Annotated in this window: 44 protein-coding genes and 8 pseudogenes (1 of these 52 only partly in view); 28 read left to right on the top strand and 24 right to left on the bottom strand. The window is 61.7% G+C overall.

The features are described from left to right. Positions 1 to 115 precede the first annotated feature (115 nt). Together LK440_RS12540 and LK440_RS12545 are read right to left on the bottom strand one after the other, a co-directional pair. The gene (locus LK440_RS12540; protein WP_005012158.1) at positions 116 to 772 is read right to left on the bottom strand and encodes an HAD family hydrolase; all 657 of its coding nucleotides are present in this window, start codon (positions 770 to 772) and stop codon (positions 116 to 118) included. Between the two features lies 1 nt (position 773). After that, positions 774 to 1,733 carry an RluA family pseudouridine synthase gene (locus LK440_RS12545; protein WP_025341345.1) on the bottom strand — a complete coding sequence of 320 codons (960 nt, stop codon included), beginning with the start codon at positions 1,731 to 1,733 and terminating at the stop codon, positions 774 to 776. Positions 1,734 to 2,258: 525 nt separating this feature from the next. On the opposite strand from LK440_RS12545, the gene LK440_RS12550 reads away from it, so the two are divergent. Further along, entirely contained in the window at positions 2,259 to 5,390 is a 3,132-nt protein-coding gene (locus LK440_RS12550) for an Rne/Rng family ribonuclease (protein WP_005018874.1), read from the top strand. Positions 5,391 to 5,476: 86 nt separating this feature from the next. Here the strand turns inward: LK440_RS12550 and LK440_RS12555 are convergent. The 6 genes and pseudogenes from LK440_RS12555 to argE form a co-directional block, all read right to left on the bottom strand. Then, positions 5,477 to 6,599: pseudogene (locus tag LK440_RS12555) on the bottom strand (IS3 family transposase). Between the two features lie 170 nt (positions 6,600 to 6,769). After that, positions 6,770 to 7,315 (bottom strand): acyloxyacyl hydrolase, encoded by a 546-nt coding sequence (locus tag LK440_RS12560; RefSeq protein ID WP_005012148.1) that lies wholly within the window; start codon positions 7,313 to 7,315, stop codon positions 6,770 to 6,772. A gap of 208 nt (positions 7,316 to 7,523) precedes the next feature. Then, a complete protein-coding gene (gene accD / locus LK440_RS12565) occupies positions 7,524 to 8,402 on the bottom strand; it encodes an acetyl-CoA carboxylase, carboxyltransferase subunit beta (RefSeq protein WP_005012146.1) in 879 nt (292 codons plus the stop codon). A 29-nt stretch (positions 8,403 to 8,431) separates the two neighbouring features. Then, on the bottom strand, positions 8,432 to 9,286 hold the full coding sequence (trpA, locus tag LK440_RS12570) for a tryptophan synthase subunit alpha (protein ID WP_017685948.1): 855 nt from the start codon (positions 9,284 to 9,286) through the stop codon (positions 8,432 to 8,434). A gap of 5 nt (positions 9,287 to 9,291) precedes the next feature. Continuing rightward, complete coding sequence (gene trpB, locus LK440_RS12575) at positions 9,292 to 10,491, bottom strand: tryptophan synthase subunit beta (protein ID WP_005012143.1); 1,200 nt, start codon at positions 10,489 to 10,491, stop codon at positions 9,292 to 9,294. A 140-nt stretch (positions 10,492 to 10,631) separates the two neighbouring features. Further along, positions 10,632 to 11,783 carry an acetylornithine deacetylase gene (argE, locus tag LK440_RS12580; RefSeq protein WP_005012140.1) on the bottom strand — a complete coding sequence of 384 codons (1,152 nt, stop codon included), beginning with the start codon at positions 11,781 to 11,783 and terminating at the stop codon, positions 10,632 to 10,634. A gap of 165 nt (positions 11,784 to 11,948) precedes the next feature. Here argE and LK440_RS12585 point away from each other — a divergent pair, with 165 nt between their 5' ends. Beyond that, positions 11,949 to 13,262: an MFS transporter gene (locus LK440_RS12585; protein WP_005012138.1), complete on the top strand. Its 1,314-nt coding sequence runs from the start codon at positions 11,949 to 11,951 to the stop codon at positions 13,260 to 13,262. A 19-nt stretch (positions 13,263 to 13,281) separates the two neighbouring features. On the opposite strand, the gene LK440_RS12590 is transcribed toward LK440_RS12585, so the two are convergent. Then, positions 13,282 to 15,528: a RelA/SpoT family protein gene (locus tag LK440_RS12590; RefSeq protein ID WP_005012137.1), complete on the bottom strand. Its 2,247-nt coding sequence runs from the start codon at positions 15,526 to 15,528 to the stop codon at positions 13,282 to 13,284. Positions 15,529 to 15,730: 202 nt separating this feature from the next. On the opposite strand from LK440_RS12590, the gene LK440_RS12595 reads away from it, so the two are divergent. After that, on the top strand, positions 15,731 to 16,564 hold the full coding sequence (locus LK440_RS12595) for a M90 family metallopeptidase (protein ID WP_025341344.1): 834 nt from the start codon (positions 15,731 to 15,733) through the stop codon (positions 16,562 to 16,564). 47 nt (positions 16,565 to 16,611) lie between these two features. Continuing rightward, positions 16,612 to 17,076: a flavodoxin family protein gene (locus LK440_RS12600; protein WP_227944840.1), complete on the top strand. Its 465-nt coding sequence runs from the start codon at positions 16,612 to 16,614 to the stop codon at positions 17,074 to 17,076. A 30-nt stretch (positions 17,077 to 17,106) separates the two neighbouring features. On the opposite strand, the gene LK440_RS12605 is transcribed toward LK440_RS12600, so the two are convergent. Together LK440_RS12605 and pncB are read right to left on the bottom strand one after the other, a co-directional pair. Next, positions 17,107 to 17,460 carry a RidA family protein gene (locus tag LK440_RS12605; protein ID WP_005012130.1) on the bottom strand — a complete coding sequence of 118 codons (354 nt, stop codon included), beginning with the start codon at positions 17,458 to 17,460 and terminating at the stop codon, positions 17,107 to 17,109. Positions 17,461 to 17,498: 38 nt separating this feature from the next. Beyond that, positions 17,499 to 18,674, bottom strand: a complete 1,176-nt coding sequence (gene pncB, locus LK440_RS12610) for a nicotinate phosphoribosyltransferase (protein ID WP_005012129.1) — start codon at positions 18,672 to 18,674, stop codon at positions 17,499 to 17,501. A 164-nt stretch (positions 18,675 to 18,838) separates the two neighbouring features. Between pncB and fdxA the strand changes: the two genes are divergently transcribed. From fdxA to LK440_RS12665, 11 genes and pseudogenes are all read left to right on the top strand, one after another. Then, complete coding sequence (gene fdxA / locus LK440_RS12615) at positions 18,839 to 19,162, top strand: ferredoxin FdxA (protein ID WP_005012127.1); 324 nt, start codon at positions 18,839 to 18,841, stop codon at positions 19,160 to 19,162. A gap of 30 nt (positions 19,163 to 19,192) precedes the next feature. Next, entirely contained in the window at positions 19,193 to 19,990 is a 798-nt protein-coding gene (locus LK440_RS12620) for a ferredoxin--NADP reductase (protein WP_005012120.1), read from the top strand. Positions 19,991 to 20,126: 136 nt separating this feature from the next. After that, the gene (locus LK440_RS12625; RefSeq protein ID WP_005012119.1) at positions 20,127 to 21,353 is read left to right on the top strand and encodes a polyhydroxyalkanoate depolymerase; all 1,227 of its coding nucleotides are present in this window, start codon (positions 20,127 to 20,129) and stop codon (positions 21,351 to 21,353) included. A 50-nt stretch (positions 21,354 to 21,403) separates the two neighbouring features. Next, positions 21,404 to 22,042, top strand: coding sequence for an electron transport complex subunit RsxB (gene rsxB, locus LK440_RS12630; protein ID WP_005012117.1), 639 nt, complete (start codon positions 21,404 to 21,406; stop codon positions 22,040 to 22,042). Positions 22,043 to 22,062: 20 nt separating this feature from the next. Next, a complete protein-coding gene (gene nth / locus LK440_RS12635; RefSeq protein ID WP_005012115.1) occupies positions 22,063 to 22,698 on the top strand; it encodes an endonuclease III in 636 nt (211 codons plus the stop codon). A 274-nt stretch (positions 22,699 to 22,972) separates the two neighbouring features. Further along, positions 22,973 to 24,095, top strand: a pseudogene (locus tag LK440_RS12640) (IS3 family transposase). Positions 24,096 to 24,139: 44 nt separating this feature from the next. Beyond that, a pseudogene (locus tag LK440_RS12645) lies at positions 24,140 to 25,354 on the top strand (ABC transporter substrate-binding protein). A 90-nt stretch (positions 25,355 to 25,444) separates the two neighbouring features. Next, positions 25,445 to 26,332, top strand: a complete 888-nt coding sequence (locus tag LK440_RS12650) for a branched-chain amino acid ABC transporter permease (RefSeq protein ID WP_005012108.1) — start codon at positions 25,445 to 25,447, stop codon at positions 26,330 to 26,332. Next, positions 26,329 to 27,312, top strand: a pseudogene (locus LK440_RS12655) (branched-chain amino acid ABC transporter permease). Before LK440_RS12650 ends, LK440_RS12655 begins: the two are co-directional and overlap by 4 nt. Before the next feature lie 149 nt (positions 27,313 to 27,461). Then, on the top strand, positions 27,462 to 28,301 hold the full coding sequence (locus tag LK440_RS12660) for a branched-chain amino acid aminotransferase (RefSeq protein ID WP_005012106.1): 840 nt from the start codon (positions 27,462 to 27,464) through the stop codon (positions 28,299 to 28,301). A gap of 141 nt (positions 28,302 to 28,442) precedes the next feature. Then, positions 28,443 to 30,542 carry a phosphocholine-specific phospholipase C gene (locus LK440_RS12665; RefSeq protein ID WP_005012103.1) on the top strand — a complete coding sequence of 700 codons (2,100 nt, stop codon included), beginning with the start codon at positions 28,443 to 28,445 and terminating at the stop codon, positions 30,540 to 30,542. A gap of 8 nt (positions 30,543 to 30,550) precedes the next feature. Here the strand turns inward: LK440_RS12665 and LK440_RS12670 are convergent, their stop codons facing one another. The 7 genes and pseudogenes from LK440_RS12670 to LK440_RS12700 all read right to left on the bottom strand — a co-directional run bounded on the left by LK440_RS12670 (position 30,551) and on the right by LK440_RS12700 (position 37,422). Beyond that, on the bottom strand, positions 30,551 to 31,291 hold the full coding sequence (locus LK440_RS12670) for an ABC transporter ATP-binding protein (RefSeq protein WP_005012100.1): 741 nt from the start codon (positions 31,289 to 31,291) through the stop codon (positions 30,551 to 30,553). Next, positions 31,288 to 33,123 carry a branched-chain amino acid ABC transporter ATP-binding protein/permease gene (locus LK440_RS12675; RefSeq protein ID WP_005012097.1) on the bottom strand — a complete coding sequence of 612 codons (1,836 nt, stop codon included), beginning with the start codon at positions 33,121 to 33,123 and terminating at the stop codon, positions 31,288 to 31,290. Before LK440_RS12675 ends, LK440_RS12670 begins: the two co-directional genes overlap by 4 nt. A gap of 3 nt (positions 33,124 to 33,126) precedes the next feature. Beyond that, entirely contained in the window at positions 33,127 to 34,164 is a 1,038-nt protein-coding gene (locus LK440_RS12680) for a branched-chain amino acid ABC transporter permease (protein WP_005012095.1), read from the bottom strand. A gap of 161 nt (positions 34,165 to 34,325) precedes the next feature. After that, positions 34,326 to 35,489: an ABC transporter substrate-binding protein gene (locus LK440_RS12685; protein ID WP_005012094.1), complete on the bottom strand. Its 1,164-nt coding sequence runs from the start codon at positions 35,487 to 35,489 to the stop codon at positions 34,326 to 34,328. Positions 35,490 to 35,716: 227 nt separating this feature from the next. Next, a pseudogene (locus tag LK440_RS12690) lies at positions 35,717 to 36,116 on the bottom strand (biotin transporter BioY). Positions 36,117 to 36,160: 44 nt separating this feature from the next. Further along, the gene (locus LK440_RS12695; RefSeq protein WP_005012091.1) at positions 36,161 to 36,748 is read right to left on the bottom strand and encodes an energy-coupling factor transporter transmembrane component T family protein; all 588 of its coding nucleotides are present in this window, start codon (positions 36,746 to 36,748) and stop codon (positions 36,161 to 36,163) included. Then, positions 36,745 to 37,422, bottom strand: a complete 678-nt coding sequence (locus LK440_RS12700) for an energy-coupling factor ABC transporter ATP-binding protein (RefSeq protein WP_005012090.1) — start codon at positions 37,420 to 37,422, stop codon at positions 36,745 to 36,747. Before LK440_RS12700 ends, LK440_RS12695 begins: the two co-directional genes overlap by 4 nt. Before the next feature lie 50 nt (positions 37,423 to 37,472). Here LK440_RS12700 and msrB point away from each other — a divergent pair, with 50 nt between their 5' ends. The 7 genes and pseudogenes from msrB to LK440_RS12735 all read left to right on the top strand — a co-directional run bounded on the left by msrB (position 37,473) and on the right by LK440_RS12735 (position 42,105). Beyond that, entirely contained in the window at positions 37,473 to 37,874 is a 402-nt protein-coding gene (msrB, locus tag LK440_RS12705; protein ID WP_005012088.1) for a peptide-methionine (R)-S-oxide reductase MsrB, read from the top strand. Continuing rightward, complete coding sequence (locus LK440_RS12710; protein ID WP_005012086.1) at positions 37,871 to 38,437, top strand: septation protein A; 567 nt, start codon at positions 37,871 to 37,873, stop codon at positions 38,435 to 38,437. Before msrB ends, LK440_RS12710 begins: the two co-directional genes overlap by 4 nt. Before the next feature lies 1 nt (position 38,438). After that, positions 38,439 to 38,621 (top strand): annotated as a pseudogene (locus LK440_RS18110) (BolA/IbaG family iron-sulfur metabolism protein); the annotation flags it as partial. Between the two features lie 138 nt (positions 38,622 to 38,759). Next, positions 38,760 to 39,536: a peptidylprolyl isomerase gene (locus tag LK440_RS12720; RefSeq protein WP_005012084.1), complete on the top strand. Its 777-nt coding sequence runs from the start codon at positions 38,760 to 38,762 to the stop codon at positions 39,534 to 39,536. 302 nt (positions 39,537 to 39,838) lie between these two features. Further along, entirely contained in the window at positions 39,839 to 40,624 is a 786-nt protein-coding gene (locus tag LK440_RS12725; RefSeq protein ID WP_005012081.1) for an amino acid ABC transporter substrate-binding protein, read from the top strand. Positions 40,625 to 40,657: 33 nt separating this feature from the next. Beyond that, complete coding sequence (locus tag LK440_RS12730) at positions 40,658 to 41,338, top strand: amino acid ABC transporter permease (protein ID WP_005012079.1); 681 nt, start codon at positions 40,658 to 40,660, stop codon at positions 41,336 to 41,338. After that, positions 41,335 to 42,105 (top strand): amino acid ABC transporter ATP-binding protein, encoded by a 771-nt coding sequence (locus LK440_RS12735; RefSeq protein ID WP_005012076.1) that lies wholly within the window; start codon positions 41,335 to 41,337, stop codon positions 42,103 to 42,105. The genes LK440_RS12730 and LK440_RS12735 overlap by 4 nt, the downstream gene beginning before the upstream one ends. Positions 42,106 to 42,109: 4 nt before the next feature. Here LK440_RS12735 and ligA read toward each other — a convergent pair whose 3' ends face one another. Genes ligA through smc form a run of 3 tightly spaced genes read right to left on the bottom strand, consistent with a single transcriptional unit; the run spans position 42,110 to position 48,864 of the window. After that, entirely contained in the window at positions 42,110 to 44,194 is a 2,085-nt protein-coding gene (gene ligA / locus LK440_RS12740) for an NAD-dependent DNA ligase LigA (protein ID WP_005012075.1), read from the bottom strand. Continuing rightward, the gene (locus LK440_RS12745) at positions 44,194 to 45,285 is read right to left on the bottom strand and encodes a cell division protein ZipA C-terminal FtsZ-binding domain-containing protein (protein ID WP_005012074.1); all 1,092 of its coding nucleotides are present in this window, start codon (positions 45,283 to 45,285) and stop codon (positions 44,194 to 44,196) included. Before LK440_RS12745 ends, ligA begins: the two co-directional genes overlap by 1 nt. Positions 45,286 to 45,333: 48 nt before the next feature. Beyond that, complete coding sequence (gene smc / locus LK440_RS12750) at positions 45,334 to 48,864, bottom strand: chromosome segregation protein SMC (protein ID WP_005012073.1); 3,531 nt, start codon at positions 48,862 to 48,864, stop codon at positions 45,334 to 45,336. A gap of 262 nt (positions 48,865 to 49,126) precedes the next feature. Between smc and lplT the strand changes: the two genes are divergently transcribed. Beyond that, positions 49,127 to 50,440: a lysophospholipid transporter LplT gene (lplT, locus tag LK440_RS12755; RefSeq protein WP_005012072.1), complete on the top strand. Its 1,314-nt coding sequence runs from the start codon at positions 49,127 to 49,129 to the stop codon at positions 50,438 to 50,440. A 13-nt stretch (positions 50,441 to 50,453) separates the two neighbouring features. Here lplT and LK440_RS12760 read toward each other — a convergent pair whose 3' ends face one another. The 3 genes from LK440_RS12760 to LK440_RS12770 all read right to left on the bottom strand — a co-directional run bounded on the left by LK440_RS12760 (position 50,454) and on the right by LK440_RS12770 (position 53,614). After that, positions 50,454 to 51,308 (bottom strand): uracil-DNA glycosylase, encoded by an 855-nt coding sequence (locus LK440_RS12760; protein WP_005018858.1) that lies wholly within the window; start codon positions 51,306 to 51,308, stop codon positions 50,454 to 50,456. Beyond that, the gene (locus LK440_RS12765) at positions 51,308 to 52,570 is read right to left on the bottom strand and encodes a bifunctional tRNA (adenosine(37)-N6)-threonylcarbamoyltransferase complex dimerization subunit type 1 TsaB/ribosomal protein alanine acetyltransferase RimI (protein WP_005012069.1); all 1,263 of its coding nucleotides are present in this window, start codon (positions 52,568 to 52,570) and stop codon (positions 51,308 to 51,310) included. The genes LK440_RS12760 and LK440_RS12765 overlap by 1 nt, the downstream gene beginning before the upstream one ends. A gap of 93 nt (positions 52,571 to 52,663) precedes the next feature. Next, entirely contained in the window at positions 52,664 to 53,614 is a 951-nt protein-coding gene (locus LK440_RS12770) for an IS481-like element IS481 family transposase (protein WP_005012067.1), read from the bottom strand. Between the two features lie 135 nt (positions 53,615 to 53,749). Here LK440_RS12770 and risA point away from each other — a divergent pair, with 135 nt between their 5' ends. The 5 genes and pseudogenes from risA to LK440_RS12795 form a co-directional block, all read left to right on the top strand. After that, on the top strand, positions 53,750 to 54,484 hold the full coding sequence (risA, locus tag LK440_RS12775) for a response regulator transcription factor RisA (RefSeq protein ID WP_005012063.1): 735 nt from the start codon (positions 53,750 to 53,752) through the stop codon (positions 54,482 to 54,484). Next, a pseudogene (gene risS, locus LK440_RS12780) lies at positions 54,471 to 55,913 on the top strand (sensor histidine kinase RisS). Before risA ends, risS begins: the two are co-directional and overlap by 14 nt. 63 nt (positions 55,914 to 55,976) lie before the next feature. Continuing rightward, the gene (locus tag LK440_RS12785; RefSeq protein ID WP_005012062.1) at positions 55,977 to 56,525 is read left to right on the top strand and encodes a peroxiredoxin; all 549 of its coding nucleotides are present in this window, start codon (positions 55,977 to 55,979) and stop codon (positions 56,523 to 56,525) included. A 56-nt stretch (positions 56,526 to 56,581) separates the two neighbouring features. After that, positions 56,582 to 57,100: a carboxymuconolactone decarboxylase family protein gene (locus LK440_RS12790; protein ID WP_005012060.1), complete on the top strand. Its 519-nt coding sequence runs from the start codon at positions 56,582 to 56,584 to the stop codon at positions 57,098 to 57,100. Positions 57,101 to 57,230: 130 nt separating this feature from the next. Next, positions 57,231 to 57,671: pseudogene (locus tag LK440_RS12795) on the top strand (ISL3 family transposase); it runs 781 nt beyond the window's last position.

Consider the following 57,671-nt stretch of genomic DNA (forward strand, 5'->3'; position numbering starts at 1 on the left):
GACACTCCGGTAGGCAGGCCATAACGCTGGCGCGCTATCTACTATAGACGCGGCCAGTGGCGCGAAAATTCCCCTGAGTGATCAGCCTTTGTGTCCGATATTATCCTGCCCTCACTCAGCCCGCGATGCGCGGCGTCAACCACTGCGCCATTTCCGGCACGCTGTGCACAATGGCCTGGGCGGCGCAAGCCTGCAGTTCGTCCAGGCTATGGGCGCCATACGAAACGCCCAGGCCATGCACGCCGGCATTGAGTGCCATTTGCAGGTCGTGGGTGGTGTCTCCCACCATGACAACCCGTGCCGGATCCACATCCAGATCGCTCATGATCTGGTGCAGCATCTCAGGGTGCAGTTTGCTGAAGGTTTCATCGGCCGTGCGGGTAGCATCGAAGACCGGCCCCAACCCAGTGGCTGCCAACACGCGATTCAGACCCACACGGCTCTTGCCGGTGGCCACAGCCAAACGCACGTTCTGGCTGGCCAGGCTGTCCAGGAGTTCGCGCACGCCCTCAAACAGACGTAGCTCAGGATCGCGCAATAAGTAATGGATGTGGTAGCGCTCCAAAAAGCGTGGCATCAACGCCGGCGTGAGCTGAGGCACGGCGCGCTTGAGCGCGCTCTCGAGCGACAACCCGATCACCCAACTGGCCTCCGAGGCCGTGGGGACAGGCAAATCGAGATCGCGTGCAGCCGCCTGAATGGCCGCCACGATACTGTGGGTGGAATCCATCAGGGTGCCGTCCCAATCGAACACCACCATTGCATACGACATATCAGGCTGTCTCCAGTTGCTGCAACAGATTGCGACAGGCAGCAGGCAGTTCCGCCACCAGATCCAAGCGCTCACCCGTGAGCGGGTGGTCCAGCGTCAATTGATAGGCATGCAGAAACATGCGATTAAAACCTCGGCGGGCGAAGGCGGCCCTCACTGCATCCGACCCGTACTTATCATCACCGACGATGGGAAAGCCACTGGCGGCCAGATGCACCCGGATCTGGTGCGTGCGCCCGGTACGCAACTCGGCCTCAACCAGGCTGTAGCCCCCGAAGCGCTGCTTGAGTGTCACGATGGTGTGCGCCACCTGGCCTTCGGGATCCACTTTGACCCGGCGCTCCCCGCTTTGGGTCGTCCATTTTGTAAGCGCAAAGCGGATATGCTGACGGTCGTTGACCCAGTCTCTCTCGACCAGCGCCAGATAGCGCTTGCCGCCCCGCCCTTCGCGCAACATGGCGTGCAACGCCAGCAGGGCACTGCGTTTTTTGGCCACCATGAGCAATCCGGAAGTGTCGCGGTCGAGCCGGTGGACCAGCTCGAGGAAGCGCGCCTCGGGCCGCGCCGCCCGCAATTGCTCGATGACGCCGAACGAGACTCCGCTGCCGCCGTGCACCGCCACACCGGCGGGTTTGTCGATGACGAGCATGGCGTCGTCCTCGAACACGATGGGAAACTCTGACGCGGGTACAGGCCTGGGCGCGCCGGGGTCGGGCAGCCGCAAGGGAGGCACCCGCACGATATCGCCCACCTCCACGCGATAGTCCGCGCTGCTTCGTCCCTTATTTACTCGCACCTCACCGCCACGAATGGCTTTGTAAATGTGGCTCTTGGGAACGCCCTTGCACAGGCGGAGCAGAAAATTGTCCAGGCGCTGGCCTTCCTGGCCCACCTCGACCTCGACCATACGTACAGAGAGAGGCACTGGGGAAGTCTGTTTGCGCATTGCGGAAAGCGGCATATAATCGGGACAGCCTTAAGGGGCTGAACTACAGAGGCTCTTGCGGGTGTGACACCGTTTTGCCTGGCGTTGAGATGCGGAGAGATTCGCGCGTCTCCGTCGGATGCGCGGGACACCATTGTACTGTCTCCGTTCAGCTCCTGGGTTTACTTGGTCGCCGGCGCAACCGCGATCTGCCGGACGGTGGTGTGGCATGCAGTGCCCGCCTTCCTGGCAGAGATCCGTTGCCAGCCGCAAGCGATCTGAAGCACAGCAAGAATCGTCGAATATTTATTACGCACCAGACGCCTTAAGGCGTCTGACGTTCACAGCAACCGTTCCGTCAAACCACTACCAGTGAAGCTGACCCTCCTGCTGCCAGAACCCCGTGCCCTATGGCACGACGTGCCCGCGTGACGCGCGGCGGATACGCCTGAGCGCCGCTCAGGTACGGTCCGCATTTTTCTTGTTTGCTTCAGTCGCAGCCCGAGTGACCCGAGGTCACGCGCCGATATCGGCGTGTCCTGACTACGGAGAACCGCACTCATGAAGCGCATGCTGTTTAATGCGACGCACCAGGAAGAACTACGCGTCGCCATCGTCGATGGGCAAAAACTCATCGACCTCGATATAGAAACCGCCGGCCGCGAACAGCGCAAAGGCAATATTTACAAAGGCGTCATTACCCGTATCGAACCCGGCCTTGAGGCCTGCTTCGTCAACTACGGCGAAGACCGACACGGCTTTCTGCCTTTCAAAGAAGTTGCCCGCAGCTTCTTCAAAGAAGGCGTGGACGTACGCAGCGCCCGGATCCAAGACGCGCTACGGGAAGGCCAGGAACTGATCGTTCAGGTCGAGAAAGAAGAGCGTGGCAACAAGGGCGCGGCCCTGACCACCTTTATTTCGCTGGCCGGCCGTTACCTCGTTCTGATGCCCAACAACCCCCGAGGTGGTGGCGTTTCGCGCCGCGTCGAGGGTGAAAATCGCCAGGAACTGCGCGACACGATGGAGCAGCTCGATGTGCCGCAAGGCATGAGCATCATCGCCCGCACCGCCGGCATCGGCCGGAGCGTGGAAGAGTTGCAGTGGGATCTTGCCTACCTCATGCAATTGTGGACGGCTATCGACGGAGCCGCCCGCGACAATGCCGCCCCCATCCTGATTTATCTCGAGTCCAGCCTGGTTATCCGGGCCATTCGCGACTACTTCTCGCCCGAAATCGGCGAAATCCTGATCGATACTGACGAAATCGCTGATCAGGCCACGGCCTTCATGAGCGTGGTCATGCCGGACAATGTCCAGCGCGTCAAACGCTATCGCGACGACATCCCGCTCTTTTCGCGCTTTCAGATCGAGCACCAGATCGAAACGGCGTACTCGCGCACCGTACAACTGCCCTCCGGCGGCGCCGTGGTCATCGACCATACCGAAGCCTTGGTGGCCGTCGACGTGAACTCGGCCCGCTCCACGCGCGGCGCTGATATCGAGGAAACGGCCCTGCGCACCAACGTGGAAGCCGCCGATGAAGTGGCCCGCCAGTTGCGCCTGCGCGACCTCGGTGGCTTGATCGTCATCGATTTCATCGACATGGAAGACAGCAAGAATCAACGTGCTGTCGAGCAACGCCTGCGGGACGCCCTGCACTTTGACCGTGCCCGCGTGCAGATGGGCAAGATTTCGCGCTTTGGCCTCATGGAGCTGTCGCGCCAGCGCCTGCGCCCGGCCCTGAACGAGGGCTCGCACATCACCTGCCCGCGCTGCACGGGCACCGGTGTGATCCGCGACGCCGAGTCCAGCGCGCTGCACGTGCTGCGCCTGCTGCAAGAAGAAGCCATGAAGGAAAACACCGCCGCCGTGCATGCACAGGTTCCGGTGGATGTGGCTACCTTCTTGCTAAATGAAAAGCGTGCCGACATCGCCAAGATGGAAGCCCGCCTGAAGGTCAACCTGGTGCTCATCCCGAACAAGCACCTGGAGACGCCTCATCATCATATCGAGCGCCTGCGTCACGACGATCCGCGCCTCGAAGAGCCCAAGACCAGTTTCGAACTGGCCGAAGCGCCGGCTACCGATCTCACCTGGAGCCCGCGCGAGCAGGAAATCAAGACGCGCCCGGAGGCCTTGGTCAAGGGCATCACACCGGCGCAGCCTGCACCGGTATCCGCCCCTAGCCCCGTCAGCCCGACGCAGAAGCCGGCTGAAGGTGCCAGCCTGGGCAGCTTGTTCAAGCGTTTCATGAACTGGCTGTCAGGAGGCAATGAACCGGCTAAGCCCGTAGAAAAGCCCACCGAACAAGCCAAGCGCAGTGCCGGTGGTAACCGCGGCAAGCGCGGCCACGATGGCCAGGAGCGCCGTGGCGATCGCCATGGCGCCGATCGCAACCGGAACCGTCGCACCCCAGACAGCGAAGGCCAGGAACAGCGCAATGTCCGTGGCGGCCGCCGTCCTGAAGAGCAACGCAGCGATACTCTCCGCAACGAGGCCCAACGCCCCGAACCGCGCGGCGAACGCAACGAGCAGCGCAACGAAGCCCGCCAGGCACGCAACGTCGAAGCTCAGGCCAACGTCGCACGCCCCGCCGCGACGGAAACCGCAGACGAAGCGGCCACGCCCCGCAATGGGCGCAATCGCCGCGGCCGCGGCCGGGGTCGCCGTGAAGACGGCACCATCGATGCGCAGGGCGATGTTCAAGAAGGCAAGATGAGCGAGCAGGAAACCATGGTGGCGGCACTGGCCGAGTCCGTGGCCTCGGCTCTACCCGCTGTCGCCGTCCAAGCTCCCGCAGCCGACGAAGAGATCACGGGTACCGACAACGAGGCGCCGTTGAGCGCCGACGGTGAAGGCCAGGCCGACCCAGAGCGCAAGCGCCGTCGCCGCCGCAGCCGCCGTGGTCGCCGCAGCCAGGAAGACGGCGCCACGCTGGATGCCGATGGTCAGCCCATCGAAACCGGTGACGACGCCGACGAACCCCAGAGCAACGCCTCGGCCCTGATTCCTGCACCGGCCTATGGTGTCACTGCCACATCCGAACCGGTCAAGGTCGAAGAGCCCCAGCCTGACCTCGCCCCTGCTGCGGTACCGGTCGCCCCCGCGAAGCCTGCCCCCGTGGACAACGCCGTTGTCCCGGTTGCTGCCGCTGCGCCAGTTGCTGCCGGAGCGTCGGAGCTCTCCACCGCTGCGGCTGTGCCTGCCGCGCCAGTTGCACCTGCCAGCCCGGTTGCTGCGGTAGAACCCGCGGCGGCTCCGGCGAGTGCTCCTGTTGCTCCGGTGACGCCTGAAGCCACCGTGGCACCGGCCGCGGCAGAACCCGTGGTTGCTACGGCCCCCGCCGTGCCTGCGGTCCAACCCGATACGGCTGCGGCGACCGCCGAAGTCGCTCCGGTTGTCCCTGCACAGACGACGCCTGCGCAAACCGCCGCCGAACCGGCCGCGACCGAACCGGCCGCTGTCGTTGCCGCGCCCAAGCCGGCGTCCGCTCCGATCGTTGTCGGCGAAGCGGCCCTGAACGCCGTGGTCCAAGCCGCCGGCCTGACCTGGGTACAAACGGACCCTGCCCGCCAGGCCCAATCTCAAGCGCAAAGCGCGGCAGACCAAGCCCCGGCACGCTTGGGACGCGAGCGCAAGCCCGTAGCCCAAGCCTCGTCCGCACCGCTGGTGCAGGTCGAAACGGCGCGTTAAATCAAGCGCACATAGAAACCGCCAGGCCAAGCCTGGCAGTTTTTTTTGTATCCCAAAAACTTGGTGTCTCTGACCTGCCCCCAGATTTAGTACGGCACCGACATAGAGCCCAGGGGTAAAAGACCTTCTTTCTGATGAGCCTGCACGAATTGCGCCGGCGTTAAATATCCGAGCGCGCTGTGAGGCCGATCGGTGTTGTACTCGACTCGCCAGTTTTCGATCAAGCTTTTAGCCTGTCGCAGGGACAAGAACCAGTGCTCGTTAAGGCATTCGTCGCGGAACTTGCCGTTGAAACTTTCGATATAAGCGTTCTCCACCGGCTTACCCGGCCGAATAAACGACAGCTTTACGCCTGCTTGGTAGGCCCCCAGGCGTCCAAGGCTCTTCCGGCGAACTCTGGCCCGTTGTCCACGGTAATAGATCGCGGCAGGCCACGCATCTCCGCCAGCCGTTGCAGCACCATGGCAACACGCAGTCCCGGCAACGACGTATCGACCTCGATGGCCAGGCATTCGCGAGTGTAGTCATCGACGATAGTCAAACAGCGGAATCGGCGGCCATAGGCTAGGCCGTCGGCCACAAAGTCCATTGACCAACTCTGATTCGGCGCGATTGCCGCTGGGCGAACCACGCGCTCGGTCGCCGCGATTCGCTTACGCTTTCGTTTTCGCACGCTTAACCCTGCCAGACTGTACAGCCGCCAGATTCGCTTGTGATTTGCTTGCCAGCCTTCGCGACGTAAGAGCACATGGATCCTCCGATAGCCGTAGCGTCGTTTCGCCACTGCCATCTCTTTCATGCGCTCGGTCAGCGCAGCATCGCCTGAGCGTGTGCTCTCGTAGGCAAACAGCGACCGCGAAATTCCTACCAGCCCACAGGCCCGGGTAACACCCATGCTGCGCTCGGTCATTAATGTCCTGACCGCCTCGCGTTTGGCCTGCGGGCTGACTACTTTCGGCTTAGCAGATCCTGAAGCGCCGCCTTGTCCAGCATCGACTCGGCCAACAGCTTCTTGAGCTTGTTGTTCTCCTGCTCCAGCTCCTTGAGCCTCTGAGCGTCCGACACCGTCATGCCACCGAACTTCGCCTTCCAGTTGTAGTACGTTGCCTCGGAGATTCCGTGCTTGCGGCACAACTCTGCGGGCTTGGCACCTGCATCGGCTTCCTTGAGCACGCCGATGATTTGCTCTTCCGTAAATCGTTTCTTCATTGCCATTCCTTTGGGAACGGACTCTACATCGATTTCGTACTAATCACGGGGAGCAGGTCATCTCGGCGAAATCAATCACCAAGGTGGCTCAGCATTGAGGCCGCTATTATTCTGACAAGACAAAAAAAACCGCCGATAAAGTAATCAGCGGCTTCTAGTCTGCAGCAAGATCAGAACTGATAGGTGTATGTCAGCTGGACGACATCCAGACCAGGATTAGGCTTCTTGATATTGGCATTTGAAAAATGCGAATAACGCACGCCCACACGGCTGTTTTGCGTCAACAGGAAACCGAGGCCGACGTGGTCGCCAAATTGAAAAGCCGACCCGATACGTTTGTCTGCAAAACTGGTGTGAGAAAAGACCGTTGCGCCCACACCGGCTTCGAGATAGAAACGGTCGGTTGCCCACCAGCGAAACATCGGAATTGCGTTGGCCTGCCAGACGTGACCGGGTTCGCGCGAACCATCTGCCCACCAGTACGCCCCCCCGAACTCGCCATTCAGATCCAGGCGGCCCCAATTGCTGCCGAACTGGTAGCTCCACCAGGTTGGGGTTTCATAGTTGAGCGTGATGCGCTGGTAGTGATCACCAATACCGTAATGGACACTGACGCCGCCGTCGCTGCCTTGTTGTGCCTGGGCAGTACCGGCAGCCAAAGCCAGTACCAAGGAGGCGATACTGGTCAAAGCGATTTTCTTGTTCAGGCCGTGCATAAGGACTCCAAAGTGCATTCATCTGTGAAGACAGACACCGTACAACCTTAGCAGAAAGCAGGGACAAACCGGACATTCATGTGTCACACAGGCAACACGAAATCCATAAAAACCGACAGGGCGCTGCGCAATAGCGAATCATTACTTCGCTCTATGGAATAGTGCATAGGCGGCAACCCGTTGGATTGCCGCCTGTTTAAACTGCAATTCAGGTTGTAGTGACGAGATCGGCCGGCTGATTCGTCAACAAGGCCAGCAAACGGGCCAGTTCCTCGCGCAGTTGGCGGCGATCCACCACCATGTCGATCGCGCCCTTTTGCAGCAGAAACTCGGAACGCTGGAAGCCTTCTGGAAGTTTTTCGCGCACCGTCTGTTCGATGACGCGCGGACCGGCAAAACCGATGAGGGCCCTGGGCTCGGCAATCACGACATCACCCATGAAAGCGAAGCTGGCGGAAACGCCACCCATGGTGGGATCAGTAAGTATGCTGATGAATGGCAGACCTGCCTGCGCCAGTTGCGTAAGCATGGCGTTGGTCTTGGCCATTTGCATGAGCGACAGCAGGCTTTCCTGCATGCGCGCGCCACCCGACGCGGCCACGCAGATGAAAGGCGTCTTGTGTTCAATGGCGGCTTTGACGCCCCGCACGAAGCGTTCACCGACTACCGAACCCATGGAACCACCCATGAACTCAAACTCAAAACAAGCCAGCGTAGCGGGCACGCCATGGATGGAGCCGCTCATGACGACCAGCGCATCGGTTTCGCCCGTCTGCTTCATGGCCTCCTGGATACGTTCGGGATATTTGCGAGTGTCCTTGAACTTGAGCGAGTCGACCGAACGGGTCTCCTGGCCGAGTTCGACACGGCCTTCGACGTCCAGCAGCGAATCAATGCGCGTGCGTGCGCCGATGCGCATATGGTGGCTGCATTTGGGGCAAACATGCAGGTTGGCCGCCAGGTCTTCGCTGTAGAGCACGGACTCACACGACGGGCACTTGACCCACAGACCTTCAGGGACCCGGCGCACACCACTGTCGCTGGTTTTGTTGATGCGAGGCGGCAGGAGTTTTTCGATCCAGCTCATGTGTATTCCTGTAGACGGCTTGCGCTGGCTCAAGCCGGCGCGCGCTCTCGTTTGACTTGATCCAGCGCCTCACGAATGCTGCCCAGCCAGAGGCTGGCAGCATTGATGGCGGCGTCGGTCTGCTGGGCAGGCGGCACGTCGGCCACAGCCTGCTCCATGGTTTCGATGAGTTTGCTGCCGATGACAACGGCGTCGGCATGACGCGCAATCTGGCTGGCGCTGTCGGCATCACGGATGCCGAAGCCCACGCCTATCGGCAACTTGCCAATATGACGGCGGATGACGGCCAAGCGCTGCGCGACATCGTCGGTATTGAGGCTGCCCGAACCCGTGACACCCTTGAGCGACACATAATAGGCATAGCCGCGGGCCGCGCGCCCGATAGTCTGCATGCGTGCTTCGGTAGTCGTCGGCGCGATGAGGAAAATCGGAGCAATATCGGCCGCTTCCAGCGCCGCGCCGAATTCATCCATTTCCTCAGGCGGGTAATCGACCACGAGTACGCCGTCCACGCCAGCCTCGCGGGCCGATTGGACAAAAACCTGCTGCCCCATGCGCTCGATGGGATTGCCGTAGCCCATCAGTACGACTGGCGTTGTCAGGTCCTGACGGCGGAATTCCGCTACGGCCTGCAACACGCGCGACAACCCCATGCCCTGAGCAATCGCCCGCTCGGCAGCACGCTGGATTACCGGGCCATCGGCCATCGGATCCGAGAAGGGTACGCCCAACTCAAGGATGTCGGCGCCTGCGGCCACCAAGGCGTGCATCAGCGGCACCGTGGCCGCCGGCGAGGGATCCCCTGCCGCGATATAAGGGATGAGTGCCGAGGCACGGCCGGATGCGGCCACGCGCTCAAAGGCAGCGGCGATACGTTGGCTCATGGTGTTCAAAGCTCAATGCCGCCGCGCTCGGCGACGGTATGCATGTCCTTGTCGCCACGGCCCGACAGGTTGACCAGAATGATCTTGTCTTGCGAGAGTGACGGAGCCATTTTGACGGCCTGCGCGATCGCGTGAGACGACTCCAGCGCAGGCATGATGCCCTCGATCCGGCAGCAATCATGGAAGGCCGCCAGCGCCTCATCGTCGGTGATGCCGACGTAACTGGCGCGACCGCTGTCCTTCAGCCAGGCATGCTCGGGGCCCACACCGGGATAATCCAGCCCGGCCGATACTGAATGGGTTTCCTGTACCTGACCGTCGGCATCTTGCATGACATAGGTGCGATTGCCGTGCAGCACGCCTACCTGACCGGCTGCCAGCGACGCGGCATGACGCCCGGTCTCCATGCCCTCGCCGGCGGCTTCCACGCCGATGAGCTGCACGTTTTCATAGGGGATGTAGGGGTGGAAAATACCCAGTGCGTTAGAGCCTCCACCTACCGCGGCGACCACATAGTCCGGCTGCCGGCCCGTGGCCTCGGGCATCTGTTCCAGACACTCTTTACCGATCACCGTCTGGAAATCACGAACCATGCGCGGATAAGGATCCGGGCCGGCCACCGTACCGATGATGTAGAAGGTATTTTCGATATTGGTGACCCAGTCACGCATCGCTTCGTTCAGGGCATCCTTGAGCGTGCGCGACCCAGACTCGACCGGCACGACGCGGGCGCCAAGCAGCTTCATGCGATAAACGTTGGAGGCCTGACGGCGCACATCTTCGCTGCCCATGTAGACCACGCACTCCATGCCGTAGCGGGCGGCCACCGTTGCCGAAGCCACGCCATGCTGGCCTGCGCCGGTCTCGGCGATGACGCGAGGTTTCCCCATACGTTTGGCCAACAGGGCCTGACCGATGCAGTTGTTGACCTTGTGCGCACCGGTGTGATTGAGATCTTCGCGCTTGAACCAGATCTGGGCACCACCGAGCTTTTTCGACCACCTGGCGGCATGGTAGACGGGACTGGGCCGGCCGACGAAATGCTTGAGCTCGTAGTTGAACTCTTCGATGAAGTTGGGGTCCACGCGATACGTGTCATAGGCAGCGCGCAGCTCGGCCAAGGCATGCATCAGCGTCTCGGCAACGAAAACGCCGCCATAAGGGCCGAAATGGCCCTTAGCATCCGGAAGGTCGTAAGGTTTCACCTGAGGTCTACCTGATATCTGGCCGGCGTCTGGCACGGCGACAGGCCCGATGCCTGCCGTCAACCGGAACCGGTTTAGCAACCCGACATTTTACCCGAGCATGGCGGACCAGGGGCCGGCCATGCCCGCAGGCGCTGCCGTCAGAGCGCCTGGCCCAGTTTGCGCAGGAAGGTTTCACACCCGGCCAGCTGATCCAGGGCAACGTACTCGTCGGGTTTATGAGCCTGCTCGATATGACCCGGACCGCAGACCACAGTGGGGATGCCTATGCCTTGAAACAGACCAGCTTCCGTGCCATAGGCCACCTTGCGGGTGCTGCGATCGTCGGTCAGCGAACGCACCAACTGGGTAATCGCCGCCTGCTCGGAAGCCTCCAGGCCGGGAGCCGCTGCACCGCGCTCGATCTCGATGGCGGCGTCGCCGAACTCGGCGCGCATGCGCGGCAGCAGCGTTTCGGCCACGTAGGTCTCGACCTGGGCCTGGATGGCTTCGGCCGGCATACCGGGCAAATTGCGGAATTCGTAGGAAAACTCGCAGGACTCCGGAATGGTATTGACCGCGATGCCACCCTGGATCTGATTGGTCGTCATGGTGGAAAACGGCACGTCATAGAACTGGTCGTAGGGACCATTGGCCTTGAAACTGTCGGCCACATCGCGGATATGGCAGATCAGACGGGCGGCGTATTCAATGGCGTTGCAACCACGTGGGGTCAGCGAAGAATGCGCGGCCCTGCCGTGGACACGACAACGAAACAGGTTGATGCCTTTGTGGGCCACCACGACCTGCATGCCGGTCGGCTCACCCACTACGCAGCCTTCGGGACGAATGCCGCGATCATGCAGGTCGGCGATCATGTAGGGGGCGCCTGCGCAACCGACCTCTTCATCATAGGAGAACGCCAGGTGAATCGGCTTGCTGCGCTGCATGGCCAGGTACTCGGGCACCAAGGCCAGTGATGCGGCAATAAAGCCCTTCATGTCGCAACTGCCACGGCCATAAAGCCGCCCATCGGCTTCAACCAGCGTGAACGGATCGGTGGACCAGTCCTGCCCGTCGACCGGCACCACGTCGGTGTGACCCGACAATACGATTCCCCCTTGCACACCACCGTCACTGGCCGGCAAGGTGGCAAAGAGATTGGCCTTGGTGCGCTCGGGATTGTGCACGAGCCAGGCTTGTACGCCCTGCTGCTTGAGCCAGTCACGAACCGTCTCAATGAGCGCCAGATTGGAATTCCGGCTGGTGGTGTCGAATCCGACCAGAGTCTGCAACCACGTGCGCGCGTTCATATCGCCTAACCTTGAGAAAAACCTCGAGTTTAGGCTACCCGCCGCAGATATGCGCGCCCGGCCAAGGGGAGCGGGCCGCACAGGTGCTGGACGGGTGTTTTCTCGCCTCGCCGGCATTTTCCCCTAAAATTCGCCTCTTCTGGCCCCACACTCTAAGGATTCATCGTGCAGCAGCGTGCAGTTCCCACCCGCAATATCGTGGCGGCCGTCATTGGCAACGCTCTGGAGTGGTACGACTTTCTTGTCTTCGCCTTCATGACTCCGATCATCGCGAAGCTGTTTTTCCCGGTCGACCCCAACGTAGCGGGCAGCGAGCTGAACTCCATTTTGATGACCACCGCCATTTTTGGCGTGGGTTTCTTCATGCGACCGGTTGGCGGCATCCTGCTGGGGCTGTACGGTGACCGCAAGGGCCGTAAAGCTGCCATGGTGCTGGTGACCTCGTTGATGGCGGTGTCCATCGCCCTGATTACCGTGGCTCCGACCTACCATGCCGCGGGCATTCTGGCGCCAATCTTCATCCTGATCGCCCGTCTGCTGCAGGGCTTCTCGGCGGGTGGCGAATTTGGTACGTCCACCGCGCTGCTGATCGAAATGGCGCCTGATGAGCGCCGCGGGTTCTACGGTTCCTGGCAAATGGCAGGCCAGATGCTGGCCCTGCTCATCGGCGCCGCCTTCGGCACGCTGATTACCGAGGTGTTCACGCCCGCGCAGATCGAGGCATGGGCATGGCGTGTGCCATTCGCTTTCGGGCTGGTCATCGTTCCTATCGCCATCTATATTCGCCGCAACCTCGACGAAACCGCGACGTTCAAACGCATCAAGGCTGAAGAAAGCGCCCCCAGCCGTGGCGCCGTGCAGCGACTGACCCTGGGGCAAATGCTAGCCCGCCACACGCGGGAAACCCTGATCGGCGTGGGGCTGGTGGTGACCGCTACGGTATCCATCTACATCACCTTTACTTATCTAGTCACGTACTCGACCAAGATTCTCAACCTGCCCATCAGTGAGACCTTCCTGGTGCAAATGGCGGGTGCGGCGGTCATGGTGGTCCTCACGCCGTTCATGGGTGCCTGGTCAGACCGCGTCGGCCGTCGCCCGCTGGTCATCGGCTCGCTGATCGGTTATCTGGTGGTGCTTTATCCGCTTTATGCCTGGCTGACCGCAGCGCCATCGATCGAACGACTGTTGACTGTACAGTTGGTGGTCTGCCTGTTCGTATCGGCTTTCTTCGGCGTGTTCAGCACCGTGATGGCGGAACTCTTCCCGGCACGAGTGCGCTCGGTCGGCCTGTCGCTGGCCTATAACGTGGCCGTGATGATTTTCGGCGGTTTTGCGCAGTTCATCGTGACCTGGCTAATCAAAACCACTGGCTCGCCGATGGCACCGGCTTACTACGTGATGTTCGGGGTCGCCCTGGGCCTGGTGGCCTCCTTTTTCATCCAGGACAAGACCCGGCAGCCTCTGGACGACCACTGAGCCTCCGGCAAGCGGCCGCTTATCGACGGGCGGCCGAGGACACGCCGGAGACTTCGCGCAGCGCATCCAGCGCTTTTTGCAGGCTGTCTCCACCGCGCACCTCTACCGTGAACACCATATGTGCAAGCGATTGCTTGCTCTGGGTGTTCACGCCCACCACGTTCAGCCGCAGACGCGCGAACACTTCGGACAGGTCTCGCAACAGCCCCGGCCTGTCATGGGCGTGCACGCTGATATCCACCGGATAGAAGCTATCCGATGTGTTTCCCCATTCGACGTCGATCACCCGCTCGGGCTCCCGCTCGGCCAAGGCCTGGAAGCTGTGACAATCGGCCCGATGGATGGATACGCCACGCCCACGCGTAACGAAGCCGCATATCCGATCCGGCGGCGCTGGCCGGCAGCAGCGCGCAAGCTGTGTCAGCAACGACCCCACCCCGACGACCAGCACACCGCTCTTGCCTGCCTTCTCGGCGCTATCGACACTGCGGGCATGGGTGAGCACCGGCGATGGCGCCGCTGCGGCAACCGGCTGCTGAAACACGCTGTCAATCTGCCGCAGGCTGAACTCTTCCTTGGCCGCGGCCACATAGAGATCGTCAGCTTTGGCAAAGCCCAGGTTCTGGGCCAACTGCTCCTGATTGACGGCCGTCTTGCCCAGGCGTTGTAGTTCTTTCTCAACCATCGCCTGCCCCTGCGTGATTCGCTGTTGCAGTTCGATGGCATTGAACCAGAGCCGCACTTTGGCGCGTGCCCGGGGACTGGCCAGATAGCCGAGTTGAGGATTGAGCCAGTCGCGCGAGGGCCCGCCTGATTTGGCGGCGATGACCTCAATCGTCTGCCCAGTGGACAGGCGCGTCTGCAACGGCACCATTTGACCATCGACCCGGGCGCCGCGGCAGCGGTGTCCAAGGTCGGTGTGCAAGTGATAGGCGAAGTCGACTGGCGTTGCCCCTCTGGGCAACTCAATGACGCGAGCCTGAGGCGTCAACACATAAATGCGCTCATCCGGCTCGTGCAGGGCCGGACGCAGGACGTCCTTACCCGCGGGCTCACCGGCCTCTTTGGAAGTCTCGACGTCGGTGTTCCAGGCCAACAGTTGGCGCATCCACGCCAACTGGCGATCGTAGTCACTGGAGGCAGTCACCTGGCCGCCGCGCGAGCCTGCTTCTTTGTAGCGCCAGTGCGCCGCCATGCCATACTCGGCGAACTGATGCATTTCGTGGGTACGGATCTGTACTTCGAACGCCCTTCCCTGCTGATCCGCCACCACCGTATGCAAAGAGCGGTAGCCATTGGGTTTGGGACGCGAAATATAGTCGTCGAACTCATCTTGCAGCGGCACCCACAGCTCATGCACGAGCGCCAGCGCTGCGTAGCAATCCCGCACATCGTCGACAATGATACGCAGGGCCCGCAGGTCATACATCTGGGAGAAATCCAGCCGTTTTAGCCGCATTTTGTTCCAGATACTGTAAATGTGCTTGGGCCTGCCACTGACCTCGCCCCTGATGCCGGCTCGCGCCAACGCCGCCTGCATCCTTTCTATGGCATCGGCGATAAAGGCTTCGCGCTCGACGCGTTTCTCTTCGAGCAGCTTGGCAATCTCTTTGTAGCGGACCGGATCCAGAAAACGGAAAGAGAGGTCTTCCAGCTCCCATTTGAGCTGCCAGATACCCAACCGATTGGCCAGAGGCGTGTACAGATCCAGCGTTTCCTGCGCGAAAGAGGCGCTGCAGGGCGTCTTGGTTTCGGCATGCCAGCGCAGACTCTGCAGACGCGAGGCCAACCGCATGAGCACGATACGCAGATCGGCGGCCATGGCCAGCAGCATCTTGCGCTGCATTTCTTTTTGAGAGCCGGTGTCGGCAGCGCTGTCGCTGGCCTGGCGAGCAACGATGCCAAGGCGCAACAGGGCGCGCGCGCCCTGTACCAGCCGGGCCACTTCCGCACCGAACTCAACTGCCACCGGATCATTACGCAGCGCGGGCGCGGCAACGTTGAGGTCGGCCGGCAGCGTGGCCAGCAATGCGGCAGCGCGGGTCGCCGCATCGGTATGCAGTTCAGCGAGAATACGCACCGCCCCGGCGGCATGATGGGTCAGGCTCTCACCGGTGACAGCTACCTGATCGCCACAACGAGGCAACGCCCAAGCCGCCGCACGCGCGAGCAGTTGCGCGCCAGCGGCATCCAGGCCGGCGCTGGCCGCCTGGTGCCAGGCCAAATCGAAAGGCTCGGGCAGCGGGGACGTTTCAGTGGCGGACATGATAGGCGCGACGTAATTCGAAAAAGAAGGAGATTCAGCCCGGTGTCAAAAATCCCGGTGCGCCGTTTGGCGCCCGCAACAGGCAGCGGATGTATCCCCAACCGGAAGACCGGCGAAGTCTGGCATTTTAGAAATAATTCGCACACTCTACACTAGGGCTGACCATGCCCGCCTGTCAGGTGTAGCGAAAGGATATATGGACATATTGAGATGGTTGAGCGGGCGCGGCGCCAAAGCCGATGCCGTCGCCGCGATGCAGGCCCGCATACCCGAGCCACTCTGGAAAGATGTGCTAGAGGCCTATCCTTTCCTGGGCGCGCTGATCGACACCGATCTGAGCGAGTTGCGCCGGCGTGCCGCCTGGCTGCTCGCCAGCAAGCAGATCAACGGAGCTGCCGGCCTGCAGCTCACCGACTTCATGCGGCTTGCGATCTGCGCGCAAGCCGCCCTGCCCATTCTGAAACTGGATCCGCGGCTGTACGAAGGCTGGGACGAGATTATCGTGTATCCCTCGGGATTTGCCATTGCGCAGTCGGTGCAGGACGAAGATGGTGTGGTGCATGAGTATATGGAAGAGGCCGCCGGCCAAGCCTGGGACGGCGGGCCTGTGGTGCTTTCCTGGGACGACGCAGCCAACGCACAGGGCGCCTTCAATGTCGTCATTCATGAATTCGCCCACAAACTGGATCTGCAGGCCGGAGACGCCGACGGGACGCCCGACTTGAGCGCCTACCGCGATCTGCGCCCACGGGTATGGCGCGAGGTGCTGCAAACCAGCCTGGCACACTTTTGCACGGCATTGGATGAGATCGAAGCGAGTATTCCCGCCGATGTCGATCCCGAAAGCGATGAGGCCGACCCTTGGTATGGCCAGTTGCCGCTCGATCCTTATGCCGCCAGCGACGAAGCGGAGTTCTTTGCCGTGAGCTCTGAACATTTTTTTGTCGACCCCTGGGCGCTGGCTCGCAGCATGCCGCACTGGTATGCCTTATTGAGCAGCTACTATCGCCAGGACCCGGCAGCGAGGCTGGCATGAAAGAGCTTCTCATCGTGTAGCATTCGCGCACGGGTGCAGCCCTTCAACTGGCCGAGTCCGCCGAAACTGGCGCGCTGAGCGCGGCAGCCGCCCTGGAGCATACGGATGTCTTTCGCGTACGCCGCCTTGCCGCAACGCAAGCCCAAAGTTGCGACCTGCTGGCCGCCGATGGCTTCCTTTTCTGTGCACCCGAGAATCTGGGCAGCGTCAGCGGAGAAATGAAAGCCTTCTTCGATCGCAGCTATTACGACGTGCTGGAACGTCTGGCGGGCCGGCCGTATGGCCTGGCAATCAGCGCGGGCAGCGATGGCCGCGGTGCTTGCAGTCAGATCGAACGCATCTGCACCGGCTGGAGATTAAAGCAGATCTGCCCCGCCCTTATCGCACGCAACGGCGCGCAGACCCCTGAGGCCATCCTCGCTGCCAAGGACGTGGAACCGCAGGCCCGGGCAAGCGCCGAAGAATTGGGGGGATTGCTGGCAGCCACTCTGCTTCTGGGCGCCAACCCCTGATGCCTGACCGGCACCAGGGGCGCGCAGCCATCAGGCGATGGCAGCGGTCACTACGATTTCGACTTTGTAGTCAGGGTTGGCCAGGCGGGCCTCGACGGTAGCGCGCGGCGGCGCATTGCCTGCCGGCACCCAGGCGTCCCACGCCTTATTCATGCCATCGAATTCCTTCATGTTGGCCACGTAGATCTGGGCCATCAGGATCTTGGTTTTATCGGTGCCGGCTTCAGCCAGCAGGCGATCGATGGTGGCCAGGACCTGTTGGGTCTGACCGGTAATGTCCAGCGAGGCGTCGTCGGGCACCTGGCCGGCAAGATAGGCTACGCCGTTGTAGACGGCCATATCGGACAGGCGCTTTTCAACGTTGAAGCGCTTGATGCTGCTCATAAACTTCCCCTTAAAAGTATGGAGACGGAAAAATAAGGTCAGGCTGGCGGCAACTGGAAGACCTGCCGCAGATAGGCCAGATAGGCCGGATCATCACTCATGGTCTTTTCGGGAGCATCCGACACCTTGGCAACTGGCTGACCGTTGCATCGAACCATCTTCATCACGATCTGCAGCGGCTGATGCCCCAGATCATTGGTGAGATTAGTGCCGATTCCGAACGACACTTTACAGCGGCCGGAAAACTGCCGGGCCAGTTCGATGGCGCGCGGGAAGGTCAGCGAATCGGAGAATACCAGGGTCTTGGTGCGTGGATCGACACGGTTCTTGCGATAGTGTTCGAGCAGTCGCTCGCCCCAGACGAACGGGTCGCCGGAATCATGCCGGGCGCCATCGAACAGCTTGCAGAAGTACATGTCGAAATCACGCAGAAAGGCGTCCATGCCGTAGACATCGGACAGAGCAATGCCCAGATCGCCCCGGTATTCCTTGGCCCAGACCTCCAAGGCGAAGACCTGAGAGTCGCGCAGTCGTGGGCCCAGAGCCTGGCAGGCTTGCAGATACTCATGGCCCATGGTGCCCAGCGGCAGCACATTGTTTTGCATGGCAAACAACACGTTGCTGGTCCCGGCGAAATTCGCCCCCATCTGCGCCTTCATGGTGGTGACCACTTCCTCGTGCCAGCGCTTGGAAAAGCGGCGCCGCGTACCATATTCGGCCACCCGAAAATCCGCCAGCGCCGGATCGTCCACCACCAGATGCATCTTGGACTGCAGGCGCTTGCGACCCTCTTCCCAATCCGCACTGGGCTGCATATTGCGGAAATAGACCTCGTTGACGATGGCCAGAACCGGGATCTCGAACAAAATGGTATGCAGCCACGGGCCCTTGACCGTGATGGAGATTTCGCCCGGGTCCTTGCCTTCACCGATGGAAATGCACCGCTCCGGCAGATGGAACAGGCCCAGAAAATCCACGAAATCGCTTTTTATAAAGCGCAGCCCGCGCAGATAGTCCAACTCGTCATCGGTAAAGCGCAACTGGCACAGTGCATGGACCTCCTGGCGGATTTCGTCCAGGTAGGGGCGCAGATTCACGCCCGGATTGCGGCACTTGTAGCGATACTCGACCTCGGCGGCCGGGAAATGGTGCAGCACCACCTGCATCATGGAGAACTTATACAGGTCGGTGTCGAGCAGCGAAGTGATAATCATGATGCTTTAAGGGCTAGTTGCGGCAACCATAGCATATCGGGGCCTGTTCCCGGCCGGGACACCCTGCCCGCTTGCGGGGTTATCGTGCTCCCTGGCCTCGCTCGGGTAAAATCGGCTAATCAATAAAGTAAAGCGCCAGCCCGCCGATCCCGGAGTTATCCAGAATGACCCACGTTGTTACCGAAAACTGTATCAAGTGCAAGTACACGGACTGTGTTGACGTATGTCCGGTGGACTGTTTTCGGGAAGGTCCGAACTTTCTGGTGATCGACCCCGATGAGTGCATTGATTGCGCGGTGTGCATCCCCGAGTGCCCAGCCAACGCCATCTATGCAGAAGAGGACGTACCTCAGGATCAGATGAAATTCATCGCCCTCAATGCCGAGTTGGCCGGGGAGTTCGCCAGTATCAGCCGTGCCAAAAAGCCGCTGCCCGATGCCGATGACTGGAATGGCAAACAGGACAAGCTGCAGCATCTCGAACGATGAGCGCGCCCGCGTCGCGGCCGCGCCCTGCCCATGACCGATAGCAAATACACCCGCCAGACCGTCCTCGATGTCCACACCTGGGTCCCAGGCAAGCTGCTTTCTCTACGGCTGACACGCGATTCGGATTTTGAATTTCAGCCGGGCCAGTTCGCCCGCCTGGGCTTGCCGGCGCACCATGCCCCGGACGCCGAACCCACCATCTGGCGCGCTTACTCCATGGTGAGCTCGCCCGGCGAAGATGCGCTGGAGTTTTATTCCATCGTCGTTCCCGAAGGCGAATTCAGTCCGCGCATGGCCGCCTTGCAGCCCGGCGACGCGCTGTATGTCGAGAAAAAACCCTTTGGTTTTCTGACCCCTGACCGTTTTGAGCCGGGCGGCTCGCTATGGCTGCTGGCTTCGGGCACGGGTTTGTCGGCATATCTATCGATGCTGCGCGACCCAGCCACTTGGCAGCGCTTCGATCGCATCGCACTGGTGCACGGCGTGCGCCATGCCGAAGAACTCGCCTACCGCGCAGAAATCGAAAACCTGCACCGCCGCCCCGATCTGGCACCTTATTTTGCCCAAACCCCCGGCAAGTTTCGCTATCTCCCGATAGCAACCCGCGCCGGCCTGCCTGGCGTGCCGCAAGAGCGCCTGACGACGCTCCTGGCCGATGGCCGCCTGGAAACCCTGCTGCACGAAAAGCTGGATCCAGCCGCAGTGAAAATCATGCTTTGCGGCAATCCGGCCATGCTCGCCGATGCCCGAAAACTGCTGTCCGAGCGTGGCTTTGCCCCTGGCCGCCGTGGGATGCCGGGCAATCTGGCAGTCGAAAATTACTGGTGAATGCGCCGGGAGATCGCGTCACCGGTGCTTTTTCACAACAAAACCAGCTGCCATTCGGCCGCTAATCAGACATTCTCGAAATACCGTTATAGTCCACAGCAATAATAAATCACTGCCATTCTAGGATTTGCGCCAGATGCTGTACGAATTGCACGAAATGCAGCGGGCCTTCCTGCGGCCCCTGGCGGCTTTCACGGATGCGAGCTCGCAACTCTTCTCCAGTCCCTATAGCCCGTTGGCATACACACCGCTGTCGCGCCAACTGGCGGCCAGTTGCGAACTGATCTACCGCATCGGCAAGGAATACCAGAAGCCTGCCTGGGGCCTGGACAGCACGACCATCGACGGGCGGGCAGTCAAGGTGATGGAAGCGGTGGCCTTGGACAAACCCTTCTGTCGTCTGGTGCATTTCCAGCGCGACCTGCGCCGCACCAGCGCCCGCGAAGACCCCCGCGTGTTGGTGGTCGCACCACTATCGGGCCACCACGCAACATTGCTGCGCGACACCGTACGCGCCCTCCTGCCGGCACATGATGTCTATGTGGCCGACTGGGTGGACGCTCGCATGGTGCCACTGTCGGCGGGCCCCTTCCATCTGGATGACTATGTCCGTTATGTACAGGATTTCATCCGGCACCTGGGTCCGGACCTGCATGTGATTTCGGTGTGCCAGCCTACGGTGCCGGTGTTGGCTGCCATCTCGCTGATGGCCAGTGCCGATGAAGCCGTGCAGCCACGCAGCATGGTCATGATGGGCGGGCCCATTGACCCACGCGAATCGCCTACTCAGGTCAACAACCTGGCGACGACCAAACCATACTCCTGGTTTGAGAGCCAATTGATTCACGCGGTGCCGCTCAATTACCCCGGTGCCGGCCGCAAGGTCTATCCCGGTTTTCTGCAGCATGCCGGCTTCATGGCCATGAATCCCGACCGGCACCTCAAGTCGCACTACGATTTCTATCTCGACTTGTTACGTGGCGACGACAGCGACGCGGCCGCGTACCGCCGCTTCTACGACGAATACAACGCTGTGCTGGACATGCCGGCTGAGTTCTACCTCGACACCATACGCATCGTTTTCCAGGAGTTCCGCCTGCCCGAAGGCAGTTGGCAGATCGACGGCCAGTTGGTGCATCCGCAGGCGATCAAGAAAACCGCACTGCTGACCATCGAGGGCGAATTGGACGACATTTCCGGCCAAGGCCAGACCCGCGCGGCCATCAAACTCTGTCGCGGCATCCCCGCTGCACGCAAGACGCATTACACGGTAGAAGGCGCCGGGCACTATGGCATTTTCTCGGGCCGGCGCTGGCGCGAACAGGTCTGCCCTAAAATTGCAGAATTCATCCGTCAGGCCTGACGGCCCCGCACCGCACCTCCGACGGGCCCGTGGGGCCCGTTTCACTTTGTATGCCGCTTTCTATCACCGACCGCATTGACGCCATACTGCCACAGACGCAATGCACTAAATGCGGCTATGACGGCTGCCGTCCGTATGCCCAGGCCATCGCTGAACAAGGCGTGCCGATCAATCGCTGCCCGCCAGGCGGCCAGGATGGCGTCAAGGCACTCGCTGCGCTGCTGGCCACTGCCGAACTGCCACTCGATCGTAGCCGAGGCGAGCCGGGTCCCTTGCTGGTCGCCCGCATCGATGAGGCCCACTGCATAGGCTGTACGCTGTGCATCCGGGCCTGTCCGGTCGACGCCATTGTCGGCGCCAACAAGCGCATGCACACGGTGCTGCCCGACCTTTGCAGCGGCTGCGACCTCTGTGTGGCGCCTTGCCCGGTGGACTGTATCGACATGGTACCCGCCGGCCGCGTCTGGACCGATCTGGATGCTCAGGCCGCACGCAACCGGCACATCGATCGTGCTGCGAGACTGGCGCGAGAAACCTCCGACAACGCTCGCCTGATGGCCGAAACCCCAGCGACTGCTGACGCGCCTGCGGCAGAACCTCCGCCCAGCCTTTCTGATGAAGAGCAAAAGCGCTCTGCCATCGAGGCCGCGCTGGCCCGCGCCCGCGCGCGGCGCAGCCAACGCGGCTGAGCGAAGCCGCCAAGATCACCATGAACGCCGCCAAACGACGTGAAATCTTCGAGCGCCTGCGCGCTGCCAATCCTCACCCGACCACAGAACTCGAATACGAAACCCCGTTTCAGCTATTGATCGCGGTTCTGCTGTCAGCTCAGGCCACGGACAAATCCGTCAACATCGCCACACGCAAATTCTTCCCGCGGCATGGCACGCCAGAAGGCATGGTCCAACTGGGCGAGGAAGGTCTGACCGCGTTCATCAAGACAATCGGCCTGTTCCGCACCAAGGCCAAGAACGCCATTGCCACGAGCCGCATCATTCTTGAGCAATACCGAGGCAATGTCCCGCAGAGCCGGGAGGAGCTCGAAGCGTTGCCTGGCGTAGGTCGCAAGACCGCCAATGTCGTGCTCAACACCGCCTTCGGCATGCCCACCATGGCGGTGGACACGCATATCTTTCGCGTCTCCAATCGTACCGGTCTGGCCCCGGGCAAGACCGTGCGGGAAGTCGAGCTCAAGCTGGAAAAAGTGGTGCCCGCCGAGTTCAAACAGGATGCTCATCATTGGCTGATTTTGCATGGCCGATATATTTGCGTCGCACGCAAGCCCAAGTGCCCGCAATGCGGTATTGCAGACCTGTGCGACTTCCGCAGCAAAACTGCTGCGTGACCTGAACGCGGCGCGCCATCACGCGGCCGGATTGGTGCGCCGCGATGACTGCATGTAACCGGCGCCCTCCCTGGCGACCGGGCGCAATGTCGCCCAACGGACATTCCCCCATTGCGCAGCGCAAAACCTATGAAAAACCCTCATGGAATTAGAGGGAGCAGGTGCCTCATACTCGCCGCAACTTCTAGAAAAGCCAACGCGGGTACAGCGGAATTGACCTGCTCCCCGTGATTAGTACGAAATCGATGTAGAGTCCGTTCCCAAAGGAATGGCAATGAAGAAACGATTTACGGAAGAGCAAATCATCGGCGTGCTCAAGGAAGCCGATGCAGGTGCCAAGCCCGCAGAGTTGTGCCGCAAGCACGGAATCTCCGAGGCAACGTACTACAACTGGAAGGCGAAGTTCGGTGGCATGACGGTGTCGGACGCTCAGAGGCTCAAGGAGCTGGAGCAGGAGAACAACAAGCTCAAGAAGCTGTTGGCCGAGTCGATGCTGGACAAGGCGGCGCTTCAGGATCTGCTAAGCCGAAAGTAGTCAGCCCGCAGGCCAAACGCGAGGCGGTCAGGACATTAATGACCGAGCGCAGCATGGGTGTTACCCGGGCCTGTGGGCTGGTAGGAATTTCGCGGTCGCTGTTTGCCTACGAGAGCACACGCTCAGGCGATGCTGCGCTGACCGAGCGCATGAAAGAGATGGCAGTGGCGAAACGACGCTACGGCTATCGGAGGATCCATGTGCTCTTACGTCGCGAAGGCTGGCAAGCAAATCACAAGCGAATCTGGCGGCTGTACAGTCTGGCAGGGTTAAGCGTGCGAAAACGAAAGCGTAAGCGAATCGCGGCGACCGAGCGCGTGGTTCGCCCAGCGGCAATCGCGCCGAATCAGAGTTGGTCAATGGACTTTGTGGCCGACGGCCTAGCCTATGGCCGCCGATTCCGCTGTTTGACTATCGTCGATGACTACACTCGCGAATGCCTGGCCATCGAGGTCGATACGTCGTTGCCGGGACTGCGTGTTGCCATGGTGCTGCAACGGCTGGCGGAGATGCGTGGCCTGCCGCGATCTATTACCGTGGACAACGGGCCAGAGTTCGCCGGAAGAGCCTTGGACGCCTGGGGGCCTACCAAGCAGGCGTAAAGCTGTCGTTTATTCGGCCGGGTAAGCCGGTGGAGAACGCTTATATCGAAAGTTTCAACGGCAAGTTCCGCGACGAATGCCTTAACGAGCACTGGTTCTTGTCCCTGCGACAGGCTAAAAGCTTGATCGAAAACTGGCGAGTCGAGTACAACACCGATCGGCCTCACAGCGCGCTCGGATATTTAACGCCGGCGCAATTCGTGCAGGCTCATCAGAAAGAAGGTCTTTTACCCCTGGGCTCTATGTCGGTGCCGTACTAAATCTGGGGGCAGGTCAGTACCACCACAGCAAGAGGAGTCATCCCATGAAGTTGCGCACCATCACTGCAGCACTGGCCCTTGCGGGCCTGGGAGTCGCCGGGCTACCCGCTCAGGCTCAAGGCATCTCCGATGACGTCATACGCATCGGCTTCATCACCGACATGTCGGGCGTGTTCTCGGACATCGATGGCAAAGGCGGCGTCGAAGCGATCCGCATGGCCATCGAAGATGCCGGCGGCAGCATCAATGGCAAGAAGATCGAACTGGTCACGGCAGACCACCAGAACAAAGCGGACGTCGCATCGGTGCGTGTCCGAGAGTGGTTCGACCAGCAGAAAGTGGACGTCCTCATAGGCGGCACCAACTCGGCAACCAGCCTGGCCATGGCCCAGGTCGCCGCCGAAAAGAAACGGCCGTTCTTTGCCATCGGCGCCGGCGCCTCTGACCTGACCAATTCGCAGTGCTCGCCCTATACCGTGCACTATGCCTATGACACCATCGCACTGGCGTGCGGCACGGGCTCGGCCGTGGTGAAAGATGGCGGCAAATCCTGGTTCTTCCTGACGGCCGACTACGCTTTCGGGCACGCCCTCGAGCGCGATACCGCAAATGTGGTCAAGGCATCGGGCGGCGAGGTCAAGGGTCAGGTGCGCGCGCCGTTGGGTGCGTCGGACTTCTCATCCTTCCTGCTGCAGGCCCAGAGTTCAAAGGCCCAGATTCTGGGTCTGGCCAATGCGGGCGGCGACACGATCAATTCGATCAAGGCCGCTAACGAATTCGGCGTGACCAGCACCATGAAGATGGCGGGTCTGCTCGTCTTCATCAACGATATCCACTCGTTGGGCCTGGAGGCCACCAAGGGCATGTACTTGACCGACGGTTGGTATTGGGATCAATCGGACGCCTCGCGCGCCTGGGCCAAGAAATTCGAAGACAAGGTCAAGCGCAAGCCGTCCATGCTGCAGGCTGCCGACTATTCGGCCGTGAGTTTTTACCTCAAAGGCGTCAAGGCCGCCGGCACGGACGATCCCGAGGCACTCATGAAATGAATCAAATCGAACAAGATCGATGACTTCTTCGCCCATGGCGGCTATGTGCGCGAGGACGGACGCATGATCCACGACATGTACCTCATGCAGGTCAAGACGCCAGCCGAATCCAAAGCGCCTTGGGACTATTACAAGGTCGTGGCCACCCTGCCGGGCGAAGAGGTCTACACCAAGTTGTCCGAATCGACCTGCAAGCTGGTCAAGAAATAAATTTTCCATTCTTCACGCAGCCTTGCCTGACCGGCAAGGCTGCGTCGCTCACCGCAACGATCACCATCGCTCGCGCAGGATTTTCTCAAGATGACTGATATTTTCGGCATCCCGATACAGGTTTTGCTAGGGCAACTGCTGCTCTGTCTGGTCAACGGTTCCTTCTATGCCATGCTTTCGTTGGGGCTGGCAGTCATTTTCGGCCTGCTCAACGTCATCAACTTCGCCCACGGCGCGCTCTATATGCTGGGGGCTTTTCTGGCCTGGATGGGGCTGGCCTACCTCGGCTTGAACTACTGGGTCATGCTCGTCGTGGCTCCGTTGGTAGTAGGTCTGTTTGGCATCATCATCGAACGCCTACTGCTGCGTCATCTTTACAAACTGGATCATCTCTATGGATTGCTGCTGACGTTCGGCCTGACGCTGCTGATCGAAGGCATTTTTCGCAGTATCTACGGCGTTTCCGGCCAGCCGTATCCGACGCCGGAACTGTTGCGTGGCGCAACCAATCTGGGCTTCATGATTCTTCCCATCTACCGTGGCTGGGTGGTCGTCGCATCGCTGGTGGTCTGTCTGGTGACCTGGTTCGTCATTGAGCGCACTCGTCTGGGCGCCCTGTTGCGCGCGGGAACGGAGAATCCGCGTCTGGTCGAAGCCTTCGGCGTAAACGTGCCGCGCATGATCACGCTGACCTATGGTTTTGGCGTTGCACTGGCCGGCTTTGCCGGCGTGCTGGCCGCCCCCGTTCTGCAGATCTCGCCACTGATGGGCTCGAACCTCATCATCGTGGTGTTTGCGGTAGTGGTGATTGGCGGGATGGGCTCGATCATGGGCGCGATTCTCACCGGCCTGGGCCTGGGTGTGATCGAAGGCCTGACCAAGGTGTTCTGGCCCGAAGCCTCCAGCACCGTCGTGTTCATCATCATGGCCATCGTGCTGCTGCTGCGCCCGGCCGGACTGTTTGGAAAAGAGAAATGAACCGTCAACTTCTGGGCTACTTTGCCGTCGCAATCGTCGTCGCTGCCCTGCCCTTTCTGGGCGTGTATCCGATCTTTGCCATGAAGGTGATGTGCTACGCGCTGTTTGCCTGCGCCTTCAACCTGCTGCTCGGGTATACCGGACTGCTGTCATTCGGTCATGCTGCCTTTTTGGGCAGCGCCGCCTACGCCGCAGGCTATGCCCTGAAGGTGTGGGGCTAGCCCACAGAACTGGGCCTGCTGTTCGGCGTGCTGATCGCCGCGCTTCTGGGCCTGGTCATGGGCGCGATTGCCATCCGACGCAGCGGCATTTACTTCGCCATGATCACACTGGCCTTGGCGCAAATGGTGTTCTTCTTCTTTCTGCAAGCCAAGTTCACCGGTGGAGAGGACGGCCTGCAAGGTGTGCCGCGCGGCAAGTTCCTCGGCCTGCTGGACCTGTCTCAGGACATCAATCTTTACTATGTCGTGATGGCAATATTCGCCATTGGCTACTTCATCATCTGGCGCACGGTGCACTCGCCCTTCGGACAGGTGCTCAAAGGTCTGCGCGAGAACGAGCCACGCGCCATTTCCCTGGGTTACGACACCGACCGGTTCAAATTGCTGGCCTTCGTGCTGTCGGCAGCCATCGCTGGGCTGGCGGGGGCCACCAAGACCCTGGTGTTCGTATCCGCCACGCTGTCCGACGCCACCTGGCAGATGTCCGGGCTGGTCATCCTCATGACCCTCATCGGAGGATTGGGCACTCTCACCGGCCCCATCATTGGCGCCTTCGTTATCGTGCTGCTGGAGAACAAAGTCGGGGACTTTGGCCAGTTCATGGCCAACCTGACAGGCGCGGATTGGTTCTTGCGTCTGGGCGAGTCCGTCACCATCGTGATCGGCCTGATCTTCGTGATCTGCGTCATGACCTTCCGCCGCGGACTGGTAGGTGAGTTCAGCGCCTGGCTGCAACGCCGTCGCAGCGCGCGCGCCTGAGCCCCGGAAGCCCTCCGCGCGCCCGTCGCCTGCCAGCCTGGCGGCGGACCTTGTGCATCCTGGCCTCGCCCGCGACGTGCGAACCGTTCCCCGGTATGCTTGGCAGCTTGGCGCCTGCGGGCGCACGAGATTCCAAGGATAGAGTCAAGATGGATGCCCTTTTCTGGTACAACGGCCAGTGGTTGACCGACAACCCCAAGCTGCTCGGCCCGGCCGACCACGCCTTCTGGATGGCCAGCATGGTATTTGACGGCGCGCGTGCCTTTCGCGGCCTGACGCCCGATCTGGATTTGCATTGCCAGCGCGTGGTCCGTTCGGCCGAACGCATGCTGATGAAGCCCAAACTGAGCGCCGCTGAAATCGAAACGCTTTGCCGCGAAGCCATCGCCCGCTTTCCGGCTGGCGCCGAACTGTATATCAAGCCGATGTTCTATTGCGCTGACGGCTTCTTGCTGCCGGATGCCGAGAAAACACAATTCGTGCTGCACGTCTTCAAAGTGCCCATGCCTGGCACTCAGGGCTTTTCGGCGGGCTTTTCGCCCTTCGTGCGCTCCTGGCCCAACATGGCGCCCACCGATGCCAAGGCCTCCTGCCTGTATCCCAACGGACAGCGTGCCATTGCCGAGGCAGCCTCGCGCGGTTTCGACAACGCCATCATGTGCGACGGCGACGGCAACGTGGCCGAATTTGCGTCGAGCAATATTTGGATCGCCAAGGACGGCATCGTCGCCACTCCGGTACCCAATGGCACCTTCCTCAACGGAATCACGCGCCAACGCGTATTGGCGCTGCTGCGCACCGACGGCGTCCAAGTCCAGGAGCGCAGCCTCACCCGCGCCGATATCGAACAGGCCGATGAAGTGTTTTCCACCGGCAATTACGGCAAGGTTGTTCATGTCAACCGCGTCGAAGACCGCGAGCTTCCCTACGGTCCGCTGGCTCAGCGCGCGCATCGTCTTTACATGAACTACGCCGAAAGCCAGACCTGAACCCGGTTGGCAGGTGGCGCAGACGGTGGCCGCCTGCGGCGGGACAGACCTGCTTCCCCAGTAGGCTGTCCGGACGCAGTATGCTGGCTGCCAGGCGGCATACTGCGTGTGTGCGCCGGTTGACGACGAGAGACGGGGACGATGAAGAACCGACGCGAGTTTCTGCGCAGCACGGCCAAAGCCGGCGTGGCGATGGGTGTGCTGCCCAGCATCATTCGCCAGGCCTTGGCCATCGAACCGCAACGGCGCACCGGCACGATCGAGGATATCGAGCATATCGTCGTTTTCATGCAGGAGAACCGGTCGTTCGACCACTATTTCGGCACGCTGGCCGGCGTGCGCGGATTCGGCGATCGGTTCCCCATCCCCGTGCCCGACCGCCACGGTCGCCACAACGCGACCGTTTGGAACCAGATCAACGACGAGGGCACGCCGCGCATCCTGCGGCCCTTCCACCTCGACACCGCACGCATGTTCGAGCTCATGCGCGTTAAAGGCACACCGCACACCTGGTCCAATGCCCAGGACGCCTGGGACATGGGCCGCATGCATCGGTGGCCGGTTTTCAAGCAAAACCACTCCATGGCGTACTTCGCTCAGGGGGATCTGCCCTTTCAGTTCGCACTGGCCCAGGCCTTTACCGTTTGTGACGCCTATCACTGTTCTTTCACAGGCGGCACCAATACCAACCGCCTGTTTGCCTGGACGGGCAGCAATGACGGCCTGGGGCGCGGCAACGGCCCGGCCTTGGGCAACACCTACAACACGCTCAGTGGCGGGGATCCCGCTCGTGCCTACACCTGGACGAGCTACCCCGAGCGGCTGCAACGCGCGGGTATCCGGTGGCGTATCTACCAGGACATGAACGACAACTACTCGCTGAATCCGATGGCGGGATTCAAGACCTATCGGGACGCCTATCACCATTTGGCGGGTTCGGAGGACGCACTGCGGCAGCAAGCCCTTAGCACTCACGACTTGGCCAGTCTTGAAGACGACGTGCGCGCAGACCGTCTGCCGCAGGTCAGCTGGATATGCGCGACCAAGACTGGTTCGGAGCATCCCAGCCCTTCCAGCCCGGCACAAGGCGCCGATTACACCGCAAGGGTACTCAAGGCATTGACGGCCAATCCGCAAGTCTGGAGCAAGACCGTGCTCTTGCTTATGTTCGATGAGAACGATGGTTTTTTTGACCATATGCCCCCTCCGGCACCGCCGTCACGCCACGACGGGCCCCCACACATGCAGTGGTCAGGCGCTTCCACCGTGGATACTACCGGCGAGTATCACGAGATCGTCACCGGTGTAGAGAAGGATGATCTGGGCCGTTTGTGCGGTGCTACCTATGGCCTCGGGCCACGCGTGCCCATGTATGTTATCTCGCCATGGACGCGCGGTGGCTGGGTCAACTCCGAGGTCTTCGATCACACTTCCATCCTGCAGTTCATCGAGCGGCGCTTCGGCGTGGCGGAACCCAACATCTCGGCCTGGCGGCGCGCCGTATGTGGCGATCTGACATCGATCTTCGACTTTACCGCCGAGGCTAGCGCGGCGCTGCCCGAGCTGCCGCCCACGGCAGCTCTCGCCACGCGTGCTGGCGCGTTGCCGCAGACCACCCTGGCGGTTGCGCCCGACGAGCCCGCCGTGGCCTACCAGTCCCAGGGGACACGCCCCTCACGGGCATTGCCCTATGCGCTGCATATCCATGAGCAAGTAAACGAACGTGGCATCGAACTGGAGTTCATCAATGCCGGGCAGGCCGCTGCCGTCTTTCACGTCTATGATCGCAGGCGTTTAGAGGACCCGCCGCGCCGCTATACCGTCGAGGCGGGCAAGCAGTTGCGCGACGTCTGGCAGCAAACTCCCTACGATCTGTGGGTTCTGGGCCCCAATGGCTATCACTGGCGGTATGCCGGCAACATGCCGGTGCTGATGCGGCTGGACTATCGGCCGGGGCAACACATGCTGCAATTGACGATGGTGAACCGGGACACGCATCGCCACCATTTGCGACTGGCCGGCAACACGTATGGAGACCTCCCGCCGCAGCATTTGGTGCTGCAGCCCGGCGGGCAGGCCAGCGTGCAATGGAGCGTGGCCGCCACCGGCCGTTGGTACGACGTCGAAGTCGACAGCCCGGACGACACGGCGTTTTACCGGCGGATGGCGGGCCGCATGGAGAACGGCCAGCCCTCCGTATCGGATCCGGCAATGGGCGGGCCGCTGAAGCTCACGGTTTGAAAGCAACCTCAGTGCTGTTTGCCCAGACCCAGATAGCTTTCGATGACACGGGGGTTGCCGGCCAACTCGCGCGCAGGGCCATGCAGGATGATTTCGCCGGTTTCCAGCACATAACCGTAATCCGCGACCTGCAAAGCGGCGCGGGCGTTTTGTTCGACCAGCAATATCGCCACCCCCGTTTCACGCAGGCGCGCAATGATGTGGAAGATCTCGCGCACAATCCGCGGTGCCAGGCCCAAGCTGGGCTCATCCAGCATGAGCAACTGCGGTTTGGCCATCAAGGCACGGCCGACGGCCAGCATCTGGCGTTCGCCACCGGACAGTGTGCCCGCCTGCTGGCTTCGTCGCTCACGCAACCGTGGGAAGAGATCGAACACTTCCAGCAAGGTATCGCGCCAACCGGCCTCGCGGGCGCGGTAACGGCGAAAGCCGCCAAGCAGCAGATTGTCTTCCACCGACATGCTGCCAAACAGTTCACGGCGCTCGGGCACCAGCGACATGCCAGCGTACACGCGCCGTTCAACCTGCCAGCCGGATACGTCGTTGCCCGCATACTGTACCGCGCCCACGGCGTGGCCGGTCTGAGGCAACGACCCCATGATGGCATTGAGCATGGTGGATTTGCCGGCGCCATTGGCGCCGATCACCGTCACGATGCTGCCAGCGCGCACCTGCAGGGCTGCGTCATTGAGCGCCCCAACCTTGCCATAACGCGCCGACAGGCCCTGCACTTCGAGAACGGCACTCATTGCAAACCTCCAGCAGTGGCAGGCGCGCGATCCGCTTCGGGCAGATCATCGTCAATCCCGCCAAGGTACGCTTCCAGTACGGCGGGGTTCTGCTGTACGTCAGCCGGCACCCCTTCGGCCAGCTTAGTGCCGAAATCCATGACGACCAGATGATTGGTCAGGCGCATCACAAAATCCATATCGTGTTCAACCAACAGGATGCTCAGGCCCTCTGCGCGCAGGTGCTCCAGCACTTGGGCCAGTTCCTGCTTTTCCTTGTAACGCAGTCCGGCTGCCGGCTCATCAAGCAACAGCAGCACAGGGTCGCAGGCCAGCGCCCGGGCGATTTCCAGAATTCGTTGCTGCCCCAGCGCCAGATTGCCTGCCTGCTCGTACAGATAGTCACCGAGCCCGACGCGGCGCAATTGCACCGCCGCCTCGTGCAGCAGTTGTGCTTCGCGGCCGCGTTCGGTATGCAAGGCGCCGGCGAGCACGCCCACATCGAGACGCATATGCGCGCCCAAAGCAACGTTCTCGAGAACCGTCATGGTCGGCAACAACTGTACATGCTGGAACGTCCGCCCCACTCCGCGCTGAGCAATCGCGCGCGCCGATGAGCCATCGATACGCTGTCCCAGAAAGCGCACCTGTCCACGCGTGACGGGCAGCACACCGCTGATGAGGTTGAACGTCGTGCTCTTGCCTGCGCCATTGGGACCAATCAGGCCCATGATCTCGCCGGCTCTGACCTTGAAACTGATGTCGTTGACTGCAACAAGACCGCCGAACTCTTTACGGATGGCGTCGACCTCGAGCACCAGCTCACCTGCGGCAGGACGTTGCCGCTGAGGCAGCGCAGGCGCCTGCGGCGGCGGAGCCAGATTACGGCGGGTCGACGCCCCCGAGGTCAGGCGAGACCACCAGCCTGCGAAGATCGGCCACAGACCCTGGCTGGCATATTGCAGCACCAGGATCATCAGCACGCCAAAGGCGATGAGTTCGAAATTGGCCTCGGTGTCCAGCAGCTTGGGCAACCAGTTCTGCAACTGGTCCTTCAGTCCCAGGATCACGGCCGAGCCCAGCACCGCGCCCCACACATAAGAGGCTCCGCCGATCACCGCCATGAACAGGTATTCGATACCGTAATTCAGGCCAAAGGGGCTAGGGCTGACGGCACGTTGCATATGCGCATACAACCAGCCCGAGATGCAGGCCAGCAAGGCTGCCCAGACGAAGATAATGATCTTGTAGCTGCCCGTATTGACTCCCATGGACTCCGCCATGCCTGCGCCGCTTTTCAGCGCACGGATCGCGCGGCCGGCACGAGAGTCCAGCAGATTGCGAGTAGCCCACAAGGCTAACAGCACCAATGCCCATATCAGGTAATAGATATGCCGCCCGCTGGCCAATGAGAAGCCGAAAATCGACAGAGGCTCGATGCCGGCAATCCCATCATGCTTGCCCAGGAAATCCAGGTTGCCGAACAGGTAGAACAGCGACAATCCCCAAGCGATCGTGCCCAACGGCAAGTAATGCCCGGACAGTCGCAGGGTGATAAGACCGAGGAAGAACGCCACCGCCGCCGTAATCAGCAGGCCGGCCACCAGGGCCAGCCACGGCGACGTGCCGTATTGCGTGGTCAGATAGGCAGTGGTGTAAGCGCCCAGGCCGACGAACGCCGCCTGACCGAAGCTGGTCAAACCTCCGACGCCGGTCAACAGCACCAGGCCCAGCGCCACGAGGCTGGCCAGGCCAATGTAATTGAGTTGCGTGATCCAGAATTCAGGCGTGGCCGAAAGCGCTGGCAGCGCAGCCACCACCACGATGAACAGAGCGAGCAGAATACGGTTCATGGCTTATTCCTCTTCGTCCACATGACGGCTGCTGAACGAACGCCAGACCAGAACCGGAATGATCAGGGTAAAGACGATGACTTCCTTGTATGAGCTGGCCCAGAAAGAGGAGAATGACTCCAGTACGCCAACCAGCAGCGACCCTGCGGCAGCGACCGGATAGCTGGCAAGTCCGCCGATAATGGCACCGACAAAACCCTTCAAGCCAATCAGAAAGCCCGTGTCGTAGTACACGGTGGTGATGGGAGCGATGAGCATGCCGGACATGGCGCCGATCGCCACGGCAAGCGTAAAGGTCAGGCTGCCCGACATCGTGGTGCTGATGCCCATCAACCGCGCACCGCGCCGGTTGACCGCCGTGGCCCGCAAAGCGCGGCCATAGAGCGTCTTACCGAAAAACAGCCACAGCGCCACGATGAGAATTGCGCAGGTCGCCACCACGAAGAGGCTCTGCGCCGACCAAGTGGTAAAGCCCAGATCGACCTGCCCGTTGACGAATGCGGGAGTACGCCAGCCCTCGGCGCCAAAAAATACCAGGGCCAAGCCCATCAGCGCGAAGTGCACCGCCACCGATGTGATCAACAACACCAGCACACTGGCCTCGGCCAGCGGTTGATAAACGATGCGGTAGACCATGGGTCCCATGGAGATGACCAACACCAGGGTCAGCAGCATGTTCAGCCACAGAGAGTTTCCGGCAGCCGCATAAGAGGTCGCAATCCACAACAGCACCAAGGGCAAAACGACGAAGCCAGCCAAGCTTTTGGGCAGCGAAGACCACACGCGCGTACGCACGGCGCGCAGCAGTTCGAGCACAAAGGCCAGACAGCCCAGCAACACCAGCAGATAGACGGTGCCTGGCACACGACCGTCCACCAGCATGGCCAGCGTCAAGGCACCGAACGCAACGAACTCGCCTTGTGGAATGAAGATCACGCGCGTGACGGCGAACACCAGCACCAGCGCCATGCCCAGCAGAGCATAGATGGAGCCGTTGACGATACCGTCTTGCAGCAAAATGAGCGCAATTGAGGAATCCATCGAACTACGACCTTATGTACGACTTGTGGTTCTGCGTGCCCCGATCCGGACTGGGGCACCGCGAATACAACACACCGGCCCGCGAGGCCGGTGCGTGATGAAGCAGCCGCGATACTACGTCAGCAAAACAGGCGCTGCTGTGCGCAGCGCCTGCCCGGCACTCAGAGATCCGGCTGATACGTCCACTTGCCGTCTTTGACCTTGACCATTACGCGTGAACGATCGTCAAAACCGGCGTGATCGGTCGGGCTCATGTTGAACACACCCTGCGAAGCGGGCAGATTCTTGATGTTCTCGATGGCATCACGCATGGCGACACGGAACTCCGGCGTGCCGGGTTTGGCGCCGCTCTTGATCGCCTCGGGGATGGCCGCGACGATCAATTGGCCGGCATCCCACATATGGCCGCCAAAGGTGTTGACCGAACCATCATCGTGAACCTTCTCATAGGTCTTGACGTAGTCCAGCGCCGACTTCTTGACCGGATTGCTGTCGGGCAGTTGTGCAGCAACCAGCAGCGGGCCGGCCGGCAGCAGCATACCTTCGCAATCCTTGCCGCAGACACGCAGCACGTCATTGTTGGCCGAGCCGTGCGTCTGGAAAATCAGGCCGCCGTAATTGCGTGCCTTCAATTCCTTCTGCGGCAGCGCCGAAGGCGTGCCGGCACCCGCGATGAGGATCGCGTCAGGCTTGGCTGCGACCAGCTTGAGCACCTGGCCCGTGACGCTGGTGTCGGTGCGGCCGTATTTCTCGACGCCGGCGATCTTGATCCCCTTGGCCTTGGCGGCTTCTTCCATAACCGCCAGCCAACCATCACCGTAAGCATCGGCAAAACCGATAAAACCCAACGTCTTGACCTTGGACTTGACCATGGCATCGGCCAGGGCACTGGCCATCAGCGCGTCATTCTGGGGAGTCTTGAACACCCAGCGACGCTTCTCGTCGACCGGCTCGACGATCTTGGCGCTCGCGGCGACGCTGATCATGGGCACCTTGGTTTCGGCGGCCACATCGACCATGGCCAGGGAGCCGGGCGTGACCGAAGTGCCAACCAGCACATCGACCTTGTCTTCCGAGGCCAGTTTGCGCGCGTTCTTGACGGCCTGCGTGGTGTCCGTCGCATCGTCCAGCACAATCCACTCGATTTTCTGGCCGGCCACTTCCTTGGGCAACAGTGCGACGGTATTGCGCTCGGGAATACCCAGCGATGCGGCTGGGCCGGTAGAGGCAACGGTAACACCGACCTTGACCTGTGCGCTCGCGAGGAGCGGCAGACCCAGGGCGAGGGCGGCGGCAACCGCCGACAAGCCAAAGTGCTTGCGCATGATTTTTGTCTCCTGTGGTGGCCTATTGCGCCCAGGGAGCGGGCATAGGCCTGTTTAAAGTTATACAGAAAAAAATATTATAGGGCTAAAAGAGTATCAGAATGCGCGTTTGCACAGCCCGGTATCTACCCTAAGATTGCCCGACACTCATTCAGACAAATACGTTTGATAATGGCGAATTGTCTCTGGAAGACCGGCATCCGTCTTTGCGGGTAATCCCGGGGAGATCAACGGCGCAACAACGGCCAGACGCGTTCGACGCGCCAAGCAACCCAGGATGCCACCGCCGCCTTGGCCAGGTCCCCGGGCAGAAACACGGCCACGGCCATGGCAGCCTTGGGCAGGCCCATCTGCGTGACCATTGCCAGCCAGGGCACACCGACCGCATAGACAGCCACAATACCCCCCAGCAGGCAGGCCATTACGTAGCCGCCCAGGCTGCGCCAGATACAGCAGGCAGGCGGCCGCACCACGCCACGGTCCCAGCATGACGCCGGCCAGCATCACGCCCAGGGTCTGCAACGTCACTGGTACCGGTATGCCCGGCAGCGGGATCGGCGGCATCAGACTCAACACAACGATCAATGCAGCAAAGAGCGCAGCCAACACCAGATTCTTGCTTGTCATGCGGTTATCCTCGAGGGGGTCGAAGGTGCCATCCCTTGTGGGACTCAGGAACGGGCATCGATAGCCTGTGCCACTTCCTCGGCGCGCTTTAGCGTACGGACGATGAGTGGCACCAGCAGGGCCAAAGGGTGATGATTCAGGCCTCGCGCGGCCTGAGCCTCGCGGATCTCCTGGTAGTTGCGCCAGATTTCGGGCACAAACCGCAGGCACAGCGCAAACGCCAGACTGACGCGGCTCGGATCCACCCAGCGCGAAAACGGCCTGACCCCCTGTTCGATGACGTTCAATAGCGCCGCGACAGGCGTGGTCAGCGTGACCGCCATGGCCAGAGCGATCAGCGCTGCCGAGCGCGTCACAACGGCCAGCGCCGCCTGCAGATCCTGCGACCAGGCCGTAAAGACCGCCACGGCCAGCAAAATAATCAGCAGCCCACGCACCTGGCGCCACAACTTCGCCAGACCGGGGCGGCAGGCGGCCACCAGCAGCACCGAGACCAGGCACGCCAGCCCGAGGTAGCGTGCATCCTGCAGGGCAAACAGGCCCACGCCGGCGCCCATCAGCAGCATCAGCTTTACGCCAGCCGGCAGACGATGCAAGAGGGTATTGCCGGGTGTATAGAGCGGCTCCATCATGCGCAGTGCTCCCGGTACCATCGCAAGGCGGCTGCGGGATGATCATCAACAACGATGCACCCCTCATTGATGACCAGTACGCGATCGAAATCCGCGAGCAGATCCAGATCGTGGGTGATCACGCAGGCCGACGGCGCCAGCGCGGCGATGGCTTCGCTCACACGATTGCGATTGCGCAAATCCAGCTGGGTGGTCGGCTCGTCGAAGACGATCAGACCCGGCTCGCGCACCAGTACGGCAGCCAGTGCCACGAGCTGTCGCTCGCCTCCAGACAGACTGAAGCTGCTGCGCTCGGCCAGATGCGCGATGCCCGGCTGCGCCAGGACGACGGCAATGCGCTCGGCGCGTTCGGCCGCCGGCATGTCAAGCGGCTTGAGGCCGAAATCCAAGTCCTCGCGCACAATGGGGAAAACGATCTGATTGTCGGGGTTTTGGAAAACGAAACCCACCTGACGCCGGATGCGGCGTGCCTCGCGCCGAGTATCGAGACCATTGACCCGCACCTGCCCTTGCTGCGGCAGCAACAAACCATTGAGCAGCCGGGCAAAGGTGCTTTTACCAGCTCCATTTGGGCCGACGATGCCTATGCGGCGTTCGGACAGCGTCAGCCCAGGCACCTGCAAAAGCGGCCTGCCCTCCACGATCACGACCACCTGATCAAACTCGATTAACATGGAGCGGGATTATGCCCGAACCATTTCGCTCCGCGCCGCTCCAAATACCTATGGAAAAAGTCCGCAAATCAGACGCCGAATGGCGTGCCCAGCTTAGCCCCCAGGAATTCCACGTCGCCCGAGAAAAGGGGACGGAACGAGCCTTCACCGGCCGTTACTGGGATACATTCACCTACGGCATCTACCGCTGCGTGGGTTGCGGCACGGCGCTGTTCGCGTCGGACACCAAATTTGATGCCGGCTGCGGATGGCCCAGCTATTTCGAGCCCATCGACCCGTCGCGCGTGCGCGAAGAAACCGACAGCAGCCACGGGATGGTCCGCACCGAAGTCCTGTGCAATATCTGTGACTCGCATCTCGGCCACGTGTTTCCGGACGGCCCGCCCCCGACTGGGTTGCGCTACTGCATCAACTCGCTGTCACTCACATTCGAGCCGCTGGACCCTGCATGAAGAAGTTCCTGTTTGACCTGTTCCCGCTCATCCTGTTTTTTGTCGCTTACCGCTTTGCCGATATTTACGCCGCCACCGCCGTGGCCATCACGGCGGCGATCGCGCAGATCATCTGGCTCAAGCTCACGGGCAAGGCCATCGAGGGGATGCACTGGATCAATCTGTCGGTCATTGTCATCTTCGGCGGCGCGACACTCTGGCTGCATAGCGACGTCTTCATCAAATGGAAGCCGACGGTCCTGTACTGGCTGTTCGGCGGGGCGCTGCTGGCCAGCCGTTACCTGTTCGGCCGTAATCTGATCCGGCGCCTGCTCGAAAAACAGATCAGTTTGACCGAGACGCTCTGGAACAAACTGAACCTGACCTGGGCGCTGTTTTTTCTGCTCGCCGGCGGCGTCAATCTTTACGTGGCCTTCTCCGGCCATTTCAGCGAATCACAGTGGGTCAATTTCAAGGTGTTCGGACTGATGGGTCTGCTGATCGCCTTCGTCATCCTGCAATCCTTGTGGCTGGGCCGTCATATGCAAGAACCCGGCGCCGACAAAAAAGGCCACTCTGACTGATATGAATCAAGCCTCTGATCAAGACCGCATCGCTCTCATTCGCCAACGTCTGGTGCCACTGGCCCCCTCGCAACTCGAGATTTCGGATGAGTCCCATTTGTACGCCGGCCACGCTGGCGCTCAAGGGGGCGCCGGGCATTATCGCGTCCTAATTGTGTCGAAAGCCTTTACCGAACTAACCGCTGTTGCCCGTCATCGGCTGGTGTATCATCATTTGCAAGACCTGATTCCTTTCCCTATACACACGCGCTTGCACTCGATACGCGAGCTTCGTAGTAACTCACAACCAAATTCACCCATACTCTTCCCAGGAAGGACATCCATGAAACGCATCCTCATGCTGGCTGCTGCTTGCGCCATTGCCATGCCGGTCTACGCGCAGAACGTTGCCACGGTCAACGGCAAGGCGATCCCCCAGAAGAGCCTGGACGATTTCGTCAAGTTGCTCGTCTCACAGGGCGCCACGGATTCGCCGCAGTTGCGCGAGCAGGTCAAGCAGGAAATGATCAATCGCCAGGTCTTCGTGCAAGCGGCTGAAAAACAAGGTATCGGCAAACAACCTGACATCCAGACCGAAGTCGAACTCGCCCGCCAAGGCATCCTCGTTCGCGCCCTGATGGCTGACCATCTGCAAAAGAATCCGGTCACCGACGCCACCGTCAAGGCCGAGTACGAAAAGATCAAGAAGGAACAGGCCGGCAAGCAGGAATATGAAGTTCGCCACATCCTGGTCGAAGACGAGAAGACGGCCAATGATCTGCTGGCCCAGATCAAGAGTGGCAAACTGAAGTTCGAAGACGCCGCCAAGAAGAACTCGAAGGATCCGGGCAGCGCCGAGCGCGGCGGCGATCTGGGCTGGGCTCCTCCGACCAACTACGTGCCGCCTTTCGCCGAGGCCGTCAGCAAGCTGAAGAAAGGCCAACTGGTCGACAAGCCGGTGCAGACCCAGTTTGGCTGGCACATCATCCAGGTTCAGGACACCCGTCCGGTGGAATTCCCCCCACTCGAGCAAGTTCGTCCTCAACTGGAAGAAATGATGCGTCAGCAAAAGCTCAACGCCTTCCAGAAAGATCTGCGTGAAAAGGCCAAGGTGCAGTAAAGCTCGCACCCCGCCAGAAACCCGCCAGTTCATCTGGCGGTTTTTTTTTCGTGCCGCTTCAGTACCGGTAGCGGGCGGTCAACGTGACATTGCGCTCCGTACCCCGGTAGCACTCATCGTGATAGCAAATGGAAAAGTATTTGCGGTTCAGCAGATTGGAGACATATCGGCCATCCTGGCAGGGTCGAACTCGGGCCGCCTTTATATAACTTTTTGATATGTTTTCAATGTTTTATATTCTTTGTGGAAAAATAGACTGAGCTTTAGAGTGTTTCATCACCTTCCCGCCGGAGCTCAGCACGATGAATATCCTCAGCCGCACCTTGTTGTCCGTCTTCGCCGCCGCGCTGCTGCCCCTGGCGGCCGCTCAGGCCAATGATCTTGCACAGATCAAGTCCAACGGCGTCATCAAGATCGGTACGGAAGGCACCTACGCGCCCTTCTCTTTTCACGACGCCAAAAACCAGCTCACCGGCTTTGACGTGGAGATCGGTCGCGCCATCGCCGGCAAGCTGGGCGTGAAGGCCGAGTTCGTCGAAGGCAAGTGGGACGGGCTGATTGCCGGCCTGGACGTCAAACGCTATGACGCGGTGATCAATCAGGTTGGCATCACCGATGCGCGCAAGCAGAAGTTTGATTTCTCGGACCCCTATATCTCGTCCGAAGCGGTGCTCATCGTGCGCAACGACGAAAAGGACATCAAGGATTTCGCCGATCTCAAGGGCAAGCGGTCGGCCAATACGATCACCAGCAACTTCGGCAAGCTGGCCCAGAGCTACGGCGCCGAAGTCGTGCCGGTGCAAGGCTTCAATGAGGCGATCGAACTGCTGCTGAGCGGCCGGGTCGCCGCCACGGTTAATGACAAGCTGTCCTTTCTGGACTTCAAGAAGCAAAAACCCAATGCACCAGTGCGCATCGCGGCCTATGACAAGAGCAAGGAATTCAGTGAGTCAGGCGTGCTGCTGCGCAAGGGCAATCCGCAACTGCAAGCGGCCATCAACCAGGCCCTGGCCGATCTCAAGGCCGACGGGACGTATCGCCGCCTGAGCGAAAAATACTTCGGCGCCGACCTGTCGTCCGCCCGCTGATCCGGCGCGCTGCCGGTCCCGGAGATACGCATGGTGCCTGCCTGGCTCTCCTTGATGCTCGACGCGTTCTGGCCGCTGCTCATCGCCGGCCTGCAGTTCACCGTGCCGCTGACGCTGATCTCGTTTGCGGCCGGCCTGCTGCTGGCTTTCGCGGTAGCCATGCTGCGCCTGTTCGGCCCACGTCCCATCGTGCTGCTGATGCGTTTCTACGTGTGGTTGATCCGTGGCACGCCGCTGCTGGTGCAGCTGTTCATCCTGTTTTACGGTCTGCCCAGCATCGGAATCGTGCTGGATCCGCTGCCCGCCGCCCTGATCGGCTTCACGCTGAATGTGGGCGCCTATAACTCCGAAGTAATACGCGGCGCCATCGAGGCCGTGCCCAAGGGGCAGTGGGAGGCCGCCTATTCGCTGAGCATGACGCGAGCCCAGGTCCTGAGCCGCACGGTATTGCCCCAGGCGGCTCGCGTGGCGGTGCCGCCGCTGTCCAATGCCTTCATCGCGCTGGTCAAAGACACCTCACTGGCGGCGGTGTTGACCGTCCCGGAGATCTTCCAGGCAGCCCAACGCATCGCGGCCGTGACCTATGAACCCATGATTCTCTATACGGAAGCCGCCCTGATTTATCTGCTCTTCAGCTCCGTGCTGTCAGCCTTGCAGACGCGGCTGGAGAAGCACTTTGGCCAGCATGCCGTGTTCGCGGAGCAGCAGCGATGATAGGCCTCTACGATATCGACAAGCATTTCGGGGACAACCCCGTCTTGCGGCAAGTCAGCCTGCAGGTGGCCGCGGGCAGTGTCACCGCTCTGATCGGGCCCTCGGGCAGCGGCAAGAGTACCTTGCTGCGTTGCGTGAATCTGCTGGAAATTTCCGAGCGCGGCCGCCTGCAGGTCGGCACGGAAACGCTGGATTTCCAGGGGCGCCCCCCGATCCGGGACGCCGTGCTGCGCGTGCGCCGCCAGACCGGCATGGTGTTCCAGAACTTCCAGCTCTTTGCCCACCAGACGGTCATCGGCAATGTCATGGAAAGCCTGGTCACGGTGCTCAAATGGCCCCGCGAACAGGCCCGGGAACACGCCATGGCGCTACTGAAAAAAGTCGGTATGGCGCACAAGGCCCAGGCCTGGCCGGCCACGCTCTCTGGCGGGCAGCAGCAACGGGTCGCCATTGCCCGGGCACTGGCGCCCTCACCGCGCGTATTGCTGTGCGATGAGCCGACCTCGGCGCTCGATCCTGCATTGGCCGCCGAAGTCGTCGATGTACTCAAGCGCCTGGCCGACGAAGGCATGACCATGATCATGGCGACCCACGACCTGCGCCTGGCCGCCAACATCGCGGATCAAGTGATCTTTCTGCAGGCCGGACAGGTGGTCGAATCGGGGCCGCCACGAGCCGTATTCACTCAGGCCCGCGATGCCCGCACCCGCGAGTTCGTCATCACGCTGACCGAAGGCCTGCCCCCCGAGTGGGGGCAGCCGCAATAACCGGCTATTGCCCGAGCAGAGCCTTCAGGCCATCCTCGCCAAGAATGGTCAGGCCGAGTTCCTGCGCCTTGACGAGCTTGCTGCCGGCGTCTTCACCCGCCACGACATAAGCGGTCTTCTTGGACACCGAACCGCTGACCTTGCCGCCTGCGGCCAGGATATGGCGCGCGGCCTCGTCGCGGCTCCAGGTCGGCATGGTCCCCGTCAGCACAAAGGTCTTGCCCGTCAGGCTGCCGCCTTGCGCCTGCGCCTCCGCCTGAGGCTGCACCCCCCGTTGCTCCAGCTGGTGCACCACTTCGCGATTGTGAGGTTCGCGAAAGAAACGATGGATGGAGCCCGCGACCACAGGCCCGACATCCGGCACTGCCAGCAAGGCTTCCTCGTCGGCATCCATGATGCGGGAGATGTTGCCAAAGTGCCGCGCCACATCCCGAGCCGTCGTTTCACCGACATGGCGGATGCCCAGCGCAAAGAGCAGCCGGCCTAGCGAAGGACGCCGCGCCTGGTCTATCGCGGCCACGAGATTCTCGGCGGATTTCTTGCCCATGCGGTCCAAGGCCGCCAGTTCGAAGGCATCCAGCGTGAACACGTCAGCCAGGGTCTTGAGCCGGCCGTTATCCACCAGTTGCTCGACCAGCTTGTCGCCCAGCCCTTCGATATCCAGCGCCTTGCGGCCCGCGGCATGCACCAGCGTCTGTTTGCGCTGCGCCGGGCAGAACAGCCCGCCCGTGCAGCGCGCGATGGTCTCGTCTTCGAGACGTTCGACGGCCGACCCGCAGATCGGGCAATGCGTGGGCATGACAAACAGCGGCAACTCTGCGCTGCGCTTTTCCAGCACCGGCCCGACGACCTCGGGAATCACATCGCCTGCGCGGCGCACCACGACCACATCGCCCACGCGCACATCCTTGCGGCGGATCTCGTCTTCATTGTGCAGGGTCGCGTTGGTGACCGTGACGCCACCCACGAAGACCGGTTTAAGCCTGGCCACCGGGGTGATGGCGCCGGTGCGGCCCACCTGCACTTCGATGCCGAGCAGGTCGGTCGACGCCTCCTCGGCGGGAAACTTGTGCGCCAGCGCCCAGCGCGGCGCGCGGGCCACGAATCCGAGCACGCGTTGCGCGGGCAGCGCATCAACTTTATAGACCACGCCATCGATGTCGTAAGGCAACCCTGCCCGCTCGGAACCAATGCGGCGGTAAAACGCCAGCAGGCCGTCGGCGCCCTGGGCCTTATGGTTGAAACGCACGTTGACTGGCAGGCCAAGATCGGCCAGCCACTCCAACATGCCGCCGTGGGTGTCACGCGGCAACGTCGACGCCACCCCCGTCCCGGGCGCGGTTTCATCGAAAGCATCGCTCACCCCGGTGGGCAAGCCCTGCACCTCGCCCCAGCTATAGGCAAAAAACCGCAGCGGTCGTTGCGCGGTCACGCGCGGATCGAGCTGGCGCAGACTACCAGCGGCGGCGTTGCGCGGATTGACGAAGACCTTCTCGCCGCGCGCAGCCTGCTTCTGATTCAGTTTCTCGAATTCCGCCCGATTCATCAGCACCTCGCCGCGCACTTCCAGCACGGCGGGCACCTGACCCTTGAGCTTGAGCGGGATGGCGTTGATCGTACGGATATTGGCAGTGACGTCCTCGCCGGTCTGGCCATCGCCGCGCGTGGCGGCCTGAACCAGCTCACCGTTCTCGTAGCGCAGGCTGATGGCCAGGCCGTCGAGCTTGAGCTCACAGAAATACCCGGCTGGCTCGGCCTGCCCCAGCAAGCCGGCGCCGCGCAAGGTGTCGCACACCCGCTTGTCGAAGGCGTGTACGTCTTCATCCTCGAAGCCATTGCCCAGCGACAGCATGGGCATGGCGTGCTGCACGCTGCCGAATTCGGCCAGCGGCGCGGCCCCCACGCGTTGCGTGGGAGAGTCCGGCGTAATCAGCTCGGGATGCGCGGTTTCCAGCGCCGTCAGCTCGCGCATCAGCGCGTCATACTCGGCATCGGAAATCGCGGGTTCGTCGTAGACGTAATAACGGACATTATGCTGCGCGATCTCCGCCCGCAAACGGGCGGCACGCTCAGCGGCATTCGCAACCATCAGGCAAACACTCGTTGGGCGCGCTCGCTGCCGGCCGGCAGGCCGGCCTGCTCGAGCTGTTCAAACAAGGCCCGCAGGCGCTCATCGATGACGGCATCGGCGCCGTCGGCCAACACGCGGCCCTGGTCATCGACCAGCTCGGCGCGCAGACGGCCGGCCAGATCACGCCCCACCTCGACCATGCGGCCGAAGGCGTGCGGATCAGACGGGCTGCAAGGCACATCCAGCAACAGATAGAGCCGCTCGATGCCGCCCATACCCGCATCGAAGGCTGCACCGTCGCCGCGCGCCAGCGTAAATCGCACCGCGCCCGCGTCATTGAGCCACGCCAGGCGCGCGCCGTCAGGCGCAAAGCCCAGGCCGCGCGCGACTGCCAGCACTTCAGCCGCAGGCTGGGCAGCACCCAGCATCAGCGTCAGGCCAACCTGTGTATCCAGAGCGGCGCAGACATCATCCAGCCGTGCTGCCTGCTCGAGCACCGCCTGCTGGTCGGGGCCCTCGATGCTGCCTTCGAAACGGTCAGCCAGATCCTGGGCGCGCGCCCAGGCGTGCGACCACTCGATGGCCGTCAGAGGACCGCTGCGGTTGGCCAGCAATACCGCCAGTTGCAGCGTGCTGTAAGACTCCTCGGGTGCGATCCGGCTGCGATGCCGCCCACGGTCCGTGCTGGCGAAGACACGCAACTGCTTCTTGCCAACCTGACGCAAGGATTGCATATACGGCAGCAGATCGGTTCCGCGAGCCGGCTCGGCGAAATGGATCTCGATGACGACTTCCACGGCGGGATCGGGCTCCTCGCCATCGTCGCCCTCAGCCGTCACGGGTGCTGCTGCCGCGATCGCGCCGGCCGGTGCAGCGTCGACCGGCGCGGCCTGGCCGATGCCGGGTTCGCGGCGCTGCCGGGCAGGCTCTGAGGCAGGCGCCACCGAGCGCGCGGGTTCCTCCCCTCCGAGCAGAGGATCTTGCTCACTGGCGGGAAAATGCTCCTGCATGCGTCGGCGCACACGACGATCCTGCCACCAGTTGAATCCCAATACCAGCAGTATCAGCAGTACGCCGAGGACGATCAGCCCAATCTGCAAATCACTCATTTAAAAATCCCGCGCCGGCTAAGGCGCCCTTCGATATAGGTGAGGTGGTTAAGCGGCTTCGGCGGCCATCTGCACGGCCGAATCGATATCTACGGCAACGATACGCGAAACCCCTTGTTCCTGCATGGTAACGCCGACCAATTGCTTGGCCATCTGCATGGCTATCTTATTGTGAGAGATGAATAGGAACTGAGTCTGCTCACTCATATTGCTCACGAGGTTGGCATATCGCTCAGTGTTGGCATCATCCAAGGGCGCGTCCACCTCATCGAGCAGGCAGAACGGCGCCGGGTTGAGCTTGAACAAAGCGAACACCAGTGCTGTTGCGGTCAGGGCTTTCTCGCCGCCGGACAACAGATGAATGGTGCTGTTGCGCTTGCCAGGCGGTTGCGCCATGACCTGCACCCCGGCATCAAGAATTTCATCGCCCGTCATGGTGAGCTTGGCCTCGCCGCCGCCAAAGAGCTTGGGAAAGAGCTCGCCGAAATGGCCGTTGACCGTATTGAAGGTTTCCTGCAACAGCTCACGGGTTTCACGGTCTATCTTGCGAATGGCGTCCTCGAGGGTCTCGATGGCCGTCAACAGATCCTGCTGCTGAGAATCCAGGAAGGTCTTGCGCTCTCGCGACGTGCTCAACTCATCCAAGGCCGCCAGATTGACGGATCCCAGAGCTTCGATCTGGCGTGAAATCTTGCCAACTTCCGACTGCAGCCAACTGGCGCGCCGCCACTCTTCCGGCATGGAAGCGAGTTCCTGTGCCAGGGTCTGGCGGTCCACTTCGCGTGCATTGAGCTGCTCGGTGAACTGTTCTTCGGCCAGTCTGGCGGCCTGCTCCTGCAGTTGCAACTCGGTAATCCGGGCCCGCAAAGGCTCCAGCAACCGCTCCTGCTGCAAGCGATCCTCGTCGGCGCCGCGCAATAGGGCCGACAGATTGTCCAACTCCTGGCGCGCCAGCGACAGGGCCTCTTCACGCTCGACGCGCTGCTCGAGCGCGTCCTGCAGACCTGCCTGGGTCGCCGACGCATCCAACTCGGAGAGTTCGACCTCCAACTGTGCAAGCTCACTACCGGCGCGCTGGCTCTGATCCAGGGCCAATTGCCGGTTACGCTGCAGATCCGTAATACGAACCTGGATACCGCGCTCGGCAAACTCGGCTTCCTGAGCCCCCCGCTCGAGCTCGCGCAGTCGGGCCCGGGCGGCTTCGGCTGACGCCGCGATGCTTTCTCCATCGATTTCGGCATCGGAAAAGCGTCCCTGATGTTCGGCCAACTCCGTGTCGAGCGTCTCGAAGCGCGCCTCGGCCTCCTCGCGCGTGGCACGCAGGTCTTCTTCCTGGGCAGCCAGCTCCTGGAGATCTTCACGAAGCCGCCGGGCGCGCTCGCCGGATTGCTCGGCCTGCTGTTGCAGACGTGAGTGCTCAAGCTGTACGTCATGCAGGCGGCGCGTCAATTCGCCGACCCGCTGGCGAGCAGGCCCCAAGGCCTGGGACACCTGCTGCCAGGCCAGTTCCGCGCGCGCTACGGCGCTGCGCGACTGGTCGGCGATCAACTGCTGCGCTTTGATCTCGCGCTGCAGATTTTCGATTTCCTGTTGGCGGGCCAGCATACCAGCCTGCTCGGAGTCCGGAGCATAAAAGCGCACGCCGTGGGCATCGACCAGGTGGCCGGCTTTGACCACAAAGGCCGCGCCGGCTGGCAGTGTCGCCCGAGCGCCCAGGGCCTGAGCGAAATCCGGGGCGACATACACGCCACGCAGCCATTCCGTGAGCAACGCGCGCAGATCCGGGTCGGTGATGCGCAGCAGACTGGCCAGAGGCGTGAGCCCTGCGGCGGCAACCGGAGCCGCAGACGCTGCCGGCGTCTGATAGAACGCCAACCGGGCAGGCGGGGCATCGTCGGCGAAAGCCCGAGTCCAGTCCAGGTTGCGCACCTCGAGAGCGGCCATGCGCTCACGCAAGGCCGCTTCCAGCGCAGCCTCCCATCCGGTTTCCACATGAAGTTTCTGCCACAGGCGGCCAAGACTGGCGAGCTCATGCTTGGCCAGCCAGGGCTCCAACGCCCCCTGCTTTTGCACGTCTTCTTGCAACTTCACCAGAGCAGCCAGGCGGGCATCCAGACGCGCCAGGGCTTGGGCTTGCTGCTGAGCGGCGCTTTGGGCCTGGCTGCGCGCAGTGTCTGCCTCGGGTACGCGGCCTTCGAGGGCCGTGAGCTCAGCCTGAGCGGCCTGCAATTGTTCCTCACCGGCATAACGATCACCAGCGAGCTGCTCCAAGCGCGCCACGTCGGGGGTATGCAGTTCGCGCAGTTCCTGCTGCAGACGCTCGCGACGCTGCTCCAGCGCCTGGATCTGGCGATCGGCGTCGCGCTGCGTCTGGGCCGCCAGAGCAAGGTTCTGCTCGACCCGCGCCAGCGCAACGCGCATTTCATCGCGCCCGGCCGCAGCCTCGCGCACACGCGCCTCAATCGCCGGCAACCCGTCCTGGGCGTCCTCGGCCGCCGCGCGCGCCTCCTCGGTGCGTGCCGCAGCCGTGGTCAGGTCGTCCTCGGCCGCCGCGATCTGCTCGGTGCAGTGCTCCTGCTGGCTGTTCCATTCTTCGATCTGGGCTTGCAACTGATCGCGCCGGGCCTGAAGACGATTCCGAGAGTCCACGACATGGCGGATCTCGGCCTCGAGGTGGCTGACCTGGGCATTAGCCTCATAGAGCAGGCCCTGGGCCTGGTGCACGGCATCGCTGGCGGCGTAGTGGGCCTGGCGGCGCGACTCCAGCGCAGCTTCACCGGCTCGCAGCTGGGCGATGGCAGCCTCCAGGTGGTTCTGCGCCTGCGCCATTTCCTGGCCTTTGCGGTCGCGCTCTTCGCGCGCTCCGCTCTCTTTCAAGAACCAGAGCGCAAATTGTTTTTTCTCACCATCGGCCTGCAGGTCGCGATACTGACGCGCAACCTCGGCCTGCGCCTCGAGCTTCTCTAACTGGCTGCCCAGCTCGCGCAGAATGTCTTCGAGCCGGGTCAGGTTTTCGCGCGTGTCCGAGAGGCGGTTTTCCGTTTCGCGCCGACGCTCTTTGTAGCGCGACACGCCGGCCGCCTCTTCGAGGAACACCCGCAGTTCTTCAGGGCGCGCCTCGATCAGGCGATTGATCATGCCTTGACCGATGATGGCGTACCCGCGCGCGCCCAGGCCCGTGCCCAGGAAGATGTCATGGATGTCGCGGCGGCGGACCTGCTGATTATTGACGTAGTAGCTACTGGTGCCATCGCGAGTCAGCACGCGCCGCACGGCGATCTCTGAATAGGTGCTCCATTGGCCGGCAGCCCGGCCCTCGCTATTGTCGAACACCATTTCAACCGAGGCGCGCGCGGCCGGTTTACGGTTGCCGGAGCCGTTGAAAATGACGTCCTGCATGGATTCGCCACGCAGCTCGGAGGCTTTGGCCTCGCCCAGCACCCAACGCACCGCGTCGATGATATTGGACTTGCCGCAGCCGTTCGGACCCACCACGCCAACCAGTTGGCTGGGCACGGGGATCACCGTGGGATCGACAAAAGATTTGAAACCGGCGAGTTTGAGTTGGGTAAGGCGCACTGGAGATGACGGACCGGGTAGGTTGAACGAGGGCGTTGAACGGACCTGCCGCACAGATTGGCAAACCGGCCTCGAAGGCCGGTCTGGTAACGGTCGTATGATACCCCAGTAACCATCCCGCCAAAGATCGCCGTTGGCCGCTGCCGCGGGGAAACGCCAACGCACGTTACGCGGGCTCGGACGCTATACTCGCTCACACTCTCAATCTGACACTGAATTCCAACAATTCGGCCGCCTATGGCCGGCAGCAGCGGGGACATTCTTGAAACGCGGGTTTTATCTGGTCATGGCCGCCCAGGCCTTCTCTTCAATGGCGGACAATGCATTGTTCATTGCCGCCATCGCCCTGATATTGGAGCTTCACGGCCCCGACTGGATGGCACCCCTGATGAAATGGTCGTTCGCCCTGGCCTATGTGGTGCTGGCGGCTTTCGTCGGCGCATTCGCAGATTCCTTCCCCAAGGGGCGGGTCATGTTCGTGACCAACGCGCTCAAGGTCGCTGGCTGCTTGCTGATGTTTTCCTACGCCAGCCTAGGCGTGCCCGCCGCCTACCAGACCTATCTGGTTTGCGCGGCGTATGGCCTGGTAGGTATTGGCGCGGCGGCCTATTCGCCGGCCAAGTACGGCATCGTCACGGAAATGCTGCCGCCGGCCATGCTCGTCAAGGGCAACAGCTGGATAGAAGGCCTGACCGTGCTGTCGATCATCATCGGCACGGTTTTGGGCGGCACTCTGATATCGCCCGCCGTCTCCGGGCTGCTGCTGCATCATCCCGGCCTGGGGAAACTGGTGCGCACTCCGGCCGAGGCTGCCATTCTGGTGATTGCCGTGGTCTATCTGCTGGCTGCGCTGTGCAACCTGCTGATCCCCAACACGCATGTGCGCTACCCGACGCAACAGAAAAACCCCATCAAGCTCATGTGCACGTTCGCTGGCTATGTACGGGTTTTGTGGCATGACAAGCTGGGCCAGATTTCCCTGGCCGTGACCACGCTTTTCTGGGGCGCGGGCGCCACTCTGCAACTCATTGTCATCGAATGGGGACGTAGCCACCTTGGCTATCGCCTGGACCAGGCTTCCATCTTGATGGGCGTGGCAGCGCTTGGCACGGTCATGGGCTCGGTTGCCGCGGGCCGCATCCCCTTGCGCCGGGCGCTATGCGTCCTGCCGGTGGGCGCGGCCATGGGCCTGGTCGTTCTGCTCATGCCCCTGGTGTACTCGCCCTGGAGCGTTTACCTGCTGTTGCTGGTCACCGGGGCACTAGCAGGCTTTTTCGTCGTGCCCATGAACGCCCTGCTGCAGCATCGCGGCCATGTGCTGCTTTCCGCGGGTCACTCCATCGCGGTGCAGAACTTCAATGAGCAGCTCAATATCCTGCTCATGGTCGCCGTCTACACCCTGATGTTGTGGCTGAACATGTCGATCAATACGGTCATCGTGATCTTCGGGCTGATCGTGACCATCTTGATGCTGGTCTTCATGCGCTGGAGCAAACGCAATCTGACACGCCATCCCGAGCTGTATGAGCAGATTGGCCAGGAAGGCCACGGCAAAGCCCTGGATTCCCTGCACTGAGGCCGCAGGCCGGTCAGTCGTCGCGCAGCGCCAGTTGCAGATCCTGCCAGGCCCGGGCCTTCTCGGACGGGCTGCGCAGCAAATATGCCGGGTGATAGCTCACCACCACGGGGATGTCCCGGCCCTGTTCGGTTTTCAGCGTATGCCGGCGGCCCCGCAGATTACCGATGGTCGCGTCCGTGCCCAGCAGGGTCTGGGCGGCAAATCGCCCCAGCACCAGAATGCGGTCCGGCTCGATCAGGTCGATCTGACGCATTAGGTAAGGACTGCAAGCTGCAATTTCTTCCGGTTTTGGATTTCGGTTGCCCGGCGGGCGGCACTTGATCACATTGGCGATGAATACATCGCGCTCGCGGCTCATACCCACCGACGCCAGCATCGCGTCGAGCAACTGCCCCGAACGCCCCACGAAAGGCAGGCCACGCCTGTCCTCCTGCTCTCCTGGCGCCTCGCCCACCACAAGCCAGCGGGCCGGCCTTGCGCCCTCGCCAAAGACCGCATGTTTGCGCCCCTGGCATAGTCCGCAAGCGGTGCAGGCGAACACTTCCCGCTCCAGTTGCTGCAAATCCTGACTGGCCACGCGCCGCGCAACGTCGATACCGGCGTTGCCAGCCGCGGATACGTCGGCGGCCTCCTCGGCCTGCGGCCGGGAGGTCACGACCGGTCGCAGCGGCTGCGCCTCGGGACGGGCTAAGGGCGCGGGCCTGGCCACGGGTGCGGGGGGGTCCACCACGACGCGCTCGATAGCCGGTTCGATCCCGGCCGATGCCGGGGCTGCCTCATGCTCGGGCGTGCGCAACCAGGTTTTTTCGATCCCGATTTCGCGCAGCCACAATCGCTGCAGAGGGTTGACTCGGACCGCTGCCATCATGCTGCGGCCTCGGCCGAGAGCGCTTTGTGCATCACCCAGGCGTCCTCACGCTTGCCATGGCCGGCCGGATAATAGTCTTTGCGCAACCCCACCCGCAGAAAGCCCTGCTGCGCATAGAAATCAAGTGCCTTCTGATTGGACGGTCGGACCTCCAGCAGCAGGGCCGGCACGGCATGCAAACGGGCGCGTGCCGCGCTCCAGGCGATAAGGCGGCGTCCCAAGCCACGGCGCTGGCTGTCGCGATCGACCGCGATGACCAGAATGTGCGAGACATCCGGGGCGTGCATGAGCACGCAAAATCCGGCGATCTGTCCGCCGCTACGCAGCACGCAACAGTCATAACCGGCTGCCAGTGCATCAGCGAAATTGCCTTGCGTCCAGGGGAAGGCCTGCACGCGTGCCTCCAGAGCGGCGACAGCGGGCAAATCGGCCTGCGTCATAGGCTCGATCGGCGTGTCATCGTCCACGGGCTCCGGCGGCCTGGACGTGACCAGCGCACGCTCGGCCCGGGGATTGCCTCCCAAGCCCTGCTGCCGTTCGACCGTGGTGAACGCGACCTTGTCACGCACATAGAGGGGCGCGGCCAGTTCGGGTGCCACGGCCAAGCCACGCTCCCAGTCGCGTACGGCCAGACGTGCCACCTCGTAGGCCTGCGGGCGCGCCGCCGGGCTGCGGGGCCAATCCGCCGGAACCGGCATGGCTTCGGGATACACTGTCCAGGCATCTCCGGCCAGCAAAGGCGGACCCTCGAGACGCCAGACCCCCATCTGGTGCCGAACCCAAGGCAACAATTCAGCGGCGGCAATCAGCAGAGGTGCCTGCAACGCCTCCCAGGCGGGACCTTCCGGGCTGGGCACTCGGCGGTAAACCGCCGCGTAGACTTCCTCCATTCGGGCGTCGAGCGCCACAACCACCGCCTGGCCGTAGAGCGCTCCGGCAGCTTCGGCAACCGCCATATGAGAGACCACGGGCAGAACCGGAATATCCAGGCCCATCGCCACGCCTTGAGCTACACCGCAGGCCACCCGCAACCCGGTGAATCCTCCAGGCCCCTGGCCGAAAGCCACTCCGTGCAAGGCGTCCGGGCTCAAGCCCGCCTGAGCGAGCAAACGGCCCGCCATGGGCAGCAGGCGCTCGGCGTGCTCCTGGGCACCTTCGTGCTCCAGCACGGTCAGGCACTCTTGGCCGTCGCGCCGCAGCAGCAGGGCTACGCCGCAGCGCGCGGAAGATGTTTCAACGGCAAGCAGGTTCAGATCCATAGGCCCTAATTGTACGAAATCGGCCGCAACTACCCTGAATGTAAGAACAAATTCTACGTTCCAGTGCAATATGTAATATCTTGTGAATACCCACTAGCTGTGAACTGTCAATAGGTTGTATTCGTCCAGGTTGAGTCTGGAGATGGGTACAGCGCGCCCGATGCCTTGGTGGGGTCGATGCCAGTTGTAGTGGTGTAGCCAGGATTTCATGGCATCGGCTCGGTGTTGGGAGTTCTGGTAGGTGTGAGCGTAAGCCCACTCACGCAAGGCCGACTGGATGAAGCGTTCGGCCTTGCCATTGGTCTGTGGGCGGTAAGGTCGGGTAAAGCGGTGCTTGATGCCCAGCTCATGGCACAGCGCGGCGAAGGCGCGGCTGCGAAAGGCCGAGCCATTGTCGGTGAGCAAGCGCTGGATGGTCACGCCCAGGCGCTGGTAGTAGGCCACTGCGTCCTTGAGGAACTGGACGGCGCTGGGGAAGCGCTCGTCGGGGTGGATGTCGGTGAAGGCCACGCGGGCGTGGTCATCGATGGCCACGAAGACGAAGTCCCAGCCGGCCCCCTCAACGGTATCGCGTCGGTTGCCCGTGACCCGGTGGCCAGGGCGCTGGATACGTCCCAGCTTCTTGATGTCGATGTGCAGCAGATCGCCGGGGGCCTGATGCTCGTAGCGCACCACCGGCTCGGCCGGCTCCAGGTCGGCCAGGTGCGACAGACCGGCGCGGGCCAGGACGCGGCTGACGGTGCTGGCTGACACGCCCAGCGCCTGGGCGATGCGCGCTTGGGTCAGCCGCTTGCGGCGCAGCTCCACGATAGCCAGCGCCTTGGCCGGCGCAATCGCTCGGGGCGAGACCGTCGGGCGCGAGGACGCATCGGCCAAGCCCGCCTGGCCCTGAGCCAGGAAGCGGCCCAGCCATTTGCGCACAGTCGGCGCGGTGACCCCATAGGCGCGGGCCGCTTCAGGTACACAAACTTGATGGGCGATCAATTGCTGGACCATTTCGAGTCGACGTAGGAAGGTCAATCGGGCATGCTTATGGGTGTTCATCCGGCCGGGCTCCTTGAGTGAACTGGGGGGTTGGCGATTTCCAGTTTCTCAAATCCGGTTCGGATGAACCATGCATACAACCTATTGAATCTTCACAACTAGCCGCCGTTTCTTGTCACTGTTACATTTTTGGCCATGAATACGCAAAACACCACCCCCACCCGCAAGATCCTGGTTGTCGACGATGATCCGCGCCTGCGCGATCTGCTGCGCCGCTACCTGTCGGAACAAGGGTTCAATGTCTTCGTTGCCGAGGATGCCAAGGAAATGGGCAAGCTCTGGCAGCGTGAGCACTTTGACCTGCTCGTCCTCGATTTGATGCTTCCGGGCGAGGATGGTCTGTCGATCTGCCGACGGCTGCGGGGCGGCCACGACAATACACCCATCATCATGCTGACCGCCAAGGCCGAAGAGATCGACCGTATCGTCGGCCTTGAAATGGGCGCTGACGACTACTTGTCCAAGCCTTTCAACCCGCGAGAGCTGCTGGCCCGCATCAATGCGATCCTGCGCCGCCGTGGCACGGAAGAGCATCCGGGCGCTCCCAGCCAGGAGAACGAGTCGATTGCTTTCGGGCCCTATGTGCTCAACCTGTCGACCCGCACCCTTACCCGCAATGGCGAGCAGGTGCCCATCACCACCGGCGAGTTCTCGGTCCTGAAGGTCTTTGCCCGCCACCCCAAGATCCCACTGTCGCGCGACAAGCTCATGGAGCTGGCCCGCGGCCGCGAGTACGAGGCGTTCGACCGCAGCCTGGACGTGCAGATTTCGCGTTTGCGCAAACTGATCGAATCCAATCCGTCTAAACCCGTCTTCATTCAAACCGTTTGGGGCTTGGGATATGTCTTCGTCCCGGATGGCGGCAGCTGAGTCAGCAAGCCGCGCCGGGCAGGAGCAAAGCTTCGTGCCCCTACTGCAGAAAAATATAAAGAAACTCACTTCAGGGTTGCGCCTCGGCTTGTTCGGGCGCACTTTTTTGCTGCTGGCCGCGCTCATGCTCGTGAGCCTGGCGGCTTGGCTGCAGGTGTTTTTCAGTATGGAATAGGGACCGCGCGCCAACCAAATGGCTCAGCGCGTGATCACCGCCGTCAATATCACGCGCACCGCGCTGATCTATTCGCACGCCGACGAGCGCAGCAAACTGCTGCTGGACCTGGCCACCAATGAAGGCATCCAGGTCTACCCGCGCGAAATCACCGACTTCACCGAAGCGCTGCCTGACGACGACTACTGGCAAAGGGTCGCGCAGCATATCCGCACCCGTTTCGGTCCGGATACGCAGATTGCCTGGAGCGTGAATCAGGTTCCCGGGTTCTGGGTGAGTTTCCGGATAGATCAGGATCTTTACTGGCTGGTTTTCGAGCGCGAGCAAATCGGACTTACCGATGGTATCGAATGGTTGGGCTGGGGCGCCACCGCGCTCTTGCTCTCTCTGGTGGGGGCAGCGGTCAGCGTGGGTTTTGTCAATCGGCCGCTATCGCGGCTGGCCCGGGCGGCCCAAGTGCTTTCGCGCGGCGAGACGCCGGCGCCGCTGCCCGAACAGGGCCCATTGGAGATACGCGATCTCAACGCCTCCTTCAACCGCATGGCCAAAGATCTGCGCCAGGCGGAAGCCGATCGCGAGCTCATGCTGGCGGGCATCTCGCACGATCTGCGAACGCCCTTGGCACGCATGCGTCTGGAAATCGAAATGAGCGGCGTCTCAGAAGACGCACGCCAGGCCATCGACGAAGATCTGGGTCAGATTGACCACAGCATCGGCCAGTTGATGGAGTACGCGCGTCCGGCCGGTACCCTGCCCCAACTGGCTACCGACATCTCCTCGGTGCTGAGCGAGCTTTACGAGCGCGAACGCAGCCATACGGGCTCACTGGGCGGCGAACTGGAAGCCAGTATCGAACCCGGGCTGCGCGCCCGTATCACCGCGCTCGACCTCAAGCGCATCGTCGGCAATCTGATCGAAAACGCGCGCCGCTACAGTCGCTCGACCGACGGGCTCGCCCATTTGGTCATGACCGTGCAATCCAAAGGCAATACGCTGACCATCGAAGTGTCTGATCGGGGCCCGGGGATAGCCGCCGAAGAGGTCGAACGCCTGCTGCGACCCTTCTCGCGAGGTGAGGCCGCTCGCACCGGCGTCAGTGGCGCGGGACTGGGTCTGGCCATTGTCGAACGCCTGCTCAAGCACGTCGGCGGCTCTCTCAGAATGCTGCCCCGACAGGGCGGCGGGCTGACGGCCAGGATAGAGTTACCCAAAGCCAAACTTAGAAATTATCAATTAGACACGCCAAATCAATAGCGTAGAATTAGCGGTTTGGAGCTTTACGCTCCACCTCCACCAACAACTTATTGGGAGTAGCACATGAAAACTGTTGGCGACAAGCTCGAGCCTTTCAAGGTCACCGGCGTCAAGCCCGGCTTCAATCAGTACGAAGAAAACGGCGTGTCCGCTTTTGAAGAAATCACCGAAAGCTCGTTCCCCGGCAAGTGGAAGGTCATCTATTTCTACCCGAAGGACTTCACCTTCGTGTGCCCGACCGAAATCGTCGGCTTCAACAAGCTGGCCAAGGATTTCGAAGACCGTGACGCCGTCCTGCTGGGTGGCTCGAGCGACAACGAATTCGTCAAGCTGGCCTGGCGCCGTGAGCACCCGGATCTCAACAAGCTGGGTCACTACCAGTTCGGTGACACCACCGGTGCTCTGATCGACCAACTCGGCGTGCGCGAAAAGGGCGCTGGCGTTGCTCTGCGCGCGACCTTCATCGTCGACCCCGACAACACCATCCAGCACGTTTCGGTCAACAACCTGAACGTCGGTCGCAACCCTGAAGAAGTGCTGCGCTTGCTGGACGGTCTGCAAACGGACGAACTCTGCCCGTGCAACCGCAACGTGGGCGGCGCTACGCTGTAATGCCTTGGGCCCGGCTCGTCCGGGCCTTTTCTTCCTCCAGACTATAGGTAAAAACTATGGAATTCCTTTCTACCATCAAGGACCAACTGCCGGATTGGGCCAAGGACATTCGCCTGAATCTGGACAGCGTGATTGCGCGCTCCACCCTGGCGCAAGAGGATGCGCTCGGCGCTGGCCTGGCCGCAGCCTACGCTTCGGGCAATGCTTTTCTGATTAATGCCTTCAAGGGTGCCCTGTCGGAAACCGACGCCAACGCAACCTTGACGGCCGCAGCCCTCATGGGCATGAACAATACCTGGTACCCCTATGTGGAGATGAGCGGCGACGCTCAACTCAAGAGTCTGCCGGCGCAATTGCGCATGAATGCCTACGCCTCGCACGGCGGCGTCGAGAAAAAGCGCTTCGAACTCTTCGCGCTGGTCGCATCCATCGTGGGCAAATGCCACTTCTGCGTCCAGTCGCACTATGAAAACCTGAAGAACGACGGCCTGTCGACCGAACAACTGCGCGATGCAGGCCGAATCGCTTCGGTGATCAATGCCGCAGCGTTGGCCCTGGCTGCTCAAGGCAAGTAAGCCCGCCTGCAACAAGGCACGACCGGCTCAGCAGAGCCGGTTTTTTTTGGTTCATCGCGGAATAGCGTGGAGCCGTGCTTGATTGCCGTTACGCTTGATCCTTGATTTTTCAAGGATCAAGGCCGGGATCATGCTGGACCGCAAGACGATCGAGAGGTTGGGTGGGTGGGAAGGTTATCGGGTGGAGCGGGTCGTGTGGCCTGAAGGTGAGAGCCGGACGGTCACGATTTACCTGAAGCCTTCAGCGCGAACGATGCACTGCGAGCACTGCGGCAACCGATGTCGGCAGGTGCATGAGACGACCACGCGCCGGGTGCGGGATCTGCCGCTAATGGCGCTGCGAGTGACGCTGGTAGTGCCGCGTCGGCGGGTCTGGTGCGAGCAGTGCGGTGGACCGCATCTGGAGAGGCTGAGCTGGCTGGGCCGTTACCAGCGAGTGACCGACCGGCTGGCCGAGGCGGTCAGCCAGTTGCTTGAGTCCAGCAACATTCTGGCCGTGGCGCGCTTCTTCCAACTGGGTTGGCACACGGTCAAGGCGCTGGACAAGGCCCTGCTGCGACGGGCGATCCAA

The organism is Bordetella holmesii, assembly GCF_020735985.1.
In the GTDB taxonomy this organism is placed as follows: Bacteria; Pseudomonadota; Gammaproteobacteria; order Burkholderiales; family Burkholderiaceae_B; genus Bordetella; species Bordetella holmesii.

Coding starts and splice junctions, on each gene's coding strand:
- LK440_RS12540 (WP_005012158.1), bottom strand. CDS start 772: ATGTCGTATGCAATGGTGGTGTTCGATTGGGACGGCACCCTGATGGAT.
- LK440_RS12545 (WP_025341345.1), bottom strand. CDS start 1,733: ATGCCGCTTTCCGCAATGCGCAAACAGACTTCCCCAGTGCCTCTCTCT.
- LK440_RS12550 (WP_005018874.1), top strand. CDS start 2,259: ATGAAGCGCATGCTGTTTAATGCGACGCACCAGGAAGAACTACGCGTC.
- LK440_RS12560 (WP_005012148.1), bottom strand. CDS start 7,315: ATGCACGGCCTGAACAAGAAAATCGCTTTGACCAGTATCGCCTCCTTG.
- accD (WP_005012146.1), bottom strand. CDS start 8,402: ATGAGCTGGATCGAAAAACTCCTGCCGCCTCGCATCAACAAAACCAGC.
- trpA (WP_017685948.1), bottom strand. CDS start 9,286: ATGAGCCAACGTATCGCCGCTGCCTTTGAGCGCGTGGCCGCATCCGGC.
- argE (WP_005012140.1), bottom strand. CDS start 11,783: ATGAACGCGCGCACGTGGTTGCAGACTCTGGTCGGATTCGACACCACC.
- LK440_RS12590 (WP_005012137.1), bottom strand. CDS start 15,528: ATGTCCGCCACTGAAACGTCCCCGCTGCCCGAGCCTTTCGATTTGGCC.
- LK440_RS12605 (WP_005012130.1), bottom strand. CDS start 17,460: ATGAGCAGCATCAAGCGCTTCAACGTTGAAAAGCGCCTGTCCGATATG.
- pncB (WP_005012129.1), bottom strand. CDS start 18,674: ATGATTATCACTTCGCTGCTCGACACCGACCTGTATAAGTTCTCCATG.
- fdxA (WP_005012127.1), top strand. CDS start 18,839: ATGACCCACGTTGTTACCGAAAACTGTATCAAGTGCAAGTACACGGAC.
- LK440_RS12620 (WP_005012120.1), top strand. CDS start 19,193: ATGACCGATAGCAAATACACCCGCCAGACCGTCCTCGATGTCCACACC.
- LK440_RS12625 (WP_005012119.1), top strand. CDS start 20,127: ATGCTGTACGAATTGCACGAAATGCAGCGGGCCTTCCTGCGGCCCCTG.
- rsxB (WP_005012117.1), top strand. CDS start 21,404: ATGCCGCTTTCTATCACCGACCGCATTGACGCCATACTGCCACAGACG.
- nth (WP_005012115.1), top strand. CDS start 22,063: ATGAACGCCGCCAAACGACGTGAAATCTTCGAGCGCCTGCGCGCTGCC.
- LK440_RS12650 (WP_005012108.1), top strand. CDS start 25,445: ATGACTGATATTTTCGGCATCCCGATACAGGTTTTGCTAGGGCAACTG.
- LK440_RS12660 (WP_005012106.1), top strand. CDS start 27,462: ATGGATGCCCTTTTCTGGTACAACGGCCAGTGGTTGACCGACAACCCC.
- LK440_RS12665 (WP_005012103.1), top strand. CDS start 28,443: ATGAAGAACCGACGCGAGTTTCTGCGCAGCACGGCCAAAGCCGGCGTG.
- LK440_RS12670 (WP_005012100.1), bottom strand. CDS start 31,291: ATGAGTGCCGTTCTCGAAGTGCAGGGCCTGTCGGCGCGTTATGGCAAG.
- LK440_RS12675 (WP_005012097.1), bottom strand. CDS start 33,123: ATGAACCGTATTCTGCTCGCTCTGTTCATCGTGGTGGTGGCTGCGCTG.
- LK440_RS12680 (WP_005012095.1), bottom strand. CDS start 34,164: ATGGATTCCTCAATTGCGCTCATTTTGCTGCAAGACGGTATCGTCAAC.
- LK440_RS12685 (WP_005012094.1), bottom strand. CDS start 35,489: ATGCGCAAGCACTTTGGCTTGTCGGCGGTTGCCGCCGCCCTCGCCCTG.
- LK440_RS12695 (WP_005012091.1), bottom strand. CDS start 36,748: ATGATGGAGCCGCTCTATACACCCGGCAATACCCTCTTGCATCGTCTG.
- LK440_RS12700 (WP_005012090.1), bottom strand. CDS start 37,422: ATGTTAATCGAGTTTGATCAGGTGGTCGTGATCGTGGAGGGCAGGCCG.
- msrB (WP_005012088.1), top strand. CDS start 37,473: ATGGAAAAAGTCCGCAAATCAGACGCCGAATGGCGTGCCCAGCTTAGC.
- LK440_RS12710 (WP_005012086.1), top strand. CDS start 37,871: ATGAAGAAGTTCCTGTTTGACCTGTTCCCGCTCATCCTGTTTTTTGTC.
- LK440_RS12720 (WP_005012084.1), top strand. CDS start 38,760: ATGAAACGCATCCTCATGCTGGCTGCTGCTTGCGCCATTGCCATGCCG.
- LK440_RS12725 (WP_005012081.1), top strand. CDS start 39,839: ATGAATATCCTCAGCCGCACCTTGTTGTCCGTCTTCGCCGCCGCGCTG.
- LK440_RS12735 (WP_005012076.1), top strand. CDS start 41,335: ATGATAGGCCTCTACGATATCGACAAGCATTTCGGGGACAACCCCGTC.
- ligA (WP_005012075.1), bottom strand. CDS start 44,194: ATGGTTGCGAATGCCGCTGAGCGTGCCGCCCGTTTGCGGGCGGAGATC.
- LK440_RS12745 (WP_005012074.1), bottom strand. CDS start 45,285: ATGAGTGATTTGCAGATTGGGCTGATCGTCCTCGGCGTACTGCTGATA.
- LK440_RS12760 (WP_005018858.1), bottom strand. CDS start 51,308: ATGGCAGCGGTCCGAGTCAACCCTCTGCAGCGATTGTGGCTGCGCGAA.
- LK440_RS12765 (WP_005012069.1), bottom strand. CDS start 52,570: ATGGATCTGAACCTGCTTGCCGTTGAAACATCTTCCGCGCGCTGCGGC.
- LK440_RS12770 (WP_005012067.1), bottom strand. CDS start 53,614: ATGAACACCCATAAGCATGCCCGATTGACCTTCCTACGTCGACTCGAA.
- risA (WP_005012063.1), top strand. CDS start 53,750: ATGAATACGCAAAACACCACCCCCACCCGCAAGATCCTGGTTGTCGAC.
- LK440_RS12785 (WP_005012062.1), top strand. CDS start 55,977: ATGAAAACTGTTGGCGACAAGCTCGAGCCTTTCAAGGTCACCGGCGTC.
- LK440_RS12790 (WP_005012060.1), top strand. CDS start 56,582: ATGGAATTCCTTTCTACCATCAAGGACCAACTGCCGGATTGGGCCAAG.